We start from the raw sequence: 47557 nt of genomic DNA, 5'->3' as shown, positions 1-47557 counted from the left end.
CAATCCACACCAAACCGGAAGGCCCTCACCCGTTCAAGATCCCTCAGCCGAGATCTGGCTCACCCGTCCACAACCTCCCGGGACAGAACACCTAGTGCCGGGAGGGCACTGGATGCCGGGCAGGCCGGGTTCGCCAGGGGCGCGCCATGAGGGAGCGGCCGTCAGTCGGTCAGGTTCACCGTACGGGCGGACGTGGCGCCGATCTCCGTGGAGATGTCGGAGAGCACCGAGGCCGGGACGTCGTCGTCGACGGTGAGGACGACCAGTGCCTCGCCGCCCGCGCCCGTCCGCGACACCTGCATGCCCGCGATGTTCAGACCGGCCTCGCCGAGGATCCGGCCGACCGTGCCGACGACGCCGGGGCGGTCCTCGTAGCGCAGCACCAGCATGTGCTCCGCGAGCGCCAGGTCCACGTCGTACTCGCCGACGGCGACAATCTTCTGGAGGTGCTTGGGGCCCGCCAGCGTGCCGGAGACCGCGACCTCGTCGCCGTCCGCGAGCGTGCCGCGGACGGTCACCAGGTTGCGATGGTCGGGCGATTCGGAGCTGGTGGTGAGGCGGACCTCGACGCCGCGTTCCTGAGCGAAGAGCGGGGCGTTCACGTACGACACGGTCTCGTCGACGACGTCCTCGAACACGCCCTTGAGCGCGGAGAGTTCGAGCACCTTGACGTCGTGCTGAGTGATCTCGCCGTACACCTCGACGTCGAGCCGGACCGCGACCTCGCCCGCGAGCGCGGTGAAGATCCGGCCGAGCTTCTCGGCGAGCGGCAGCCCCGGGCGCACGTCCTGGGCGATCACACCACCCTGGACGTTGACCGCGTCCGGCACCAGCTCGCCGGCGAGGGCCAGGCGCACGGACTTGGCGACCGCGACGCCCGCCTTCTCCTGCGCCTCGTCCGTGGACGCGCCCAGGTGCGGGGTGCAGACGACCTGGTCGAACTCGAACAGCGGGGAGTCCGTGCAGGGCTCCTTCGCGTACACGTCGAGACCGGCACCGGCGACCCGGCCCTCCTTGAGGGCGGAGGCGAGGGCCGCCTCGTCGACGATGCCACCGCGCGCGGCGTTGACGATGCGCACGGCGGGCTTCACCTTGCGCAGCGCCTCGTCGCCGATCAGGCCGATCGTCTCAGGGGTCTTGGGCAGGTGCACGGTGATGAAGTCGGACACCTCCAGCAGCTCGTCGAGCGAGAGGAGTTTGACCCCCATCTGGGCGGCGCGCGCGGGCTGCACGTAGGGGTCGTACGCGACGATCTTCATACCGAAGGCCGACATCCGCTGGGCGACCAGGACGCCGATGCGGCCGAGGCCGACGACGCCGAGGGTCTTCTCGCTCAGCTCCACGCCGGTGTACTTGGAGCGCTTCCACTCGCCGTTCTTCAGCGCGGTGTTGGCCGGCGGGATGTTCCGCGCGGTGGCAATCAGGAGACCGCAGGCCAGCTCGGCGGCGGTGACGATGTTGGAGGTCGGCGCGTTGACCACCATCACGCCGGCCTTGGTGGCGGCGGAGACGTCGACGTTGTCGAGGCCGACGCCCGCGCGGGCCACGACCTTCAGCTTCGTCGCGGCGGCGATGGCCTCGGCGTCGACCTTGGTGGCGGAGCGCACCAGGATGGCGTCGACATCGGCGATCGCGGGGAGGAGTTCGGCACGGTTCGCGCCGTTGCAGTGCCGGATCTCGAAGTCCGGGCCCAGGGCGTCAACCGTGGCGGGCGACAGCTCTTCAGCGATGAGTACGACGGGTTTCGAGCTCACGTGAGTCCTCACAAGTCCAGTGCGGACGGCCGTCCCGACGGCCGCAGGCGGTGGAGGGGCTTGCCGCGTGGAAGACGCACGACACTGTGGGCCTGACGCGTGTATGTGTGGAGAAGTGTAGTCATGCGCCGGGGCGCGCACTGCGCCCCGTTGGAAGGATCACCCACACGGAGTGGACGACTTGTACACACGTGCGCGCCGCCTCTTCCGGCGGTGAAAAACGGCGGGGGCGGACCGGTCCTCCGGTCCGCCCCCGGGGGGTGCGCTACGCGTCCTCGTCGGCGACCCAGCTCATGAGCTTGCGCAGCTCACGGCCCGTGGTCTCCAGGAGGTGGTCGCTGTCCGCCTTCTTGTACTCGTTGTACTTGGGCAGACCGTTGTGGTACTCGTCCATCCAGTTCTTGGCGAAGGAGCCGTCCTGGATCTCCGCGAGGACCTTCTTCATCTCGGCCTTGGTGGCGTCGGTGATGATCCGCGGGCCGGTGACGTAGTCGCCCCACTCGGCGGTCTCCGAGATGGACCAGCGCATCTTCTCCAGGCCGCCCTCGTACATGAGGTCCACGATGAGCTTCAGCTCGTGCAGGCACTCGAAGTACGCGATCTCCGGCTGGTAGCCGGCCTCGACCAGGGTCTCGAAACCGGCCTTGACCAGGGCTGCGGTACCACCGCAGAGGACGGCCTGCTCACCGAACAGGTCGGTCTCGGTCTCCTCGGTGAAGGTCGTCTTGATGACGCCGGCGCGGGTTCCGCCGATGCCCTTGGCGTACGACAGCGCCAGCGCGAAGGCGCTGCCCGTGGCGTCCTGCTCGACGGCCACGATGCAGGGCACGCCGCGGCCCTCCTCGTACTGGCGGCGGACCAGGTGGCCCGGGCCCTTCGGGGCGACCATGCAGACGTCGACACCGGCCGGCGGCTTGATGAAGCCGTAGCGGATGTTCAGGCCGTGGCCGAAGAACAGCGCGTCGCCGTCCTTGAGGTTGTCCTTGATGGACTCCTCGTAGACCTTGGCCTGGATCGGGTCCGGGACGAGGATCATGATGACGTCGGCCTCGGCGGCGGCCTCGGCCGGGGTCACCACGCGCAGGCCCTGCTCCTCGGCCTTGGTCTTGGACGTGGAGCCCTCGTGCAGACCGACACGGACGTCGACACCCGAGTCGCGCAGCGACAGCGCGTGGGCGTGGCCCTGACTGCCGTAGCCGATGACCGCGACCTTGCGGCCCTGGATGATGGACAGGTCGGCGTCGTCGTCGTAGAACAGCTCGGCCACTGGGTCTCTCCTTGATGTGCGGGTGCTACGTCCCACCGTACGGCGGGGTGCGTCGGAAACGTTTATCGATCTCGCCATGCGGGCGGCGAGGGGTACTAGGCCGTACGGTCGAGAGCGCGCAGCGACCGGTCGGTGATCGAGCGCGCGCCGCGCCCTATGGCGATGGTGCCGGACTGGACCAGCTCCTTGATGCCGTACTGCTCCAGCATCCTGAGCATGGCCTCCAGCTTGTCGGCGCCGCCGGTGGCCTCGATCGTGACCGCCTCCGGGGAGACGTCCACGGTCTTGGCACGGAACAGCTGGACGATCTCGACGATCTGGGAGCGGGTCTCGTTGTCGGCGCGGACCTTCACCAGGACGAGCTCCCGCTGGATCGCAGCGGAGGGCTCCAGTTCGACGATCTTGAGGACGTTCACGAGCTTGTTGAGCTGCTTGGTCACCTGCTCAAGGGGCAGGCCCTCGACATTGACGACGATGGTGATGCGCGAGATGTCGGGGTGTTCGGTGGTTCCGACCGCGAGCGAGTCGATGTTGAAGCCGCGGCGGGAGAACAGGGCGGTGATCCGGGCGAGGACACCGGGCTTGTTCTCGACCAGGACGGAGAGCGTGTGCTTGGTGGACATGGCGTCGGTCTCTCTCGGTCTCTCAGTCGTCTTCGTTGTCGCCGAAGTCGGGGCGGACCCCGCGCGCGGCCATGACCTCGTCGTTGGAGGTGCCGGCGGCGACCATCGGCCAGACCATGGCGTCCTCGTGGACGATGAAGTCGATCACGACGGGGCGGTCGTTGATGGAATTGGCTTCTTCGATGACCTTGTCCAGGTCGGCCGGGTCCTCGCAGCGGATGGCGTGGCAGCCCATGGCCTCGGACAGCTTGACGAAGTCCGGGACGCGGGTGCCCTTCGCCGGAGCGCCCTCGGTGTCGGCACCGGAGTGCAGCACCGTGTTGGAGTACCGCTGGTTGTAGAACAGGGTCTGCCACTGGCGGACCATGCCGAGCGCGCCGTTGTTGATGACCGCGACCTTGATCGGGATGTTGTTGAGCGCGCAGGTGGTGAGTTCCTGGTTGGTCATCTGGAAGCACCCGTCGCCGTCGATGGCCCAGACCGTACGGTCCGGCGCGCCGGCCTTGGCGCCCATCGCGGCGGGGACCGCGTACCCCATCGTTCCGGCGCCGCCGGAGTTCAGCCAGGTGGCGGGCCGCTCGTAGTCGATGAAGTGGGCGGCCCACATCTGGTGCTGGCCGACGCCCGCGGCGAAGATCGTGTCCTCGGGGGCGAGCTCGCCGATGCGCTGGATGACCTGCTGGGGGGACAGGCTGCCGTCCTCGGGGAGGTCGTAGCCCAGCGGGTACGTCTCGCGCCAGCGGTCGAGGTCCTTCCACCAGGACGCGTAGTCGCCGACGTGTCCCTCGGTGTGCTCGGCCTGGACGGCCTGGACCAGGTCGGCCAGCACCTCGCGGGCGTCGCCCACGATCGGCACGTCGGCGGCGCGGTTCTTGCCGATCTCGGCCGGGTCGATGTCGGCGTGGACGATCTTGGCGTACGGGGCGAAGCTGTCCAGCCTGCCCGTGACGCGGTCGTCGAATCGGGCGCCGAGGGCGACGATCAGGTCGGCCTTCTGCAGCGCGGTGACGGCGGTGACCGAACCGTGCATGCCCGGCATTCCGACGTGCAGCGGGTGGCTGTCGGGGAATGCGCCGAGCGCCATCAGCGTGGTGGTGACGGGCGCTCCGGTGAGTTCGGCGAGGACCTTCAGTTCGGCGGTGGCCCCCGCCTTGATGACGCCGCCGCCGACGTACAGCACCGGGCGCCTGGCCTGGGTGATGAGCTTGGCGGCCTCACGGATCTGCTTGGCGTGCGGCTTGGTGACCGGGCGGTAGCCGGGCAGGTCCTGGGTGGGCGGCCAGCTGAACGTGGTCTGCGCCTGGAGGGCGTCCTTGGCGATGTCGACGAGCACGGGGCCCGGACGGCCGGTGGAGGCGATGTGGAACGCCTCGGCGATGGTGTGCGGGATGTCCTCGGCCTTGGTGACGAGGAAGTTGTGCTTGGTGACCGGCATCGTGATGCCGCAGATGTCCGCCTCCTGGAAGGCGTCCGTGCCGATCGCCCTGGAGGCGACCTGGCCCGTGATCGCGACCAGCGGGACGGAGTCCATGTGGGCGTCCGCGATCGGCGTCACCAGGTTGGTGGCGCCGGGGCCCGAGGTGGCCATGCAGACGCCGACCTTGCCGGTGGCCTGCGCGTAGCCGGTGGCGGCGTGCCCGGCGCCCTGCTCGTGGCGGACCAGCACATGACGGACGCGGGTGGAGTCCATCATCGGGTCGTAGGCCGGAAGGATGGCGCCGCCGGGAATGCCGAATACCGTGTCGGCCCCCACCTCCTCGAGGGAGCGGATGAGGGACTGCGCGCCCGTGACGTGCTCAACGGTGGCGGCGGGCGATCCGCCGTTACGGGCCCGCGGCTGGGGATGGTGGGCCCCTGTGGCCTGCTCGGTCATCGGCATTCTCTTCTCGAAGCTGAGGGTTTGTGCGGGGTGTTCTGCGGCGTTTGCGTGGTTCCGGTGCAACAAAAAACCCCTCGTGCCATGAGGCAAGCGAGGGGAGCGCGTCGGTGTGGTCTGCAGAGTGCCATCGAGGGACTCTGCTTCAGCCGACGCGCTGTCCACGTACGAGAATTCGGGTGCGCATGGCATCGACCCTCTCTCCGACGCCTACGACGTGTCAAGTGGGTGGGACGGGCGTCTCAGCATGTGAACCGCTGAGGAGCGGGATCGAGCCGCCCGTCAGGACGGGCCGGGCGGTTGCGGTGCCGGGCATCGGGAACGTGCCCCGGGCCAGGGCGCGGCGCAGCCGGTACTCGTCGAGCGGACCGGAGAACGCCATTCCTTGTCCGTGCGTACAGCCCATGGCGCGCAGGGCCACGACCTGTTCCGGTACGTCGACTCCGTCGGCCACGGACTGCATGCCCAGGTCGCAGGCGATGCGCAGCAGACCGCTGGTGATCTTGTGGAGGCGGGCGGATTCCACGACACCCTCGACGAGACCGCGGTCCAGTTTGAGTACGTCGACGGGGAGCCGACGGAGCGCGTTTATGGCCGCGTAGCCGCTGCCGAATCCGTCGAGCGCGATGCGCACGCCGAGGCGGCGCAGCGCGACGAGGCGCTGTTCGAGTTCGTCGAAGGGGATCCGGGGGTCGCTCTCGGCGACCTCGATCATCAGCGTTCCGGAAGGCAGGCCGTGCCGGGTGAGCAGTGCCTCGATGGAGCTGGACGGTGTGCCCTTTTCGAGCAGCCTGCGGGCGGGGAGCCGCACCGCGACGGAGACCTGGTGTCCGGCCCTGGCCCGGTCGACGGCCTGCTCGATGGCCTCTTCGAGGAGCCAGCGGCCGAGTTCGGCGGTGCGGTCACCGTCCTCGGACACGCGGAGGAATTCCGCGGGGGTGAACAGGATGCCCTGGGCGGACCGCCAGCGCGCCTGGGCGGCCACGGCCGCGACCGTGCCGCTGGCGAGGTGCACCACCGGCTGGTGGAGCAGGGCGAACTCGCCGTCGCGCAGGGCGTTGCGGAGCCGGGCGGCCAGCTCGGAGCGGCGGACGACCTCGGCCTGCATCTGCGGGGCGTACAGCTCGACGCGGTTCTTGCCGCCCGCCTTGGCCCGGTACATGGCGAGGTCGGCGTTGCGCATGAGGTCGCTGGGCGTGATGCCGGGCTCCGCGAACGCGACCCCGATGGACGCGGCGACCCTGACCTCGCCGGGGCCGACGCCGACGCGGTAGGGCCGGGAGAGGGTGAGGCGGAGCCGGTCGGCGATCTCGTGGACCTGGCACTCCCGGGCGGACTGGTCGCCGGTGCCGTCGCCGAGGATGATGGCCGCGAACTCGTCGCCGCCGAGGCGGGCCGCGGTGTCGCCGGCCCGGACGGACTCCTGCAGGCGGCGGGCGGCCTGGACGAGGAGTTCGTCGCCCGCCTGGTGGCCCAGGCGGTCGTTGACCGCCTTGAAGCCGTCGAGGTCGATGAAGAGCACGGCGGTGCCCGCATCGCCGGTGCGGCGGCCGCCGAGGGCCTGCCGGACCCGCTCGGTGAACAGGGCGCGGTTGGGCAGGCCGGTGAGCGGGTCGTGCTCGGCGTTGTGCTGCAACTGGGCCTGGAGCCGCACCCGCTCGGTCACGTCGCGGCTGTTGAGGATCAGCCCGCCCTGGTGGCGGTTGACCGTGGACTCGACGTTGAGCCAGTCGCCCGTACCCGATCTGAAGCGGCACTCGATCCGGGTGTTCGGTTCCTCGCTCTGCTGGGCTGCGAGGAACCGGCGCAGTTCGTGGACGACGCCGCCCAGATCGTCGGGGTGGATGATCGAGGCGAGCTGGGTGCCGACCAGGTCCTCGGCGTCGCGCCCGTACACCCCCGCGGCGGCGGGGCTGACATAGCGCAGGACGCCGGTGGGGGCGGCGATCATGATGACGTCGCTGGAGCCCTGCACCAGCGAGCGGAAGTGGTTCTCCTTCTGTGCCAGCTCCTGGGTGAGGGCGATGTTGTCGACGAGCATGATGGCCTGCCGGACGACGAGGGCGAGCGCCACCGTGCAGCCGGTGAAGACCACGACGCGGTCGACCGTACGGTCCTCGACGACGTTGTAGAGGATGCCCAGCGTGCAGACGGCGGCGGCGAGGTACGGCGTGAGCGCGGCGAGCGACCCGGCGATGGGACGGCTGGCCTGGCGTGGCGCCTCCCGCGGCGGGAGGGCCTCACCCGCGGCGCGCGCCCCCCAGGGGGCGTAGGCGAGGAGCAGCGAACCGGCGAACCACCCTGCGTCCAGCAACTGACCGGAGTGGTACGCCTGCCGCAGCAGGGGCGAGGTGAACAGGGCGTCGGACAGGACCGTCACCGCGAGTGCCGCGATGGCGGTGTTCACCGCGGAGCGGTTGACGTTGGCGCGGCGGAAGTGCAGGGCCAGCACCATGGAGACGAGCACGATGTCGAGCAGCGGGTAGGCCAGCGAGAGCGCCGCGCGGGCCACGCTCGTCCCCTCGGCGTCCGCGACGTGTGCGGTGTGGGCGAGGGCGAGGCTCCAGGAGATGGTGAGGAGCGAGCCGCCGATCAGCCAGGAGTCGAGCACGAGGCAGAGCCATCCGGCCCGGGTGACGGGGCGTTTGGCGAGGACGAGCAGCCCGATGACGGCGGGCGGCGCGAAGCAAAGGAAGAAGACGTCGGCGAGGGAGGGGCTGGGCACCCGTACCCCGCGCACGACCTCGTACCAGCCCCAGACGGCGTTGCCCCCGGCGGCCATGAGCGAGGAGAACGAGAACAGCAGCCAGGCCGGCCGGCATCGGTCGCCGTCGGCGCGCGCATAGAGGAAGCAGGAGACGGCGGCGATCAGCGCGGCGGCGCTGAGGCCGAAATCTCCCATGAAGAGCGCCAGTTCCGGCGAACCCCAGCCGAGGGCCGCCCCGACCGCGTAACCGCCGCAGACAAGGCCGAGGACGATCTGCGAAACCACCGCACCGGTGCCGCCGACGGCCGACCGCCGGGCCAGGAACGCCCCGAGGGCATCGGTCGGCGCGCTCACCGGCGCACACCCGGCACCGGCAGGTGCGCGCGCACCCGGCACGCCGCTGGGACCCGGCACCGGCCGGCCGGGCACTGTGCGACGCCGCGGGGGGCGGCTCGCCGCCCGGCCGGACCCGCCGGCGCGCGGCCTGCCGAAGGACGGCCCGCCGCCTCGCGGTCACTCGCGCGAAACGCCCCGGGACCGCCCGCGGGGGCCGCCCCGCGGGCGGGTGCCCGCCATCCGCCGACACGGCAGGGCAGCCGTCGGCCGCCCTGCCGTGTCGGATCGTTCGCCCCTCGGCCGTACATCACCCATCGCCCCCTCGTGTGTCGCGTCCTCCCCGGCACCGTCCCTCCTCGGCGCAGCGCCCCTTTCGGGACGATACACCAGACTGGTCACTCAGGGACATAGTCCATCTACTCTGCGTGACGATCAAGGGCTCGGTCGAGACGGAGCGCAGTCATACGGGCCCGTAGCGTGTTCGGCTCATGAGTGTCTGGTGATCACCCCGTGGTGCGCGCCGTGGGCGGCACCGTGGTCGTCGTTACGCGACGCGATCATCCGGTGGTGCGCACGACGTTCCGCAACGGCTCCCCCGCGGCGAAGCGACCCAGTTGCGCGGTCAACAGGCGCTTGGCGCGGGGCAGGAACGCGGAGCTGGTCCCGCCCACGTGCGGGGAGACGAGGACGTGGGGAGCGTGCCAGAGGGGATGTCCGGTCGGCAGGGGCTCGGGGTCGGTGACGTCGAGGGCCGCGTGCAGTCGGCCCGACTCCAGTTCGGCCAGCAGCGCTCCGGTGTCGACGACGCCGCCCCGCGCCACGTTCACGAGCAGCGCGCCGTCCGGCATCGCGGCGAGGAACTCCGCGTCCACCAGCCCTTGTGTGGACGGGGTCAGTGGGGTGGACAGCACGACGACGTCCGACCCGGGCAGGAGCGCGGGCAGGTCGTCGAGCGTGTGCACGGGGCCGCGCGCCGTCGTCCGCGCGGAGCGTGCGACGCGTACGACACGTGCGCACTCGAAGGGCGCCAGCCGGTCCTCGATGGCGGCGCCGATCGCCCCGTACCCCACGATCAGCACGGATTTGTCGGCGAGCGCGGGATAGAAGCCGGAGCGCCACTCCTCCTTGTCCTGACCGCGGACGAATCCGGGCACACCGCGCAGGGAGGCGAGGATCAGGGTGAGGGCGAGCTCCGCGGTCGACGTCTCGTGGACCCCCTTAGCGTTGCACAGCAGCACTCCCGAGGGCAGCGCTCCGAGGCCCGGTTCCACGTGGTCGGTGCCCGCGGTGAGCGTCTGCACGGCCCGGACCCGTGTCATGGCCGCGAACGGACGGGTCGCCGTCTCGGCGTCCGACATGTACGGCACGACGTAGAAGGCGCAGTCGGCCGGGTCCGCCGGGAAGTCCCCCGTGCCGTCCCAGAAGCGGTAGGCGAGGCCGCTCGGAAGCCCCTCGATCTCGTCGGCGGGATACGGCAGCCATACGTCGAAGGCCCGCGTCGAAGCGGCCCCGGTCGTCGTAGTGGCCTGAGCGGTCGTGGTCGTCGTGGTCGTCGAATTCGCCGGAGTCATGGCCAGAAGGCTATTGCCGGTCCCGGCACCGGGCCGTGCCCGGGGAGCCGTGCGGGCGGGCCCGGGTCGCCAAGAGCCGCGCAGGGAACGGCGGTCGCCGGGAGGCTGCGCGAGGCACGGCGCTCGGCAGAGGTTACTTTGGGTGCGTTGTGGTCCCGTGACGACGGGGCCGAGGGAGGGTTCGGGGAGTTGGAGCGCAGGAGTCTCGGTGCGGCGGCGCTCGCCGTGGGTGCGGTCGGACTTGGCTGTATGCCGATGAGCTGGGCGTACAGCGCGTCGCAGCGGCGCGGTGACCGAGCGTTGCGCGCGGTGCACGCCGCGCTCGACGCTGGGGTCCAATTGCTCGACACCGCCGACATGTACGGCCCCTTCACCAACGAGCTGCTGGTCGGCCGGGCGCTGAAGGGCCGCAGATCGGATGCCTTCGTCTCCACCAAGTGCGGTCTGCTGGTGGGTGATCAGCACATCGTCGCCAATGGCCGCCCCGGTTACGTGCGGCGGGCCTGCGACGCCTCGTTGCGGCGGCTGCAGACCGATGTGATCGACCTGTACCAGCTGCACCGGGCCGACCCGGAGGTGCCGGTCGAGGAGACCTGGGGCGCGATGGCGGAGCTGGTGACGGCCGGGAAGGTGCGGGCGCTCGGGCTGTGCGCGGTCGGGGCGCGGGCTTCCCGACGGCGCGGGGCCCGCATGTACGACGAAACGATCCGTCAGCTGGACCGGGTGCAGCAGGTCTTCCCCGTGAGCGCGGTCCAGGCCGAGCTCTCGGTCTGGTCGCGGGAGGCGTTGCAGTCGCTGCTTCCGTGGTGTTCGGCGCGGGGCGTGGGGCTGCTGGCGGCGATGCCGCTGGGGAACGGGTTCCTGACGGGCACGCTGACTCCGGGGCAGGGTTTCGAGCCGGACGACCTGCGGGCGCGGCACGCCCGGTTCACGGCCGAGATGATGGCCGCGAACCAGCCGATAGTGGCCGGGTTGCGCCGGGTCGCCCAGCGGCACGGGGCGACCGTGGCACAGGTGGCACTGGCCTGGGTGCTGAGGCAGGGACCGCACGTGGTGCCGATTCCCGGGACCAAGCGCGAGCACTGGGCGGTGGAGAACGCGCGGGCGGCCGGGCTGCGGCTGACCGAACGGGACCTGGTGGAGATCGCCCGGCTGCCCCCGGCCCGAGGGTCCTGGGACTGAGCCCGCGGTCCGGGGACCGGGCGCGAGCGCGCGGGCCCGGGGCCGACCGCAGGGGCCGGGTCGGCCCGGGTGGGCCATCGGGGCCAGGACCGGCCATGGGCCCGAGGCCGAACGCCTGGGGTCCTGTCGGGCCGGCCGTCAGAGCCGGTCCGCGTTCCGGCGTCGTGACCGGCGCGGCCGATCGGCCGAGGGAATCGGCCGGGCCGGGCAGCCCCGGTGCCGCGGCAGGCGTCGTTCGCCCGTCAAGGAGCGCGTCCGGTGCGTGCTCTCGGTGTGCCGGCCGCAAGCCCTCGCATGGACGTACTCGGGTTTTCGGCCGGTGCGGCGCGAGGACGGGCCGGGAGCCGCGACGGGGCGAACGTTGTCTGATGCGGCACCAGGCGGGGCTTCGGTGTAAGAACGGTGTCCGGGTCGTCGAAGACGTTGAAGGGACCGGTGCTGTGCGCGGTGTTCTGTTCGGAACGGTACGAGGCCGAGGCCCCGCGGGCCGTCGGGGGCGGCCCCGAGGGGCGGCCGGCACCGCGCTGGCTGCGGGGGCTCTCCTGCTGGCCGCGGGTTGTTCCTCGGACGTCGGTGCCCTCGGCGGGCAGGTCGGCGGCGTGCCCCCGTCCCGGAACGCCTCCCCCTCCGCCACCGGTCCGTCGGCCACCCCCTCCCCGTCGGTCGCCCCGCCGCCCGCGAAGGGCTCGGTGCGGGTCGTCTCCACGCTCACCGAGGGCCTCGACTCACCGTGGGGGCTGGCGAAGCTGCCCGACGGCGATCTGCTGGTGTCCTCGCGCGACAAGGGCACGATCACCCGGATCGACGGGGAGAGCGGGAAGAAGACCCTGCTCGGTGCCGTGCCCGGGGTGGCGCCCGGCGGGGAGGGCGGGCTGCTGGGCATCGCCGTGTCCCCCTCCTACGGTGCGGACCGTCTGGTGTACGCGTACTTCACGACCGCGTCCGACAACCGCATCGCGCGCATGCAGTACGACGAGGACGGCACGACACCGGGCCGCCTGCTGGGCGCGCCGGACACGATTGCGCGGGGCATCCCGAAGGGCACGATCCACAACGGCGGGCGGATCGCCTTCGGCCCGGACCACATGCTCTACGCGGGCACCGGGGACACGGGCGAGGACCGGCTCGCGCAGGACAAGAAGTCGTTGGGCGGGAAGATCCTGCGGATGACTCCGGACGGTCGGCCGTTGCACGGCAACCCTGCAGCCGACTCCGTGGTGTATTCGTACGGACACCGCAACGTGCAGGGGCTGGCCTGGGACGAGCACAAGCAGCTGTGGGCGTCCGAGTTCGGACGGGACGCCTGGGACGAGCTGAACCGGATCGTACCGGGCGGCAATTACGGCTGGCCGGAGGCCGAGGGGAAGGCGGGGAAGAAGGGATTGGTCGATCCGGTGGCGCAGTGGAAGACGTCCGAGGCGTCTCCGAGCGGGATCGCCTTCGCCAAAGGCTCGATCTGGATGGCCGGTCTGCGCGGTGAGCGGCTCTGGCGGATTCCGCTGTCCGGCAAGGGGGACGGGGAACTCCTGGCGCCGCCGCAGTCGTTCCTGCGAGGTGAGTACGGCCGTCTGCGCACCGTGCTCGCCGCGGGCGGCGACAAGCTCTGGCTGGTCACGAGCAATACGGACACGCGCGGCACCCCGAAGCCGGGAGACGACAGGATCCTGGTGCTGGAGGTGCGGTAGCGACGACAGCGGTGAAAGGGCGTGCGACCGGTGTTCAACTTCTTCGAGGAACTCTTCGCACCGGGTCGCAGGCACGTCGCCGAGGAACGGAAGCGGCTGGAGCTGGCCCGCGTCGATCTCGGCGTCGGCGACCCGGGGCGCGGGCCGATAGATCTGGCCTCCGGGAAGGTGGTCGTCCGGGCGTCCGGGAACGGCGGAGCGTCCGGTGACGGCCGGATACGGGGCGGCGGCAGCGGTCCGTCGGCGGACCGGGCCCCTGTGCCGGAAGCCGACCGGGGCCCGGCACCGCAGGCCGCGCCTCGCCGCACACCGGACAAGGGCCCGGACGCGGAGCCCCGCGACGGTGACGCGTCGGAGAGCGGGTCCGAGGCGCGTCCGTAGCACCGGACCACCGTGTGCGTCCGGCGGGCAATGGCCGGCGGAGCCGCGGACCGGGCCGGCGTCGGCCGATCGGCCTCCCCTCCGTACGGCCCCATGGTGGTGCGGCGGGCGACGCCCCCCGTCCGCCGCCCGCCGCGCCACCTCCCGCCGTACCGCCGTCGAGGGATCAGCTCGCGGCGGCGAACGAGGTCCGGAGCCGGCCCATGTAGTCGGCGAGCGCGGGGGCCCAGCACCCGTAGTTGTGCCCGCCGTCGCAGGTGGGTGCCAGTGACGACCCGTCGCGGTAGTTGACGAGTCGGGTGCGGAGCCCGAGCTGGTCCGAGCGGGCCTTCACCCGCTCGGCGGCGATCGCGGTGAAGTGGTCGATGAGCCCCCGGTCACCGGTGTAGAGCGTGACCTCGGTTCCGGTGAGCCTCGCCAGGTTGGCCGGGGAGGCCGGGTTGACCGCCTTCCAGACGCGGTCCGCGCCGAACACCGGGTAGGGGGAGCCGTAGATCGCGTCGCTGTCCACCATGGGCCCGTACCCGGTGCACTTGCCGGTGCCGGCGGGCGTGGAAGTGCTCACGGCGCACCACGCGCCCGTCAGGTTGAGTTCCGTGGCCAGGACCGCTCCGCGGATCTCCGCCATGTCGAAGTCGATGCCCCCGGACAGGGAGGCGGCATGGCCGAAGAGATCGGGACGCGCCTCGGCGTAGTGCAGTGCGCCGGAACCGCCCATCGACAGACCGACGACGGCCCGGTGGGACCGGTCGGCGACGGTCCGCAGGTTCGCGTCGATGAAGGGGACGACCTGGTCGAGGTGGAACGTCTTCCAGTTCGCCGCTCCCACGACGGTGTTCTGCATGACCCAGTCGGTGTACCAGCCCTTGAGGCCGCCGTCCGGGACCACGGTGATCATCGAGTCCGAGCGCAGTGCCGGCGCGGCCGCCGCGTCGTTCACGCTCCCGCCCCCGCCGTGCAGGAAGTACGCCACCGGCCACCGCCTGTCGGGGTCGGAACGATAGCCGCTGGGCAGGAAGACGCGGATCTTGTGCGGCCCCGACACCTGTGGTGTGGTCACGGTGATGGTGAAGTCGTTCGCGGAGTGCACCTCGGTGCCGCCGGGGACCTGGGTCAGGCCGAAGCCGTCGGAGAGCACGGGCGGAGCGGAGCCCTCGGCGTGCGCGGCCGGTGACGCGAGCGTGGCGGTCACGGCCATCGCCGCGGCGACGACCGCCGTCCTCACGTTCAGTCTCCAGGCGTTCAGTGGTGATCTCATCGGTGGTCCTTTCCGAGAGCGGGTGGCTCTCGCGGTGTTCCGGAAGGAGCGGGCAGCCCTCAGAGGGCGCAGAAGGCGTCCACCGCGGCCTTGTTGGTGTCGCGCTGTCCCTTGGTGCCGCCGAGCAGGTGGAACTCGTTGTTCGCGTGCAGCACCTGCTCGTCGCCGTCCTCGCTGCTCAACCATTCGCTGAAGTAACCGAGGACCGCCCCATTGTGTCCCCAACTCCACTTACCGCAGGGCAACTTGATGCGTTGGACGCCCAGCCCGTAGCCGACGGTCCCGTCGGCGTTCGCGGGCACGGTCGTCTTGAGTTCGGCCATCTGCGCGGGTGGCAGGAGCTTTCCGGTCATCAGCGCCCGGAAGAACGTGGCCAGGTCCTCCATGGTCGATACCATGGCACCGGCGCTTCCGAAGATCTGCACCTCGGAGACCGTGACGTCACGCGTGAGGAAGGTCACCGGGCGTACGTAGCCGTGGAGATGGTTGCCGTGCAGGGCGGGGTCGGTGGTCGGGAAGGTGGTGTCGCGCAGCCCGAGCGGTTCGATGAAGCGGCGTCGGATCTCCGTGGCCGCGTCGTCGCCGGTGACCGCCTTGATCACCATGCCGGCCAGCACGTAGTTGGTGTTGGAGTAGCCGAACTTCTCGCCCGGCGCGCTATTCGGTGCGCGCTGGGCGAGGGCGATGTCCACCAGGGTCTGCGGCGCCCAGGCCCGCTTCGGGTCGGTGTTGAGGAGGTAGGGACCCGCGACCTGCGCGGCGCCGGCGTACTCCGGCAGCCCCGAGGTGTGGTTGAGCAGCTGACGGATCGTGATCGTCCCGCCGTCGTACCCGTTGGCGCCGACCGCCCCGGGCAGCCACCGGGCCACGGTGTCGTCCAGCGAGAGCCGGCCCTCACCCTCCAACTGGAGCAGTACGGCGGAGGTGAAGACCTTGGTGTTGCTGCCGATCCGGAACTGCGCCTTCGGGTCTGCGGGCACGTTGGTGGCGACGTCGCCGACCCCCGCCTGCACGTACTGGGCGCCGTCGCCCTTGCGCACCATGCCGATCACGCCCGGGTATCCGTCGGCGACTCCCTGCTGGGCGCCGGACCGGAGGAGCTCCGCCGGGGTCGGTTCGGCCGCGTTCGCCTGGGCGGCGCCGCCCATCAGAAGACAGACGGCGACGGCGGCCGTCAGCAGCCGGCCCCGGCGCCGCGGGGGGGGGGGGGGGGGGGGGGGGGGGGGGGGGGGGGCGGCGGGCCCCCCCCCCCCCCCCCCCCCCCCCCCCCCCCCCGCGGCCCGCGGGGGGGGGGGTGCCGGCGCGCGCCCCCCGGCCGCCCGCCCCCCCCGCCCGCGCGCGGCGCGGGCCCCCCCCCCCGCCGGGGCGGCCGGGCCCCGCCCGCCCCCCCCCCCCCCCCCCCCCACGACCGGTGTCCGTCGCCGTAAGGGCCGCGGGACCGGCGAACAGGTTCGCGCTCATGGGTGTTGCTCTCCTTTTCGACTGGACTGCGAAATCGTGGTGGTGCGGTGGGGGTGTGGTGGTACGGGAGGGCGGGACGAGGCAGTGGCGGAGCGACGACGCCCATGGACGTCGCGCCCGAACGACCACGCACGGGTTTCGCACGCATCGGCCGCGCACGGGCCCGCACGCCTCGACCGCACGGGGGCGCGCTCTCACGTGCCTATCGACCGCACGCGACCGCGATCAACACCAACAGGAGGATGACTCCCACCAGTTGAAGACACCCGTTGCCGCTTTCCGGGTTCTTCCGGTTGGCCTCCACATGACCACCGGGAGGAATGCCGGGATGCTGCTTGGTGTAGTGGTCCATCTGACGCCGCGCGCCCTCGGATTCACTGAGCCACGACGTCTTGAAACCGCATTCACCGCACCAGAAGCGATATGCCATGCCGACTCCTCCTATGTGGTGGCGGGAGGCATTTCCATGGGTGCCGACCGGTTCGGTCCGGACGGCTCCGCTCGCCGCGGATCCGCCCGCCGCACCGGCCGGACACCCATGAGCCTGGCGTTCGCGCTGCTCGGACGACAGGTCATGGCACCGGTCATATATGACCGGCCGTCACGGTAGGCTCATCGCCGAACCCGCTCGGTGGTGGAGAGGTGTCGAAGTGACCGATCAGCTCGGCACGCTGTTACGTCGACTGCGGAACCGATCGGGGCTGACCCAGGAGCAGTTGGGGGAACGGTCCGGGGTGAGCGTCAGCACCATCCGCCGGCTGGAGACGGGGCGGTCGGGAGATCATCGGCTGGGGACGCTGAACCTGTTGGCGGACGCCCTTGAGGTCGGGCCCGAGGACCGTCGGCAGATCGCGGCCATGCTCGCGAAGCTCCGGTCGGCCGTGCCAGGTCCCGCGTCGGCCGAACTCCCCTCTTCCGCAACCGGATCAGCAGGAAGCCGTCCCGAAACCACCTCCCCCGCATGCGAATCGGCTGTCGATCCGGCCGAACCAGCCCGGTCGGCAAGGCAATCATCCGGTGTCGTGCCGGAATCGACGGCCGGTGGGCATCGTCCGGTTTCCGCTGCGTTCGACACGCCGGGCGCACCGCCCGTACCGCATTCCGTTCCGGCGGCCCGCGCCACGTCTCCGGCGCACGCCCGTGGTTCGCTCGCCGAGGCCGCCGCCGAATTGGCGAGGGAAATCAGGCGTCGCTGGCGGCGCGAGGAGGAACAGCGCCGGGTTCATGACCCGTTTCCGTTACCGGTGCGCTGGCGGGACGCGCCGGAATTCCTGACGGACTATCCGGAGAACATTCAGCGCCTTCCGTCGGGGGCGACGCCGCTCCGCATGGACCTGGCCGGTGATGTGCGGAGCGTGGCCGAGGTCTACCGGAGAATCCGGTCCGGGCGGCTGGTGATTCTGGGCCGGGCAGGATCGGGCAAGTCGATTCTGACGATCAGGTTCGTCCTGGACTATCTGGAGGACGCGGACCTCGCCGACAAGGTGCCGGTGATCTTCAGTCTCGGCTCCTGGGACCCTACGGCGATCGCCTTGCGGGACTGGTTGGTCGACCGGCTGGTGCGCGATCACCCGCATCTGGCCCGCCGGGCCCCCGACGGGGGGTCGCTGGCCGCCGCCCTGGTCGACGCCGGTCTCGTGCTACCGGTTCTGGACGGCTTCGACGAGGTCGCGGAGGGCCTGCGGCAGGCGTCGCTGGAAGCGCTCAACGCCACCTCCCTCCCGCTCGTCCTGACCAGTCGGCGTGCCGAGTTCGCCGAGGCGGTCCGGGCGGCAGGGACGCCTCTGGTCTGGGCGGCCGGGATCGAACTCACCGACCTCGCCCTCGACGACCTCGTGGCCTATCTGCCCAGGACGGCCCGGCCGATCGTCCGCGGCGAGGGCGTCGGCGGCGACGAAGGCGTCCGGGGCGGGGCGGTGTGGGAGCCGGTCCTGGACGGGCTGCGGGACCGGGAGGGCCGGGCGGCGGACGTGCCGCTCGCCAGGGTCCTGAACACCCCGCTCATGATCGTCCTGGCGCGGACGCTGTACAGCGAGGGGGCCGACCGCGATCCGGTGGAACTGCTGGACACGGAACGGTTCCCCGACGAGAAGTCCCTTGAGGAACACCTGCTGGCGGGCTTCGTACCGACGGTCTACCGGGGCCACGCCGCCGAACTGACCGCCGCGGACCAGCGGCGCGGCGAGCGGAACCGGGACCGGCCCCGGCCCCGGGACGGGAACCGGGACCCGGAACGCGCCGAGCGCTGGCTCGGCTACCTCGCCCACCACCTGGCCCGGCTCGACCGCGACCAGCAGGACCTCGCGTGGTGGCGGATCGGCGGCTCCGTGCGGCTGTCCACGCGCGTCGCGGCCGTCGGGCTGGCATCCGCGCTGAGCGTCGCCGTGTCCGAGTGGTTGATCGCCCTGCTCGTCATTCCCGTGGCGTTCGGTGAGACCCTCCTGCTGGGTTCCCTGATGGGGGTGTGCGCCGGTCTCTCCTTCGGGTGCGTGTACGGAATCATGGCCGCGGTCGGCGCCGGGGCCTTCGAGCCTTCCTACGTACGGCTGAGACTGCACCGCAGGGGGCAGGGCGTCGGCCGCCGTCCGGTCCGCGTGTTCACCACCCGGTTCGGGACCGTCCTGCTGGGCGGGTTCGTCATGGGCGTCGGATGCGCGAGCTCCCTCGCCCTCCAGCGCCGGCTGTCGTACGGCATCCCGCTCAACGAGCGGGTCATCGAGGGCACGCTCATCAACATGCTGGCCTTCGGCCTGATCTTCGGGGCGGGCGCCGGGCTGGTGTTCGGCCTGCTGGCCGTGCTCGAAGCGCCCCTGGATGTCGCCTCGGCGGCCACCCCCGCCGGTCTGCTGGCCTGGAACCGCACGACGGTGGGCCGGCAAGTCCTCGTCCTCGTCCCGGCGCTCACCCTCGCGATCGCCCTCGACGGCTATCTGGTCACCGGCCTGCTGCAGGAGTTCCTCGGACCGATGAACTGGGAGCTGGCGGACGGGCTCCTCATCGGGGCGGTCGGTGGCGTCGGCGGCGCGCTCTCGTACGCGTTCTCGTTCACCGCCTGGGGTCAGTGGGTGATCCTGTCCCGCGTCTGGCTGCCCCTGACCGGCAAGCTGCCCTGGGACACGGTCGCCTTCCTGGACGACGCGTACCACCGGGGCGTACTGCGTCAGACCGGGGCGGTCTACCAGTTCCGCCACATCCGGCTCCAGCACCACCTCGGCCGCTCGTACCGGGAGCGGCAGGCCCGCTACGCTCCGGCCGGATTCACCGGCCGGAATTAGCCGACGGGGCACCGGTCCACGATCCGGCGTACGCACCCGGGGCGCAGACCTGGCCCACGGCACCGGCCTGCGGGCGTACCCGGGGGCGCACGCCCGGTGTACGAACGACGGTCCCGCGGTCCGCGGACGTGCACGACGCATGCACCGGCCTTGCAGGCGTGCACGAGCCGCGGTCCGCGCCGTCCGCGTCGGCTTCGGCGTTGCCGAGGGACCTCGCGAGCATCATGCTGCGTCCCGAGCCGTCTCCGTGGCCCGCGCGGCCCCGACCGGTTCCGCCGGTGGCACCGCGCGCGCCTCTCGCGCGGTCCCCGCAGGCACCGCACCGGGCTCCGGGGCCTCGATGCTGATCCGCGGCAGCCACCGGTCCAGCCGGCGCGGCAGCCACCAGTTCGCACCGCCCAGCAGATGCATCAGGGCGGGAACGAGCAGCGTACGGAGGACGAATGCGTCGAGGGCCACGGCCGCGGCCAGCGCGATCCCGAACATGGCGATGACCCGGTCGCCGCTGAGGACGAACGCGAGAAAGACCGAAATCATGATCACGGCAGCGGAGTTGATCACCCGGCCGGTCTCGGCGAGGCCGACCCGGACCGCCCTCCGGTTGTCACCGGTCCTCAGCCACTCCTCGTACATGCGCCCCACCAGGAAGACCTGGTAGTCCATGGAGAGCCCGAAGAGTACCGACACCATGATCACCGGCAGGAACGGCTCGATGGGACCGGAAGCGCCCAGGCCCAGCAGTTCGCTCCCCCACCCCCACTGGAAGATCGCCACGACGACCCCGAACGAGGAGGCGACGGCGGCGATGTTCATCACGGCGGCCTTCAGGGGGATGGCGATCGACCGGAAGGCCAGCAGCAGGAGCAGGCAGCCGAGCCCGATGACCACGCCGACGAAGAGCGGCAGCTTGTCCATGATGGTCCGGGCGAAGTCGTCGTACCCGGCCGTCACCCCGCCGACATGGGCCTGGAGCGAGGTGTTCGCCTCGGCCTTCGGGAGGACGTCCGAGCGCAGCCGGTCGACGAGGTCGCTGGTGTCCCGCGACTGCGGTGACGAGGTCGGTACGACGGTCACGAAGGCGGTGTCGCCGCCGCTGTTGTACGTGACCGGGCCGACCGAGGCCACTCCCTCGGTGGAGCGCAGCGCGGCGGGCAGGCCGTCCATCGCGAGCCGGTCCCCTGCGCCGTCGAGCTGCGCCACGATCGTCAGTGGGCCGTTGACGCCGGGCCCGAATCCGTCGGACAGCAGGTCGTACGCCTGCCGGGTGGTCGACGAGGCCGGATTGTTGCCCTGGTCGGAGGTGCCCGGGTGGAGGGAGAGCGTGGGCAGCGCCAGCACCAGCATCACCGCGGCGGCGAGCGAGCCGAGCAGTTTGGGGTGGCGTTCGACGAACGCGGACCAGCGGGCGGCGAACCCGGTGGGCACGTCGGGCCTCGGCCCGTCCTCGGCGAGCCGGACCCGTTCGCGGCGGCTCAGCGCCCGCATCCCGATGAAGGACAACAGGGCGGGCAGCAGCGTCACGGACGCGGCCACGGTCAAAACGACGGTGAGCGAGGCCGCGATCGCCACGCCGTTGAGGAATTCGAGTCGCAGAACGAGCATGCCGAGCAGCGCGACGCAGACGGTGGCCCCGGCGAAGACGACGGCCCGGCCGGTCGTGGCGACGGCGTTGCGCACGGCCTCGGCGACCGGCATGCCCTGGCGCAGACCGGCGCGGTGCCGGGTGACGATGAACAGCGCGTAGTCGATGCCGACGCCGAGCCCGATCAGCGTGCCCAGCATCGGGGCGAAGTCGGCGACCGTCATCAGATGGCCCAGCAGCGTGATGCCCGCGTACGCCGTGCCGACGGAGACGAGGGCGGTGGCGATGGGCAGCATGCTGGCGGCGAGGGAGCCGAAGGCGAGGAACAGGACGCCGGCCGCGACGACCACCCCGATGGCCTCGCTGAAGTGGACGGTGGGCGCTTCGGTGAGGGCGACGGCCGGTCCGCCCAGTTCCACCTGGAGGTGGTCGCCCTCGGCCGCCTTCGCGGTGTCCACGAGGGCCTGCGCCTGGGGCACGGGGATCTCGTCGGACGGCCGGTCGAAGGTGACCGTGGCGTAGGCGGTGTGTCCGTCGCCGCTGATCTGTCCGGCGCCGGACGCCCCGTAGGGCCCGGTGACGGAGCCGATGCCGGGCAGCTCCTCGACCGCGTGCAGGGTACGGGTCATGGTCTGCCGGACGTCGGTGGCCCGCACGGTGGAGTCGGTGGTGTGCCAGACGATGGTGTCCGTGTCCCCGCCGAGGTCCGTGAAGCCGTTCTCCAGGAGCTCGGCGGCCCGGCCGGCCTCCGTGCCGGGCACGTCGTACTGGTTGGAGTACGCGGAACCGGCGAGGCCCGCCGCGGTGGCGGCGCCGCCGAGGGCGAGGAGCCAGAGAAGGACGGTGACGAGGCGGTGCCTTATGCACCAACGGGCGATGGCGGCCACCTGACGGGCTCCCTGACGGTTCGCGGACGGTTCAGGTTCTCCCCGGGTTCATGGCTTGTCGGGCCGCGTCGCCACGGACGGGTGACGGACAGCGGAACGAGACATGGCGCGGGCGCGAAGAACGCGAGACCTGGATATCGCCACTCTCGCAGCCGATAGTGATCCTTTGTCCCATTCGTGGCATTACTCACTATGCCCTGCGTCACGGCGCCGGGGCAGCGCGGTCGTCGCCCCCGGACGATCGCGGCAGGTGTGCGCCCTTCCGCCGCGGTGTGCCGGTAACGGTGTGCCGGCAGTGGTGTGCCAGCGACGGTGGCCCGGAACACGACGGCTCCCGGGCCGCTCGCCCTCGCCCGGCGCGTCCCCCGCCGGGTGGCTCCGGATCTTCGCCTGCCCGGCCGGTCTCGCCCGCCCGGCCGTCAGCCGGAGACGCTCGCCCGGCCGTTCTCGATGTGCCCCATGAGCCGACGCCGGAAGCCGCCCTCTCCGTCGACCGTGACCTCCAGGTCGTACCAGCCGTGCGCGTCCGCCGCCGAGTGCACCACCGTACGGCTGCGCCCCGGCTTCACCTTGACCGTCCTGGTCCAGCCGCGCAGGTCCGCCTCGTCGACGTACCCCAGAGGCCGCACGGTGAAGGTGAGCGTCGTCCGCCCGTTGTTGCGCAGGACGAGATGCAGGTCCCGCTCGTGCGCGTCGATCCGCGAGGCGACCTCGGCACCGGCCGAGACGCCCTCCGCGGGGCCGGCGAACTCGCGCCGGAAGCCATTCGGGCCCGTCACGGTGAACCGGTACGCCGCGCCCTTGACGGGCACCGCCCACTGGGCCGTTCCCTTCACGTCGCGGTGCTGCGGCACGGTGAACTCGCCCGCGTACGGGTACAGCGTGAAGTGCGCGCAGGAGCGGCCGGTGTTGCCGAGAGCCACCCGCACCTCACCGCCCACCAGCCTGGCCTGCGCGTCCGGCTGGTACGGCAGCGGGCGGGCCGGGCGCACCCCCGGCTCCTGCACGGGCATGTGCTGAACGGACGGCGGCTTCGGCGCCCAGCGGCCGGTGAACGGCGGGATGGCGCCCGGCTGCTCCACATCGGGCCGCCGCCGTGCGCGCTTGAAGTCGAAGGCCGAGGTCAGGTCGCCGGTGACGGTGCGCCGCCAGGCGCCGATGTTCGGCTCCTGCACCCCGGTCCAGCGCTCCAGGAAGCGGATGACGGAGGTGTGGTCGAAGACCTCGGAGCAGACGTATCCGCCCACGGTCCACGGCGACACGACGAGCAGCGGCACCCGCATCCCGAGGCCGGTGGGCTTGCCCTCCCACCGCTCCTCGGCCACCTCCGGCGGCGCGACGGGCGGCGGCACGTGGTCGAAGAAGCCGTCGTTCTCGTCGTAGTTGATGATGACGGCGGTGTGCCGCCAGACGTCGGGGTGCCTGCCCAGCGCGTCCAGGATCTTGTAGACGATGGTCGCGCTGTGGACCGGCGAGGAGACGCTCGGGTGCTCGGAATCGAGGGCCGACGGCACCAGGTAGGAGACCTCGGGCAGGGTGCCCGCCGCCACGTCCTTGGCGAACTCGTCGGCCAGCGTGCCGGTCTCCACCCGGCGCAGCCCGCGCTCGAAAAGGCTGCGCTCGGCCTTGTCCAGGGTGGCGACGCCCTCTTCGAGCTGCTCGAACAGCCGCTCGCGCTCGGCGGCGTCCGCGTCCCGGACGGCCGCGTAGAACGACTCCATGTACGTGTGGCCGCCGGTCCGCGCCAGCGCCTTGCGGGCGATCGCCTTGAAGGTGGCGAAGAACTCGATCTGGTTGTCGGTGAAGTTCTCCCACTCGGTGTACGTGCGCCAACTGCGGCCCGCCTTCTCCAGCCGCTCCGCGTATGTGCCCCAGTCGTATCCGGGGTGCGTACCCTCGTCGTACGCGTCGTTGTCGACGGCCCGCTTCCCGTTCGGCTCGTCGCCCGTCTTCCCGCTCCACAGGTGGTTGCGGTTGGGGCTGGTCGAGGAGTGGATCGAGGAGTGGTAGGCGTCGCAGACCGTGAAGGTGTCGGCCAGTTCGTAGTGCAGCGGGATGTCACGGCGGTCGTAGTACGCCATGGTGGCGGCCGTCTTCGCGCTCACCCAGCCGTTCATCCACCCGTCGGCCCACGCCGTGGCGCCACCGTTCCAGGAGTGGTCGAGCGCGCCGATGTACTGGAGGTCCTTCTTCTGTGTCTCGGCGGCGCCCCGCACCGGGAACGGCAGCACGGAGGCACCGAGCGGGGCGGGCTGCTCGAAGACCGGCCTGCCGGAGGGCAGCTCGATCGCGTTGCGGTCGCCGAAGCCGCGTACGCCCCGGAGCGTGCCGAAGTAATGGTCGAAGGAACGATTCTCCTGCATCAGGATCACCACGTGCCTGATGTCCCGGAGCCCGCCGCCGCCGGACCCGGCCGGGTGCGTCGGCTGCGCGGCCATCGCGGCCTGCAGCGACGGCGGCAGCAGCGACCCCGCCGCTGCGGCGCCCAGCGCGCCGCCACCGAGCGCGAAGAGCCGTCGCCGTGAGATGTCCGTGGTCAAGTGAGCCTCCCGAGTCCTGGCGTACGCCGGGAACGTAATCACGCCGGGTGGCCTCGGGAAGGACTCCGTACGGCTCGGTGGTGAACGTCGCAACACGTCGGCCGGAAAGTAACCGTCGGGTGGCCGCTACGGCCCGGCCCGGGGCGCCCCCGGTCGTACGGGCCGGGCCGGCACCCGCACCCCGAAGGCGTACGACGGCGAGGCCGAGCACACCGAGCGGCAGAACGGCGAGGAGCCCCGACGGTGACGTCGTTCAGACGGTGACGTCGCTCAACGGACTACCGACTCCCCGGGCGGGTGACGTGAGCGGGTGGCACGACTGGACGCGTGGGTGACACGGCCGAAGGGGCGGTGCGCCCGGCTCGCGGGTGCACCGCCCCTTCGGGACGTACGCGTAAACCGCCCGTGCGGCGGCGGGATCAGCCCTCGACGCCGAGCTTCTCCAGGATCAGCTCGCGCACGCGGGCCGCGTCCGCCTGACCGCGGGTGGCCTTCATGACCGCGCCGACGAGCGCGCCCGCCGCCGCGATCTTGCCGCCGCGGATCTTGTCCGCGATGGCCGCGTTGGCGGCGATGGCCTCGTCCACGGCCGCGCCCAGCGCGCCCTCGTCGGAGACGACCTTCAGGCCGCGCTTCTCGACGACGGTGTCCGGGTCGCCCTCGCCCGCGAGGACGCCCTCGATGACCTGGCGGGCCAGCTTGTCGTTGAGGTCGCCCGAGGCGACGAGCTCGGCCACCCGGGCGACCTGCGCCGGGGTGATCGGCAGCTCGTCGAGGCCGCGGCCGGTCTCATTGGCGTTACGGGCCAGCTCGCCCATCCACCACTTGCGGGCCTGGTCCGAGGGGGCGCCCGCCTCCGTCGTGGCGACGATCAGGTCGACCGCGCCCGCGTTGAGGATCGACTGCATGTCGTGCTCGGAGACGCCCCACTCCTGCCTGAGCCGGTTGCGGCGCACCCGCGGCAGCTCGGGGAGGCCGCCCCGGAGCTCCTCGACCCATTCACGGGACGGCGCGATCGGCACCAGGTCGGGCTCGGGGAAGTAGCGGTAGTCCTCGGCGTTGTCCTTGATGCGGCCGGACGTGGTCGAACCGTCCTCCTCGTGGAAGTGCCGGGTCTCCTGCACGACCGTGCCGCCGGAGCCCAGCACCGCCGCGTGGCGCTGGATCTCGAAGCGGACGGCGCGCTCGACGGAACGCAGCGAGTTCACGTTCTTCGTCTCGGAGCGCGTACCGAACGTCTCGGTGCCCAGCGGGCGCAGCGACAGGTTGACGTCGCAGCGCATCTGGCCCATCTCCATCCGGGCCTCGGAGACGCCGAGCGCCTTGATGAGCTCGCGGAGCTCGGCGACGTACGCCTTGGCGACCTCGGGGGCGCGTGCGCCCGCGCCCTCGATCGGCTTGGTGACGATCTCGATGAGCGGGATACCGGCGCGGTTGTAGTCCAGCAGGGAGTGGGACGCGCCGTGGATACGGCCGGTGGCGCCGCCCACGTGGGTCGACTTGCCGGTGTCCTCCTCCATGTGGGCGCGCTCGATGTACACCCGGAAGACCTCGCCGTCCTCCAGCTGGACGTCCAGATAGCCGTTGAAGGCGATCGGCTCGTCGTACTGGGAGGTCTGGAAGTTCTTCGGCATGTCCGGATAGAAGTAGTTCTTCCGGGCGAAGCGGCACCACTCGGCGATCTCGCAGTTCAGCGCGAGGCCGATCTTGATGGCGGACTCGACGCCGATCTCGTTGACGACCGGCAGCGCGCCGGGCAGTCCGAGGCAGACCGGGCAGGTCTGGGAGTTGGCGTGCTGCTTGAGCTCGGTCGAGCAGCCGCAGAACATCTTGGTCTTGGTGCCGAGCTCGACATGGACCTCCAGGCCCATGACGGGGTCGTAGGACGCGAGGGCGTCCTCGTACGACACCAGGTCGGTGACAGTCACGGTGAAACTTTCCCTCTCAGCCCAGCAGTACGTCGTCGTCGCCGATGCGCTTGAGCTCGCGCAGCAGCAGGGCGATACCGGTGGCGATGGCGGCGGCGGAGACGACGGCGTCGACCAGCTGGAGCGTGTCGTGCTCGGAGCGGGCCTGCTTGGCCTGCCTCATGACGCCGAGCGCCCCGAAGGCGGTGGTGCCGATGGACAGGTATGTACCGATCTTGGACTTCTTGAAGCCTTTGGCCTTGCTCAGTGCGCTCACAGTGACGGAGCCTCCTCCAGCAGCGGGTGCCCCCACTTTTCCACGAAGGCGGCTTCGACGGCGGCTCCGACCTTGTACAGCCGGTCGTCCTTCATGGCGGGGGCGATGATCTGCAGACCGACCGGCAGGCCGTCCTCCGGGGCCAGGCCGCAGGGCAGCGACATGGCGGCGTTGCCGGCGAGGTTGGCCGGGATGGTGCAGAGGTCCGCGAGGTACATCGCCATCGGGTCGTCGGCGCGCTCGCCGATCGGGAAGGCGGTGGTGGGCGTCGTCGGCGAGACGATCACATCGACACCGCTGCCCTGTTCGAAGGCGCGCTCGAAGTCCCGGGTGATGAGGGTGCGGACCTTCTGCGCGGAGCCGTAGTACGCGTCGTAGTAGCCGGAGCTGAGCGCGTACGTGCCGAGGATGACGCGGCGCTTGACCTCGTCGCCGAAGCCGGCCTCACGGGTGAGCGCGGTGACCTCCTCGGCGGACTTCGTGCCGTCGTCGCCGACCCGCAGGCCGTAGCGCATGGCATCGAAGCGGGCCAGGTTCGAGGAGCACTCGGACGGCGCGATCAGGTAGTACGCCGACAGGGCGAGGTCGAAGGACGGGCAGTCCAGCTCGACGATCGTGGCGCCGAGCGACTTCAGCAGCTCGACCGACTCGTTGAAGCGCTGGACGACACCGGCCTGGTAGCCCTCACCGGCGAACTGCTTGACGACGCCGATGCGCATGCCCTCGACGCTGCCGCTCCGCGCCGCCTCGACGACCGGCGGGACCGGGGCGTCGATGGACGTGGAGTCCATCGGGTCGTGGCCGCCGATCACCTCGTGCAGCAGCGCCGCGTCCAGGACCGTACGGGCACAGGGCCCGCCCTGGTCGAGGGAGCTGGAGAACGCCACCATGCCGTAGCGGGAGACGCCGCCGTAGGTGGGCTTCACGCCGACGGTGCCGGTGACGGCGGCGGGCTGGCGGATGGAGCCGCCGGTGTCCGTGCCGATGGCGAGCGGAGCTTCGTAGGCGGCGAGCGCGGCCGAGGAGCCGCCGCCGGATCCGCCCGGGATGCGGGTGAGGTCCCAGGGGTTGCCGGTCGGGCCGTAGGCGCTGTTCTCGGTGGAGGACCCCATGGCGAACTCGTCCATGTTGGTCTTGCCGAGGATGACGACGTCGGCGGCCTTCAGCTTCCTGGTGAGGGTCGCGTCGTACGGCGGGATCCAGCCTTCGAGGATCTTGGAGCCGACGGTGGTCGGGATGCCCTCGGTGGTGAAGATGTCCTTGAGCGCGAGGGGGACACCGGCCAGCGGGCCCAGCTTCTCGCCCGCCGCCCGCTTCGCGTCGACGGCACGGGCCTGCGCGAGCGCGCCCTCGCGGTCGACGTGCAGGAAGGCGTGGACCTTCTCGTCGACCGCGTCGATCCGGGCCAGGTGCGCCTCGGTGACCTCGACGGCGGTCAGCTCGCCGGAGGCGATCTTCTCGGCGATCGCGGCGGCGGTGAGCTTGATGATGGTGCTGTTGTCCGTCATGGCTTCAGTCCTCCCCCAGGATCTGCGGCACCTTGAAACGCTGCTGCTCCTGGGCCGGGGCGCCGGAGAGCACCTGCTCGGGGGTGAGCGACGGACGGACCTCGTCCGAGCGCATGACGTTGGTCAGCGGCAGCGGGTGGGAGGTCGGCGGTACGTCTTGGTCGGCGACCTCGGAGACGCGGGCGACCGCGCCGATGATGTCGTCGAGCTGACCGGCGAAGTGATCGAGCTCTTCGCCCTTCAGCTCCAGACGCGCCAGCCGGGCGAGGTGGGCGACCTCCTCGCGCGTGATGCCAGGCATGCAGCGATCCTCAGGGGTTGGTGTGTGGTTTTGGCCAGGGGCCGGCGGCATGTTTCCACCGTCCGTCCGGAGGACGGGCCGCGCGGCGAGCGTGCGTGCCAGGCGTCGCGCGGCAGGTGGAAATCTGCCACCGACCCCCAATCCTATGGTGTCGGCCGCCACCGCTCCCGCCACCCGGCTCAACCCCCTGGTCGGGCGGCCGATCGGGGCCGGCCGCCCTCGCCGTCGCGGAGGCGGGCCGGACCCTCGCGCCGTCGCGCACCCGTGTCAGGCAGTGGCGACGCACGTCGGCGATCAGGTCGTCGCGGGCCGCGATTCGACCGTGCGCCCCGCAGGACGCTGCTCCGGCTCCGGCGTCGCCGCAGCGGCGGCGGCAGCCGCTGCGGCCGCCGCTGCCGCCAGCTCGGCCGGCCGACGCCATCCGTGCTCCCCCCGTGCCCGCAGCCAGGCCGTCGTCTCCTGCGGCGGCATCGCCGCGGCGACCAGCCATCCCTGCACGGCGTCGCAGCGCAGGTCCCTCAACCGCTCCCAGGTCTCGTCGTCCTCGACACCCTCCGCGACCACCAGCAGGCCCAGCGAATGCGCCAGGTCGATCGTGCAGCGGACGATCTCCGCGTCCTCGTTGTCGACGGCCAGCCGGGCCACGAACGACCGGTCGATCTTCAGCTCGCTGACCGGCAGCCGCCGCAGATGGACCAGCGAGGAGTACCCCGTCCCGAAGTCGTCGAGGGACATCTTCACGCCGTGCCCGGTGAGCCCGGCCAGGGTGTCGGCGGCGCGCTGCGGGTCCTCCAGCAGCACGTGCTCCGTGATCTCCAGCTGGAGCGCCCCGGCCGGGACGCCGTGCCGGGCGAGCCGGGCCGCGACGCTGCCCGCGAATCCGGGGGTGTGGATGTCGCGCGGCGAGACGTTGACCGCGACCGGGACGAACAGCCCCTGCGCCCGCCAGCGGGCGACCTGGGCCAGCGCCGTCTCCAGGACGTACTCCGTGAGGTGCGGCATGAGCCCGGACGACTCGGCGATGGCGATGAACTCGTCCGGAGGGACCCGCCCGCGCTCCGGATGCACCCAGCGCACCAGCGCTTCGAGGCCGGCCACCTGGCCGTCGAAGCGGACCTTCGGCTGGTAGTGGAGTTCCACCTCACCGGCGTCCAGCGCCCGCCGCAGGTCGCCGAGGAGGCCGAGCCGGTCCGGGGTGTTGCTGTCCCGCTTCGACTCGTACACCTCGACGCCCGTGCGGTCGCGCTTGGCCTGGTACATCGCCACGTCCGCCCGTCTGAGCAGACCTTCGGCGTCCGGCGCGTGGTCCGGGTGGACGGCGACCCCGGCGCTGGCCTCCAGCACCAGGGTCAGGCCGTCCAGGTCCAGCGGGGAGGAGAGCGCCGCGACCAGATGACGGGCGACCCGCTGGGCGCTCGTCGCGGAGTCGGTGGTCGGCAGGAGCACGGCGAACTCGTCGCCGCCGAGCCGCGCGGCCTCCGCGCCGCGCGGAAGCGCGAGCCGGAGCCGCTCCGCTATCTGCAGCAGCAGCCGGTCGCCCGCCGGATGACCGAGGGTGTCGTTGACCGCGCGGAAGCGGTCGAGATCGATCAGGACGAGAGCGGACCGGGCCCCGACGGCCTCGGCGTCCTCCAGGGCCGTCCAGATGCGCTCCAGCAGCCACTGCCGGTTGGGCAGCCCGGTCAGCGGGTCGCGCAACTGTTCCTCCGCCCGGGCGCGCGCGATCCAGAGAGTGGAGTCCAGGGCGATGAGCGGGACCGCGAACAGGGGCAGCAGCACCGGCATCGTCATCGCGACGACGCAGATCAGCGGTGCGATGCCGATCAGCGCCACCATGAGGAGACCCTGCCGGAGCACGGCGGTGCGGGCGACGGTCGGCAGCCCGCCGCTCTGGGAGGCTCCCGCGTACCACAGCAGCAGGCGGGTGACGAGCAGATAGGTGGAGGCGGCCAGCAGGATCTCGGGGAGGGCGACGATGCCCCAGTCGAGTGGCTGCCAGGGAGATTCGACCGTCTGGGCCTCACCGAACGCGGCGAGGACCAGGGCCGCCGCTCCTATCCCCAGAATGTCCACGGCTCCGTGCAGCAGCCCCTGCCACCAGCGTTGCCGGCGGGCGACACCGACGAGCACGACGACGACCAGGCTCACCAGCCCGGCGGACACCCAGCCGTAGAGCAGCAGCACGGCGAGGGTGAGGGCGGCCCCGGAGCCGGCGCCGCCCGACCACCGGTCGCGTCCGAGCGCCACCAGATGGCCGACGACGACACCGGTGAGGACGGCCAGGGACCAGCCGACCTCACCATCGGGAAAAAGTGCGCGCCCCTCGCTCAGAGCCCGGTAGAAACCGGTCGTGATCAAAAGGAAGGCGAACGCAATGGCAACGGCACCCACCTTGGGCGTGAGGCCGACGAAACCTTGCAGCCGCGACACCGGTGCGGCGCTCTCGGTCGGTTTCATTCCGTCCCTCTCACAGCCGGCGGTGCCCATGTCACCCGATGGTTCAGCTCCATGCCACCACGACCCGGATTCCCATCCGTGGCCGGGCACGGCAGACGCACATCTCAACAGTAGGCCGCGACAGGCCGATAAGGGCAGCGCTCTACCGCTCTTGCCCGAATGCGAACCGCCCGTTCACCGGCATCCGACATGCACCGTTCGGGTGAAACCGTCCAACTGGAGGCAACCATCACCCCCTTCCACCCGCATATGACACCTCTGTTCCTTTTTGTTCGTCATGTGCCCATGGATGTACCGATTCGACCGGCCAGTCGCCGACCACGTGCCCCGCTCCACCACCCTCGCACCGGACTTCCCCGTCCCCGCACCCCGCTCTTTCCATCCCCGCTTCTCGCTCGTTTCCCCGCAGCCCGCTCCGCCGGTTGTCACTCCGCCGGTCCCTCGACGGGCGCGGCCGCCTCGCGCGCGGCGTCCGGCCCCTGTTCGAGCAGCACGGTGAAGCCGTCCTCGTCCAGCACGGGCACCTTCAACTGCACCGCCTTGTCGTACTTCGAACCGGGGTTGTCACCGACGACCACGAAGGAGGTCTTCTTCGACACCGAGCCCGTCACCTTCGCCCCACGGCTCTGCAGCGCCGCTTTCGCGCCATCTCTGGTGTGGCCGGACAGCGTGCCGGTGACGACGACGGTGAGCCCTTCGAGCGGGCGCGGCCCCGCCTCCTCCCCCGCTCCCTCGTCCTCCAGCCGGACCCCGGCCTCCCGCCACTTGCGCAGGATCTCGCGGTGCCAGTCCTCGGCGAACCACTGCTTCACCGAGGCTGCGATGATGGCGCCGACGCCGTCGGCCTTGGCCAGTTCCTGCTCGGTCGCAGCGTCGATCCGGTCGATGGAGCGGAACTGGCGGGCCAGCTCCGCCGCCGCGACCGGGCCCACATGACGGATGGAGAGCCCGGTGAGGATCCGGGCGAGCGGGGCGTTCTTGGCCGCGGCGATGGCGTCGAGCATGGCGAGCGCGTTCTTCTTCGGCTCGCCCTGCTGGTTGGCGAAGACCCAGGCGGTCTTCTCCTCGCCGGTCTTCGGGTCGCACTTGGGCAGCCCGCTGTCCGGGTCGCGGACGTAGGCGCGGATCGGCAGGAGCTGTTCGACCGTCAGCCCGAAGAGGTCGCCCTCGTCGCGCAGCGGCGGCTCGGCGGGTGCCAGAGGCTGCGTCAGGGCCGCCGCCGCGACATAGCCGAAGTGGTCGATGTCGAGGCTCTTGCGACCCGCGAGATAGTAGATCCGTTCCCGCAACTGCGCAGGACAGGAACGCGCGTTGGGGCAGCGGAGGTCGACGTCCGCCTCCTTCATGGGCTTCAGCTCCGTACCGCACTCAGGGCAGTGCGTCGGCATCACGAACTCCCGCTCGCTGCCGTCACGCAGATCGACCACCGGGCCGAGGATCTCCGGAATCACGTCGCCCGCCTTGCGGAGCACGACCGTGTCCCCGATGAGGACGCCCTTCGCCTTCACCACGTTCTGGTTGTGCAGAGTCGCGAACTCGACCTCGGAGCCCGCCACCTCGACCGGCTCGACCTGCGCGTACGGTGTGACGCGGCCGGTGCGGCCGACCCCGACCCGGATGTTCACCAGTTTGGTGTCGACCTCCTGCGGCGGGTACTTCCAGGCGATCGCCCAGCGCGGGGCGCGCGAGGTGGACCCCAGCCGGCCCTGGAGCGGGATCTCGTCGAGCTTGACGACGACACCGTCGATCTCGTGCTCCACGGAATGCCGGTTCTCGCCGTAGTACGCGATGAACTCCCGCGCGCCGTCGAGCGAATCCACCACCTTGTAGTGCCGGGCGGTGGGCAGGCCCCATTCGTGCAGCAGCTCGTAGGCGTGCGAGAGGCGGTCGATGTCGAAGCCCTCGCGGGCGCCGATCCCGTGCACCACCATGTGCAGCGGGCGGGTGGCGGTGACCTTCGGGTCCTTCTGGCGTACCGAACCGGCCGCCGCGTTGCGCGGGTTGGCGAACGGCTTGTCCTCCGCCGCGACCAGCCGGGCGTTCAGCTCCTCGAAGGCGTGCATCGGGAAGAAGACCTCGCCGCGGATCTCGAGCAGTTCCGGGATCCGGTCGCCCTTCAGCCGGTTCGGGATCTCGGCGATCGTCCGGATGTTGGGCGTGATGTCCTCGCCGGTGCGGCCGTCGCCCCGGGTCGCGGCGCGGGTCAGCCGCCCGCGCTCGTACGTGAGGTTGACCGCGAGGCCGTCGACCTTCAGCTCGCACAGGAAGTGGTAGCCGGTGGTGCCGACGTCCTTGGCGATCCGCTGGCCCCAGGCCGTCAGCTCCTCCTCGGCGAAGGCGTTGTCCAGCGACAGCATCGGCTCACGGTGCTCGACCGAGGTGAACTCCGTCCGGTACGGACCCGCCACCTTCTGCGTCGGCGAATCCGGCGTGCGCAGCTGCGGGTACTCCCTCTCCAGACCCTCCAGTTCGCGCATCAGGCGGTCGAACTCGGCATCGCTCACGACCGGCTGATCGTTCACGTAGTACCGGAAGCGGTGCTCCTCGATCTGTTCGGCGAGGAGCGCGTGCCGCTCCCGGGCCTGTGCGGGCACCGCCGTCTGCTGTTCGCCGGCCATCGTTCCATCCTCCCGTTACGCGTAACCCCGTCACTCAGGGTTGTCTGCGAGCGATCTCGCGGCCCGGGCGCAATGGGCGAGCGCGGCGCGCGCGTACGCGGGCGAGGCACCCGCCAGTCCGCACGCCGGGGTGATCACCACGGACCGCGTCAGCGTCCCCGGATTCAGCCCCAGCCTGCGCCACAGCGTCCTGACACCCATGACGCTACCGCCAGGGTCGGGCAATCCGCCCGAGGCCGGGTCGGTGCCGGGCACCACTCCGAGGAAGAGCTGGGTGCCGCCCTCGACCGCTTCCCCGATCGCATCCTCCTCACGCTCCGTGAGCAACCCGAAGTCGAACGAGATGCCGTCGGCCCCGGCCCTGCGCAGCAGCGCGAACGGTACGTCGGGGGCACAGCTGTGCACGACCGTCGCCCCGTCCCCGGCCGCCGCCAGGACGTCGCGCAGGGCGCCCTCCACGATCTGCCGGTCCACGGCCCGGTAGGTGCGATAGCCGCTCGCCGTCCTGATCCCCCCACTCAGTACGCCGGTCAGCGACGGTTCGTCGAGCTGGAGCACCACATCGGCGGCGGGCACCCGGCGCCGCACCTCCGCGAGATGGGCGCGAAGCCCCTCCGCGAGTGAGGCCGTCAGGTCGCGGCAGGCCCCCGGGTCGCCGAGCGCGGCCTCGCCGCCCCGCCGTTCCAGTGCGGCGGCCAGCGTCCACGGGCCGACGGCCTGGACCTTGAGGGGCCCCTCGTACCCCTGCGTGAACTCCTCCAGGGCGTCGAGGTCCTCGCCCAGCCAGGACCTGGCCCGCCGGGTGTCCCGGCCGGGCCGGTCGCTGACCCGCCAGCCGCTGGGCTCGACGTGCGCGTACAGGTCCACGAGCAGTCCGACGGTCCGCCCGATCATGTCCGCGCCGGGCCCGCGGGCCGGGAGTTCCGCCAGATACGGCAGCCCCTCGCCGTCCCCGAAGGACCCGGTGACGGTCTTCGCCGCCTCCCGTGCGTCTCCCCCGGGCATGGAACCGATTCCGCTGGCCGGGCAACCCTCGAACTTGTTCTTCTCGCTCACGTGGGAAGCCTAACGACCTGGGGGCAATGGGGAGTGGCTCACGGAGCGTCGTCGTGCGGCTTCGGTGGCGAGGCGCAGGAGGGAGTCGATGCGGCGCGGATGGGGTCTCCCAGGTCGAGGAAAGCCGAGACCCTGGGGAAGACCGACGACGCGGCAGGCGGAGTCGCAGGGCGGCGCGAGCCTGCTCCCCCTGGGCCCCAGGCCGTAAGGGCCGCCCGGCGCACGCGGAGCGGCAGCCGGCCCCGGGGGCCGGACCGTCGCCGGGCACGGGCGGGCGACCCGGGCGGGTGGCCCGGGAGGGTCAGCGGCCGGGGCGCACCCTGAGATCGGTGACCTCGGCGTCGCGCGGCAGGTCGAGGGCCGTCACGATCGTGGTGGCCACCGACTCCGGGTCGATCCAGCGGGAGGGGTCGTACTCCTTGCCCTCCTGCTGGTGGACCTTGGCCTGCATGGGGCTGGCGGTGCGTCCCGGGTAGACGGAGGTGACCCGGACGCCGTTCGCGTGCTCCTCCTGGCGCAGCGAGTCGGCGAGCGCCTTCAGACCGTGCTTGCTGGCGGCGTACGCGCTCCACTCCGCGGACGCCGCAAGTCCGGCACCGGAGTTCACGAAGAGCACATGCCCTTGGGCGACCCGCAGTTGCGGCAGCAGGAGCCGGGTCAACTCGGCGGGTGCGACCAGGTTGGCGTTGAGCTGAAAGTGCCATGCCTTGGGCGTGAGGTCACCGACCGCGCCGAGTTCCACGACGCCCGCGACGTGCAGCAGCGAGTCGACCCGCTCCGGCATCGTCTGGTGGGCGAACGCCCAGGACAGCCGGTCCGGGTTGGCGAGGTCGCCGACGAGCGTACGGGCGCCGGGGTACAGCTCGGCGAGCTCCTTGGCGCGGGCCGCGTCGCGGGCCACCAGCACGGCCTCGTCACCGCGCTCCAGAAGACGACGGGCGACGGCTGCGCCGATGCCGGACCCGGCGCCGGTGATGACATGAGTGGGCATGGCACCCATGATCTCATCACGCCGCCGGGTCACCTGGTCGCGTAGCGCGCTCCCGCTCGGCTACGTCACCGCGTGATCACCGCAAGGTCACAGCGTGCCCGCGTCACCGCTGCTTGGCCGCCTCCTCCAGGTGGGCCAGGGCGCTCGCGCCGTCCTTGGCGAAGAACACCAGGTCGGTGAGCGGGATGGGCAGGAAGCCCTCGTCCTCCATCCGCTGGAACTGCTGGCGCAGCCCGTCGTAGAAGCCCGCCGTGTTCAGCAGGACGATCGGCTTGTCGTGCTTGCCGTGCTTCTTCAGCTCAAGGATCTCGGTTGCCTCGTCGAGCGTCCCGGTGCCGCCCACCATGATCACGATCGCGTCGGCCTTCTCCAGGAGCAGCGCCTTGCGCTCGGCGAGGTCGCGGGCGATCACCATCTCGTCGGCGTCGGTACGCGCCTTGTCGGCGAGGAAGTCGACCGACACGCCGACCAGCCGCCCGCCCGATTCCTGCACCCCGTCGGCGACGACCTTCATCAGCCCGGTCTCCGACCCTCCCCAGACGAGGGTGTGCCCGCCCTTGCCGATCAGCTCGGCGAATTCACGGGCGGGGCGGGTGTAGCGGTCGGCGAGGTCGGCGGCGGAGAGGAAGACGCAGATGTTCATGGCGGACACCGTAGAGGTCGCCACCGACAGGCCACGCCACCGGGCCCCCTTCCGGCCACCCCCAGAGAACCGAGAAAGCTGGGAGGGCCGAGAGCGAGGGCAGGAAGGCCGGGGAAGAAACCGGCCCCCGACCCGGCTGAACAAGACATGACCCCCACACAGGCACACCTGGGACACCGCATCACCGTCGAGCCCGGCACCGAGCACGTACGGGTGGTCCACGACGGGCAACTGCTCGCCGAGAGCCGCCGCCCGATCGTCCTGAGCGAGACGGGCTGCCCGGTCCGCTACTACCTGCCGCCCGAGGACGTCCGTACGGATCTCCTGAGGGCTTCGGAGACACGGACGCACTGCCCGTTCAAGGGCGATGCCTCCTACTGGTCGCTTCCGGACGCGGCCGATCTCGTCTGGGCCTATCCGGATCCGAAACCCGAAGTCGCCCCGATCAAGGACCACTTCTGCTTCTACGAAACCGAGACCGTCACCGGCTGAAGGTCCGCGACCGGCCGCCGCACGCCTGCGGCTGCGGCTGCCGCCTCCGTCAACCACCGCCCCGACCTGCGGACTTGAGGAATCCCAAAGAATCTTGTGCCGGAGCGATGAGTTTTCGGGAGGGCGGTGGTCTGCACTTGCATGGACAAGACTCTCTCCTGCGACGGCACTGTGATCGCCTATCGGCGCCGGGGTGAAGGACCGCCGGTGGTCCTGGTCGGCGGGGCACTGGGCACGGCGGCGACCGAGGCGCCCCTGGCACGCCTCCTCGCCCCGCGCTTCGGCGTGGTCACGTACGACAGACGCGGACGCGGCTCCAGTGGCGACAACGGCCCGTACGCGGTGGAGCGCGAGATCGAGGACCTGGCCGCGCTCATCACGGCGCTGGGCGGCCGGGCCTCGGTGTTCGGAGTGGGCGCGGGCGGGGCGCTGGCCCTGGAGGCCGCCGCGGCGGGGGTGCCCGTCGACCTGCTGGCGGTGTACGAGCCCACGTACACGCCCGGCGCCGCCGGGGCGCAGTTCAAGGCGTCCTGCACGGCCCGCCTGCACCGTCTGCTGTCCGCCGAGGACCGCGCCGGGGCCGTGGAACTGTTCCTGTCCGTGACAGGCGTCCCGGCCGACACCGTCGCCCGGATGCGGCGTGCACCGCTGTGGCACGACCTGGTGGCGCTGGCCCACACCCTGGCGTACGACGACGCGCTGCTGGGCGACGGCTCGATCCCGGCCGAGCGCTTCGCCTCCGTGGCGGCCCGGACCCTGGTGGTGTGCGGCGGTTCCAGCACCGCCCGGGCCCACCGGTCGACCCGCGCCCTCGCGGACGCCGTTCCACGTGCCCGCCACCGCACCCTGACGGGCCAGACCCGCGACCTGGCGCCCCAGGCGGTGGCCCCGGTGCTGGCGGAATTCTTCGCCGAGGACACGTACCCCCTGCTCCGGGCCTCCTGACCCCGCCTCCGACACGGCCGCACCCGCACGGGGGTCGGGCGAGGCCGTGTCGGGGCGCGGGAACGCCGGTACGGGGGCCGGCCGCGGCCGGGAGAGCCGCACGGGGCTTCGCCCGTTCCGCGCAGGGGCCTTCCACGGTGCCGGTCAGTCGATCCTGTATACCGAAGGCCCGGTCGGACAGCTCGACACGGTCCAGCTGGACACATCGTTCGGCGGTCACTTCATTGACGCGCCGACGCCCCTGGGGAACTACCGTTCCCTTCTCGACCTGATGGAGGGATCAGCCCTCCCACCCGATGAATCGCGCGATCTCATCCGGTCAATCGCCCGCGAACTGTGAGAGGTTCCACCGTGTCCGAACATGACTGGCAGCGCTCGTCTTTCTGCTCAGGCGGCGGCAACAACTGTGTCGAGGTTGCATCGTTGGCCGACGAAGGTGGTGTTGCGCTACGCGAGAGCGAGAGCCCGGACATCGTTCTGGCTGCCAGCCGAGACGCCATGAGGGCGCTTCTACTCAGCGTCAAAGCTAGCGATGCCGGACAGGGCCGCCCGTGAGGGTCACGGCCTCGGTGTAGTCGCCCTACCGGTGAGCAGATCCTCACAGGCTCCTCGCTGAGCCGTACGCAATTTCGCGACTGACGGCCGCAGCCTCATCCTCCTCAGCCCGCCGCTGCCGCGGCCTTCCGCCGCACCGTCGTCGCGATCGTCGCCGAGCCGACGACGCGGGTGCCGTCGTAGAGGACGACCGCCTGGCCCGGGGCCACGCCGCGGACCGGCTCGGTGAAGGTGACGTGCAGGGTGTCGTCGACGAACTCCGCCGTCACCTCGGTCTCGCCGCCGTGGGCGCGGAGCTGGGCGGTGTAGGTGCCGGGACCGGTCGGGGCGGTGCCGCACCAGCGGGGCTTGATGGCGGTGAGGGCCGTGACGTCGAGGGCCTCGACCGGGCCGACCGTCACCGTGTTGTTCACCGGGGAGATGTCCAGGACGTAGCGCGGCTTGCCGTCGGGGGCGGGGTGGCCGATGCGCAGGCCCTTGCGCTGGCCGATGGTGAAGCCGTACGCGCCCTCGTGGGTGCCGACCTTCGTGCCCGACTCGTCGACGATGTCGCCCTCGGCGGTGCCGAGCCGGCTCGCCAGGAAGCCCTGGGTGTCGCCGTCGGCGATGAAGCAGATGTCGTGGCTGTCGGGCTTCTTCGCGACGGCCAGGCCCCGGCGCTCGGCCTCGGCGCGGATCTCGTCCTTGGTGGTGAGGGTGTCGCCGAGCGGGAACATCGCGTGAGCGAGCTGCTTCTCGTCGAGGACGCCGAGGACGTACGACTGATCCTTGGCCATGTCGGAGGCGCGGTGCAGTTCGCGGCTGCCGTCCTCGCGGACGACGACGGTGGCGTAGTGGCCCGTGCACACGGCGTCGAAGCCGAGCGCGAGGGCCTTGTCGAGCAGCGCGGCGAACTTGATCTTCTCGTTGCAGCGCAGGCAGGGGTTCGGCGTGCGCCCGGCCTCGTACTCGGCGACGAAGTCGTCCACGACGTCCTCGCGGAAGCGTTCCGCCAGGTCCCAGACGTAGAACGGGATGCCGATGACGTCCGCGGCGCGGCGGGCGTCCCGGGAGTCCTCGATCGTGCAGCAGCCGCGCGCCCCGGTACGGAAGGACTGCGGGTTCGCGGAGAGCGCGAGGTGCACACCGGTCACGTCGTGGCCCGCCTCGGCGGCGCGGGCGGCGGCGACGGCCGAGTCGACGCCGCCCGACATGGCGGCGAGCACGCGGAGGGGGCGCTGGGAAGTCTGAGTCATAGCCCCACCAGGGTACGGGGCTCCGGGAACGGAACGCTCACGGATATGCGTTGGGGATCACATGGGTACGAAGAGGGACGCGGGCCCCGAACGGTCCGCGGCGGGGTCGGGGCGCGGCGTCAGCCGGCGCGGGCTGCTGATCGGCGCCGCCGCCACGGCCGCGGCGGCGGGCACGGCCGTGCTGGCGCGCGACGAGTTGGAACGCGCCTGGTGGCGGCTGCCCGGGGTGGACAAGCCCCGCAGGCCGGGCGAGGTCGACTACGCGCACGCCCAGTGGATATCGGCGTCCGAGGCGAACTGGCGCCGGGCCGACCGCCCCGCGGAATACGCGGTCGACCGGATCGTCGTCCACGTGACCCAGGGCAGCTACCTGAGCGCGGTGAAGGTCTTCCAGGACCCGGGCCACGGTGCGGCGGCCCACTACGTGGTGCGCCGGGACGGTCATGTGACGCAGATGATCCGTGAGCTGGACGTGGCGTTCCACGCGGGGAACCGGTCGTACAACGAGCGCAGCGTCGGCATCGAGCACGAGGGGTTCGTCGACCGGCCGCAGGACTTCACGGCCGAGATGTACGGGGCGTCCGCCCGGCTGGCGGCGGTGATCTGCGAGCGGTACGGCATACCCGTCGACCGCGAGCACATCGTCGGGCATGTGGAGGTGCCGGGCGCGGACCACACCGATCCCGGGCCGCACTGGGACTGGGACCGGTATCTGAAACTCGTCCGGGCGGCCCGGACCGCGGGCACGACGGGGACCACGGGGACTGCGGGGACGGAAACGGGCGCCCCACGCGCTTGAGCGCCCACACACCTCATGCCTGGGCGGCCCGTGCACGCCGGCGCGTCCGAGCGCCGTTGCACCTCGGTACGTCCGTGCACCCCGGCGCATCCGTGGGCCGGTGCGCCTCACGGGCCCGTGTGCGCCCGCGCGCGTGACCGCTCAGACGAGTCCCGCCGTGCGGGCCCGCTCGACCGCCGGGCCGATGGCGCGGGCCACCTCGTCGACGTCCTGCTTGGTGGACGTGTGGCCGAGCGAGAAGCGCAGGGTGCCCCGGGCCAGGTCCGGATCGGTGCCGGTGGCCAGCAGGACATGGCTGGGCTGGGCGATGCCGGCGGTGCACGCGGAACCGGTGGAGCACTCGATGCCCTGGGCGTCCAGCAGCAGGAGCAGGGAGTCGCCCTCGCAGCCGGGGAAGGTGAAGTGGGCGTTGGCCGGGAGCCGACCGCCCGGCGCCGGGTCGCCGCCGAGCACGGCGTCGGGCACGGCCGCGCGCACCGCCGCGACGAGATCGTCACGGAGTCCGCCGATCTCGCGGGCGAACTCCTCGCGGCCGTCGGCGGCCAGGTGTCCGGCGAGGGCGAAGGCGGCGATGGCGGGGGTGTCCAGGGTGCCCGAGCGGACATGCCGTTCCTGGCCGCCGCCGTGCAGCACGGGCACGGGGGTGTACTCGCGGCCGAGCAGCAGCGCGCCGATGCCGAACGGGCCGCCGATTTTGTGCGCGCTGACCGTCATCGCGGCCAGCCCGGAACGGGCGAAGTCGACGTCCAGCTGCCCGAACGCCTGCACCGCGTCGGCGTGCATGGGTACGTCGAACTCGCGGGCCACGTCCGTCAGTTCGCGTATCGGCATGATCGTGCCGATCTCGTTGTTGGCCCACATGACGGTGATCAGGGCGACGTCGTCGGGGTCGCGGAGGACCGCCTCGCGCAGCGCGTCGGCGTGGACGCGGCCGTACCGGTCGACGGGGAGGTACTCGACGTTCGCGCCCTCGTGCTCGGCGAGCCAGTGGACGGCGTCCAGCACCGCATGATGCTCGACCGGGCTGGCCAGCACCCGGGTGCGGCGGGGGTCGGCGTCGCGGCGGGCCCAGTACAGGCCCTTCACCGCGAGGTTGTCGGCCTCGGTGCCACCGGAGGTGAAGACCACTTCGCTGGGGCGTGCGCCGAGGGCGTCGGCGAGGGTCTCTCTCGACTCCTCGACGGTACGGCGGGCCCGGCGCCCCGCGGCGTGCAGCGAGGACGCGTTACCGGTGGCGGCGAGCTGGGCGGTCATCGCGGCGATCACTTCGGGAAGCATCGGCGTGGTCGCGGCGTGGTCGAGGTAAACCATGGTGGGCCCGATTCTACGAGCCCGCCCGCCCGTGCGCGGCGGGGCGTACGCACGGCGCATCGCTGCCCGGCACCCGCGCACCGGTCGGATCGTCCGGTCGCCCGGCCGGGCCCGGGATCGCCTCGGCAAGGCCGCCCTGTCGGGCTCCGGTGTCCGGCGCCGCTCCCCGAGTCCGTTCGGGTCGCACCCACCTGGGCCCACCGCGCAGCCCCGCCGGCGCGCACCGCGAGCTCGCGGCCTTTGCCGCGCCGCCCGCGGCCGGCCGATCCGGCCGGGCGGCGCCGTCCGGCACGGCGGACCCGGCCCGGACACGGAGGTCCGGGCGGGTCCGTCCTTCCGAACCGACGTGGGTCAGCCGAACTGGCCCGGCTGGTAGTCGCCGGCGGGCTGCCGGGTCATGACGTTCACGCGGTTGAAGGCGTTGATGACGGCGATCAGCGACACCAGAGCGCCGAGCTGCTCCTCGTCGTAGTACTTGGCGGCGTTGGCCCAGACCTCGTCGCTGACACCACCGGCCGCATCGGCGATACGGGTTCCCTCCTCCGCCAGCTCCAGCGCGGCACGCTCGGCGTCGGTGAACACCGTCGCCTCGCGCCAGGCCGCGACCAGGTTGAGACGCCCCGCGGTCTCCCCCGCGTGCACGGCGTCCTTGGTGTGCATGTCGACGCAGAAGCCGCACCCGTTGATCTGGCTGGCGCGGAGCAGCACCAGTTCGCGCGTCGCGGCCGGCAGCGACGAGTCCGCGACCGGCTTGCCCGCCGAGACGAGGTGCTTCAGGGCCTTGGCCATGACCGGGTTGGTGAACAGGTTCAAGCGGGCTTCCATGGTGCACTCCTTGCCGTTGTGGGCGGATACACCCCTACGACGGAGACGGTCCGCGCGATGTGACACGTACCGGTGTGACCCGCGTCTCCCCGCACACCTCCCTCGCGGGCCCGCTACCCCCGCGACGCCCGGGCCAGCTGGCGGGACTGGGCGACCAGGCGGTCCGCGCTGTCCCAGACGTCCGCGTCCTCCTCCAGGAAGCCGCCGGCGAGGTTGCGGGTGGTGATGGAGACCCGGAGCGGGCCGGGGGCGGGGCGGCAGCGGACGTGGGTGGTGAGTTCGACGGTCGGCGTCCAGCCCTTCAGGCCCAGCTCGAACGCGGTGGGCGGCAGCGCGTCGACGGTGAGCAGGAGGGAGAGCGGATCGGGGTCGCGACCGTCCGCGAGACCGAACCAGCCGCGCATCTCGCCCTTGCCGGAAGGGGCGCCGATCGCCCAGCCGACCGTCGCCGGGTCGAGCTTGATGTCGATCCGGTCGGCGATGGCGGAGCTGCCGGGAATCGGAGCCGGGCCGTCGCCGGGGCCGAGGCAGTGCTCCACGGGCGGGATGGCCGGCGGCTTCGCGGAGGTGCGCACCTCTTCGCTCAGCGCGTCCAGATCGCCGTAGGTGGCGAGGACACGAATGCGCTCGACCTCGGTGCCGTCCTGCGCGTACTGGAAGAGGGACGCCTGCCCGGTCGAGAGGGTGCGGCCGGTACGGGCCATCTGCGTCCGGATCACCGCGGGGCCGGGGACGGACGGGGTGAGGTAGTGGGCGGAGATCGAGAAGGGGTCCGGGTGGGGCAGTGCGTCGCCGAGCGCGCGGCCGAGCATGGCCAGCAGATAGCCGCCGTTGACCGCGTGGATGATCGTCCATCCCGCGGAGAGTTCGGCGTCGTAGACGCCTTCCTCGCGAAGGGTGACGGCGGTGTCGCGGTCGAACTCACTGTCCCCGATGGTTGCGGTCGCCTGGGCGGTGCGCACCGCGTGCTCTGTTGCCTGTGCCATGCGACGCACCGTACATCGACAGCGTTACTAAGCGGTAGCTTTTTATGATGAGATGATGCGCACAACCGTTGCCGGAGGCCCCGGAGTCCGTGTCACATGGCCGCGGAACCCTCCTCGGCCGTCGACGACTTCCGGTTGTACGCACGCGGCGCGCGCCAGTGGTAGCGCATCGCGAACAGTCGCAGCACGAAGGCCGTGACGACCGCGGCGCCGCTGGTGAGCGCATTGAGCACGTCGAAGCGGATGCACAGCGCGATCATCGTGGCGCCGACCATCGCGGGCACCGCGTACAGGTCGCGGTCCCAGCGCAGCAGCGACGGCACTTCGTTGGCCAGGACGTCGCGCAGTACGCCGCCGCCCACCGCGGTGGCCAGTCCCAGCGCCGCCGACGCGGTCAGGCCGAGGCCGTACCCGTACGCCTTGACCGTGCCGGTGACGCAGAACAGCCCGAGGCCCGCCGCGTCGAAGACGTTGACCGCCACCTGGATCCGCTCGACGTGCGGATGCAGGAAGAACACCAGCGCGGCGGCGAGGAGCGGGGTGGTGAAGTAGCCGAGGTCCGTGAACGCCGCCGGAGGGATCGCGCCGATGACGATGTCACGGAACAGCCCTCCGCCCAGCGCGGTCACCTCGGCGAGCACCGCGATGCCGAAGACATCGAAGTTCTTGCGTACGGCGAGCAGTGCGCCGGAGATCGCGAAGACGAAGATCCCCGCGATGTCGAGCGCGTGCTGGACGGAGGGCGTGAACAGTTCGTTGAGCACCGGGCAATTGTGCCGGTATCCCTCGGTACTACTCCTTCGGGCCGGCTTCCGGCGTACCGGACGACGATCCCTCGGCCGAATCCCCCGCCGTGGACTTCTCCGCCGCGCCGCCGTCGGCCTCCGTCTTCTGGATCGAGACGATCTCGATCGCCTCGCGCGCCTCCTGTGTCACGGTCTCCCCCGGCACCTGGTCCGGCGCGTTCTCCGGGTGGTGGCAGGCGACCTGGTGACCGGTCTTCAGCGCGACCAGCGGCGGTTCCTGCGTCCGGCAGGTCTCCGTCGCCTTCCAGCAGCGGGTGTGGAAGCGGCAGCCGCTGGGCGGCGAGATCGGCGACGGCACGTCGCCCTTCAGCAGGATGCGTTCGCTCTTGGCCGCCCGGCGCCTCGGGTCCGGGATCGGGACCGCCGACAGCAATGCCTTGGTGTACGGGTGCATCGGCGCCGTGTAGAGCGAGTCGCGATCGGCCAGCTCCACGACCTTGCCCAGGTACATCACCGCGATCCGGTCCGAGACGTGCCGGACGACCGAGAGGTCGTGAGCGATGATCACGTACGTCAGGCCCAGCTCGGCCTGGAGGTCGTCGAGCAGGTTCACGACCTGTGCCTGGATGGAGACGTCCAGCGCCGACACCGGCTCGTCCGCCACGACGAGCTTGGGCTTGAGCGCGAGCGCGCGGGCGATCCCGATGCGCTGGCGCTGACCGCCGGAGAACTCGTGCGGGTAGCGGTTGTAGTGCTCGGGGTTGAGGCCCACGACCTCCAGCAGCCGCTGCACCTCCTTCTTCACGCCGCCCTCGGGCGTCACGCCCTGCAGCTTGAAGGGGGCGCCCACGATCGTGCCGATCGTGTGCCGGGGGTTCAGCGACGAGTACGGGTCCTGGAAGATCATCTGCATGTCGCGGCGCATCGGGCGCATGGCGCCGACGCCGAGGTGCGTGATGTCCTGACCCTCGAACTCGATCTTCCCCGCGGTGGGTTCGAGCAGCCGGGTGATCAGCCGGCCCATCGTCGACTTGCCGCAGCCGGACTCCCCGACGACCCCCAGGGTCTCCCCCGCGCGCACCTCGAAGTCGATCCCGTCGACCGCCTTCACGGCACCGACGGTGCGCTGCAGCATCCCCTTCCTGATGGGGAAGTGCTTCTGCAGACCGGTCGCCCTCAGCAGCACCTCGCGGGAGGCCGGGTCCTTCCCGGCCGGTGCCCCGTTCCCGGCGGCCCGCTGCCCGGGCACCTCCGCGTCCCTGCCCGCGTTCGCCATGCCCTCGCCCCCGCTCGCCCTGCCCTTGTCCTCGCTCGTCACGGCCTTGTCCTCGCTCACAGCTTGGGCGCAATCTCTTCGGTCCAGATCCGCTCCCGCTGCTCCTGCGACATGTGGCAGGCCGCCCAGTGCCGGCTGCCGACCTCCCGCAGCTCGGGCCGTACGGTGCGGGTCACGTCGCCCTCGGGCACGTCCGCGTACGGGCAGCGCGGGTTGAAGGCGCAGCCCGAGGGGATGTTGATGAGCGACGGCGGGGAGCCCTTGACCGGGATGAGCCGGTCGGTCTGGTCGCGGTCGAGGCGCGGCATCGAGCCCAGCAGACCCCAGGTGTAGGGGTGCCGGGGTTCGTAGAACACCTTCTCGGCCGGTCCGCGCTCGACGCAGCGCCCGCCGTACATCACGAGGATGTCGTCGGCGAGCTCGGCCACGACGCCCAGGTCGTGGGTGATGACGATGACCGCGGAGCCGAACTCCTTCTGCAGATCGCGAATCAGGTCGAGGATCTGCGCCTGGACGGTCACGTCCAGTGCGGTCGTCGGCTCGTCGGCGATCAGCAGCTCGGGGTTGTTGACCAGCGACATCGCGATCATCGCGCGCTGGCGCATCCCGCCGGAGAACTCGTGCGGGTAGCTGTCGACACGCTTGTCGGGCTGCGGGATGCCGACCCGGTCGAGCATCTCGATCGCACGCCTGCGGGCGGCCTTCTTGTCCACGTCGTGGTGGACCCGGTACGCCTCCACGATCTGCTTGCCGATCGTGTAGTACGGGTGCAGCGCCGACAGCGGGTCCTGGAAGATCATGGCCATGTCGCGGCCGCGCAGCCTGCGGACCTCGTCGGGGTCCGCAGACAGCAGCTCCTTGCCGTCCAGCCAGATCTCGCCCGACAGCCGCGCCTTGCGCTTGCCGTACTGGCCGGCGGTGTGCAGGCCCATGATCCCGAGCGAGGTGACGGACTTGCCGGAGCCGGACTCGCCCACGATGCCGAGGGTCTTGCCCTTCTCCAGCGTGAAGCTGAGCCCGTCGACGGACTTGACGAGACCGTCGTCCGTCGGGAAGTGCACCTTCAGGTCGCGCACGTCCAGGAAGGCGGTGGGGGCGGGCGAGTCCGCGACGGGTTCGCCCAGCGCGGCACCGCTCTTGTGCAGTTCGGTCATCCCAGCCTCACTCGCGGGTCGATGACGGCGTACAGAATGTCGACGACGAGGTTGGCGACGGCGATGGCGAGCGCCGCGAACAGGGTGACGCCGAGGATCACGGGCAGGTCCTTGTCGCTGATGGCCTGGACGGCCGCGAGACCCAGACCGGGCAGGTTGAACGTGGACTCCGTGAGGACCGCGCCACCGAGGAGCACGCCGATGTCGAGGCCGAAGACGGTGAGGATCGGCGTCATCGCGGAACGCAGGGCATGCCGGGTGATGACGGTGCCCTCGCCCAGCCCCTTGGCACGGGCGGTGCGGATGTAGTCCTCGCCCAGCACGTCGAGCATGGTGGCCCGGGTGAGCCGGGCGTACATCGCGGCGTTCAGGAAGGCGAGCACGATCCACGGCAGGATCAGGGTCTGGAACCAGACGCCGATGCTGTCGTCGGTGGAGAGGTTGTCGGCGATGTCGACCCACCCGAGGGTGTGCACGAACAGGCCCATCGCGACCATGCCGGTGAAGAAGATCGGCAGGGAGACGCCACCGAGGGCGGTGGTCATCGCGGCCCGGTCCCAGATGGTGCCGCGCTTGAGCGCGGACACGACGCCGGTGGCCACACCGCCGAGGAGCCACAGCACGCAGGCGCCCGCGGCGAGCGCGGCGGTGACCGGCAGGGCGTCCTTGAGGGTGGTCCAGACCGGCACCTCGGTGCGGAAGGAGTACCCGAAGCAGGGGGCGGCACAGTGGGTGACGTCGTCACCGTTCGTGTAGTCGCGCCCCATCGGGATGCCCTTGACGAAGTCCCAGAACTGGACGAGGAGGGGCTCGTCGAGCCCCAGTTTGATCCGGATGCCCGCGAGCTGCTCGGCACCGGTGGCCTTGCCGGCGAAGAGGACTGCGACGTCCTGACCCGCCCACTTGGGCAGCATGAAGAAGATGGTGAAGGTCGCGAGCAGTACGACGAGCACCATGATGACTACGGCGAACAGGCGCCGGATGAGATAAGCAAGCACTGTGCGCGGCCCGGGGGGGGGGGGGGGGGGGGGGGGGGGGGGGGGGGGGGGCGCGGCCCCCCCCCGCCCCCGCCCCCCCCCCGCCGGTGGGG

The 47557-nt window shown here is 71.4% G+C and carries 37 protein-coding genes; 9 read left to right on the top strand and 28 right to left on the bottom strand.

Translation table 11 applies throughout. From position 1 onward, the window contains the following. Positions 1–161: 161 nt before the first annotated feature. The 6 genes from serA to ACGF2V_RS14335 all read right to left on the bottom strand — a co-directional run bounded on the left by serA (position 162) and on the right by ACGF2V_RS14335 (position 10134). Positions 162–1754 (bottom strand): phosphoglycerate dehydrogenase, encoded by a 1593-nt coding sequence (gene serA, locus ACGF2V_RS14360; RefSeq protein ID WP_362618932.1) that lies wholly within the window; start codon positions 1752–1754, stop codon positions 162–164. 265 nt (positions 1755–2019) lie between these two features. Next, complete coding sequence (gene ilvC / locus ACGF2V_RS14355; RefSeq protein WP_362626154.1) at positions 2020–3021, bottom strand: ketol-acid reductoisomerase; 1002 nt, start codon at positions 3019–3021, stop codon at positions 2020–2022. Positions 3022–3116: 95 nt separating this feature from the next. After that, positions 3117–3644, bottom strand: a complete 528-nt coding sequence (gene ilvN / locus ACGF2V_RS14350; protein ID WP_073784708.1) for an acetolactate synthase small subunit — start codon at positions 3642–3644, stop codon at positions 3117–3119. 22 nt (positions 3645–3666) lie between these two features. Beyond that, positions 3667–5523: an acetolactate synthase large subunit gene (locus ACGF2V_RS14345; protein WP_362705188.1), complete on the bottom strand. Its 1857-nt coding sequence runs from the start codon at positions 5521–5523 to the stop codon at positions 3667–3669. 217 nt (positions 5524–5740) lie between these two features. Then, entirely contained in the window at positions 5741–8581 is a 2841-nt protein-coding gene (locus tag ACGF2V_RS14340) for a putative bifunctional diguanylate cyclase/phosphodiesterase (protein ID WP_392912088.1), read from the bottom strand. Between the two features lie 539 nt (positions 8582–9120). Further along, positions 9121–10134, bottom strand: coding sequence for a 2-hydroxyacid dehydrogenase (locus ACGF2V_RS14335; protein ID WP_362705190.1), 1014 nt, complete (start codon positions 10132–10134; stop codon positions 9121–9123). A gap of 225 nt (positions 10135–10359) precedes the next feature. Here ACGF2V_RS14335 and ACGF2V_RS14330 point away from each other — a divergent pair, with 225 nt between their 5' ends. From ACGF2V_RS14330 to ACGF2V_RS14320, 3 genes are all read left to right on the top strand, one after another. Continuing rightward, on the top strand, positions 10360–11316 hold the full coding sequence (locus tag ACGF2V_RS14330) for an aldo/keto reductase (protein WP_362626166.1): 957 nt from the start codon (positions 10360–10362) through the stop codon (positions 11314–11316). A 440-nt stretch (positions 11317–11756) separates the two neighbouring features. Beyond that, positions 11757–13001 carry a PQQ-dependent sugar dehydrogenase gene (locus ACGF2V_RS14325; protein WP_362705193.1) on the top strand — a complete coding sequence of 415 codons (1245 nt, stop codon included), beginning with the start codon at positions 11757–11759 and terminating at the stop codon, positions 12999–13001. A 21-nt stretch (positions 13002–13022) separates the two neighbouring features. Further along, positions 13023–13382, top strand: a complete 360-nt coding sequence (locus ACGF2V_RS14320) for a DUF6191 domain-containing protein (protein ID WP_392912083.1) — start codon at positions 13023–13025, stop codon at positions 13380–13382. Positions 13383–13548: 166 nt separating this feature from the next. Here the strand turns inward: ACGF2V_RS14320 and ACGF2V_RS14315 are convergent, their stop codons facing one another. The 3 genes from ACGF2V_RS14315 to ACGF2V_RS14305 form a co-directional block, all read right to left on the bottom strand. Continuing rightward, positions 13549–14640, bottom strand: coding sequence for an alpha/beta hydrolase-fold protein (locus ACGF2V_RS14315; protein WP_362626142.1), 1092 nt, complete (start codon positions 14638–14640; stop codon positions 13549–13551). A gap of 59 nt (positions 14641–14699) precedes the next feature. Further along, positions 14700–15788, bottom strand: coding sequence for a serine hydrolase domain-containing protein (locus tag ACGF2V_RS14310; RefSeq protein WP_392912078.1), 1089 nt, complete (start codon positions 15786–15788; stop codon positions 14700–14702). Between the two features lie 515 nt (positions 15789–16303). Then, complete coding sequence (locus ACGF2V_RS14305) at positions 16304–16531, bottom strand: hypothetical protein (protein WP_362626138.1); 228 nt, start codon at positions 16529–16531, stop codon at positions 16304–16306. Between the two features lie 220 nt (positions 16532–16751). On the opposite strand from ACGF2V_RS14305, the gene ACGF2V_RS14300 reads away from it, so the two are divergent. Further along, positions 16752–19376 (top strand): helix-turn-helix domain-containing protein, encoded by a 2625-nt coding sequence (locus ACGF2V_RS14300; protein ID WP_392912075.1) that lies wholly within the window; start codon positions 16752–16754, stop codon positions 19374–19376. 222 nt (positions 19377–19598) lie between these two features. Here the strand turns inward: ACGF2V_RS14300 and ACGF2V_RS14295 are convergent, their stop codons facing one another. The 11 genes from ACGF2V_RS14295 to ACGF2V_RS14245 all read right to left on the bottom strand — a co-directional run bounded on the left by ACGF2V_RS14295 (position 19599) and on the right by ACGF2V_RS14245 (position 36143). Beyond that, positions 19599–21845, bottom strand: a complete 2247-nt coding sequence (locus ACGF2V_RS14295) for an MMPL family transporter (protein WP_362705199.1) — start codon at positions 21843–21845, stop codon at positions 19599–19601. A 419-nt stretch (positions 21846–22264) separates the two neighbouring features. Beyond that, positions 22265–24385 carry a phosphocholine-specific phospholipase C gene (locus ACGF2V_RS14290; protein ID WP_362705202.1) on the bottom strand — a complete coding sequence of 707 codons (2121 nt, stop codon included), beginning with the start codon at positions 24383–24385 and terminating at the stop codon, positions 22265–22267. Between the two features lie 419 nt (positions 24386–24804). Continuing rightward, entirely contained in the window at positions 24805–26313 is a 1509-nt protein-coding gene (gatB, locus tag ACGF2V_RS14285; protein WP_362626131.1) for an Asp-tRNA(Asn)/Glu-tRNA(Gln) amidotransferase subunit GatB, read from the bottom strand. A gap of 16 nt (positions 26314–26329) precedes the next feature. Then, the gene (locus ACGF2V_RS14280) at positions 26330–26569 is read right to left on the bottom strand and encodes a hypothetical protein (protein WP_362626128.1); all 240 of its coding nucleotides are present in this window, start codon (positions 26567–26569) and stop codon (positions 26330–26332) included. Then, positions 26566–28077, bottom strand: coding sequence for an Asp-tRNA(Asn)/Glu-tRNA(Gln) amidotransferase subunit GatA (gatA, locus tag ACGF2V_RS14275; RefSeq protein WP_362626125.1), 1512 nt, complete (start codon positions 28075–28077; stop codon positions 26566–26568). The genes ACGF2V_RS14280 and gatA overlap by 4 nt, the downstream gene beginning before the upstream one ends. 4 nt (positions 28078–28081) lie before the next feature. After that, entirely contained in the window at positions 28082–28378 is a 297-nt protein-coding gene (gene gatC / locus ACGF2V_RS14270; protein ID WP_362626122.1) for an Asp-tRNA(Asn)/Glu-tRNA(Gln) amidotransferase subunit GatC, read from the bottom strand. Between the two features lie 294 nt (positions 28379–28672). Further along, entirely contained in the window at positions 28673–30835 is a 2163-nt protein-coding gene (locus ACGF2V_RS14265) for a bifunctional diguanylate cyclase/phosphodiesterase (RefSeq protein WP_362626119.1), read from the bottom strand. A gap of 425 nt (positions 30836–31260) precedes the next feature. Then, on the bottom strand, positions 31261–33453 hold the full coding sequence (gene ligA, locus ACGF2V_RS14260; protein ID WP_362705205.1) for an NAD-dependent DNA ligase LigA: 2193 nt from the start codon (positions 33451–33453) through the stop codon (positions 31261–31263). A 30-nt stretch (positions 33454–33483) separates the two neighbouring features. Then, positions 33484–34509: a methionine synthase gene (locus tag ACGF2V_RS14255; protein WP_362705208.1), complete on the bottom strand. Its 1026-nt coding sequence runs from the start codon at positions 34507–34509 to the stop codon at positions 33484–33486. 301 nt (positions 34510–34810) lie between these two features. Continuing rightward, a complete protein-coding gene (locus ACGF2V_RS14250; protein WP_362705211.1) occupies positions 34811–35500 on the bottom strand; it encodes an SDR family oxidoreductase in 690 nt (229 codons plus the stop codon). Between the two features lie 103 nt (positions 35501–35603). Further along, entirely contained in the window at positions 35604–36143 is a 540-nt protein-coding gene (locus ACGF2V_RS14245; RefSeq protein WP_362705213.1) for a TIGR00730 family Rossman fold protein, read from the bottom strand. Positions 36144–36290: 147 nt separating this feature from the next. Between ACGF2V_RS14245 and ACGF2V_RS14240 the strand changes: the two genes are divergently transcribed. The 4 genes from ACGF2V_RS14240 to ACGF2V_RS14225 all read left to right on the top strand — a co-directional run bounded on the left by ACGF2V_RS14240 (position 36291) and on the right by ACGF2V_RS14225 (position 38135). Then, positions 36291–36635, top strand: a complete 345-nt coding sequence (locus ACGF2V_RS14240; protein WP_362705216.1) for a DUF427 domain-containing protein — start codon at positions 36291–36293, stop codon at positions 36633–36635. 141 nt (positions 36636–36776) lie between these two features. Next, positions 36777–37580: an alpha/beta fold hydrolase gene (locus tag ACGF2V_RS14235; RefSeq protein ID WP_362705219.1), complete on the top strand. Its 804-nt coding sequence runs from the start codon at positions 36777–36779 to the stop codon at positions 37578–37580. 46 nt (positions 37581–37626) lie between these two features. Next, positions 37627–37920: a Scr1 family TA system antitoxin-like transcriptional regulator gene (locus tag ACGF2V_RS14230; RefSeq protein WP_362705222.1), complete on the top strand. Its 294-nt coding sequence runs from the start codon at positions 37627–37629 to the stop codon at positions 37918–37920. Next, a complete protein-coding gene (locus ACGF2V_RS14225) occupies positions 37917–38135 on the top strand; it encodes a DUF397 domain-containing protein (protein WP_362626095.1) in 219 nt (72 codons plus the stop codon). Before ACGF2V_RS14230 ends, ACGF2V_RS14225 begins: the two co-directional genes overlap by 4 nt. 104 nt (positions 38136–38239) lie before the next feature. Here the strand turns inward: ACGF2V_RS14225 and mnmA are convergent, their stop codons facing one another. Further along, positions 38240–39370 (bottom strand): tRNA 2-thiouridine(34) synthase MnmA, encoded by a 1131-nt coding sequence (gene mnmA, locus ACGF2V_RS14220; RefSeq protein WP_362705227.1) that lies wholly within the window; start codon positions 39368–39370, stop codon positions 38240–38242. A 61-nt stretch (positions 39371–39431) separates the two neighbouring features. On the opposite strand from mnmA, the gene ACGF2V_RS14215 reads away from it, so the two are divergent. Then, a complete protein-coding gene (locus ACGF2V_RS14215) occupies positions 39432–40169 on the top strand; it encodes an N-acetylmuramoyl-L-alanine amidase (RefSeq protein ID WP_362705230.1) in 738 nt (245 codons plus the stop codon). 141 nt (positions 40170–40310) lie between these two features. Here ACGF2V_RS14215 and ACGF2V_RS14210 read toward each other — a convergent pair whose 3' ends face one another. The 7 genes from ACGF2V_RS14210 to ACGF2V_RS14180 form a co-directional block, all read right to left on the bottom strand. Next, the gene (locus ACGF2V_RS14210; RefSeq protein ID WP_362626086.1) at positions 40311–41480 is read right to left on the bottom strand and encodes a cysteine desulfurase family protein; all 1170 of its coding nucleotides are present in this window, start codon (positions 41478–41480) and stop codon (positions 40311–40313) included. Positions 41481–41831: 351 nt separating this feature from the next. Beyond that, entirely contained in the window at positions 41832–42305 is a 474-nt protein-coding gene (locus ACGF2V_RS14205; protein ID WP_362626083.1) for a carboxymuconolactone decarboxylase family protein, read from the bottom strand. Between the two features lie 113 nt (positions 42306–42418). Continuing rightward, positions 42419–43291 (bottom strand): thioesterase family protein, encoded by an 873-nt coding sequence (locus ACGF2V_RS14200; protein ID WP_362705232.1) that lies wholly within the window; start codon positions 43289–43291, stop codon positions 42419–42421. Between the two features lie 92 nt (positions 43292–43383). Further along, entirely contained in the window at positions 43384–44055 is a 672-nt protein-coding gene (locus ACGF2V_RS14195; protein ID WP_362626076.1) for a trimeric intracellular cation channel family protein, read from the bottom strand. A 28-nt stretch (positions 44056–44083) separates the two neighbouring features. Next, on the bottom strand, positions 44084–45313 hold the full coding sequence (locus tag ACGF2V_RS14190; RefSeq protein ID WP_392912106.1) for an ABC transporter ATP-binding protein: 1230 nt from the start codon (positions 45311–45313) through the stop codon (positions 44084–44086). Positions 45314–45369: 56 nt separating this feature from the next. Next, entirely contained in the window at positions 45370–46467 is a 1098-nt protein-coding gene (locus ACGF2V_RS14185) for an ABC transporter ATP-binding protein (RefSeq protein ID WP_362626071.1), read from the bottom strand. Further along, positions 46464–47465: an ABC transporter permease gene (locus tag ACGF2V_RS14180; RefSeq protein WP_362626069.1), complete on the bottom strand. Its 1002-nt coding sequence runs from the start codon at positions 47463–47465 to the stop codon at positions 46464–46466. The genes ACGF2V_RS14185 and ACGF2V_RS14180 overlap by 4 nt, the downstream gene beginning before the upstream one ends. Positions 47466–47557: the final 92 nt, after the last annotated feature.

The organism is Streptomyces sp. NPDC047982 (assembly GCF_043204165.1).
GTDB lineage: Bacteria > Actinomycetota > Actinomycetes > Streptomycetales > Streptomycetaceae > Streptomyces.
Note: the sequence above shows the minus strand (reverse complement) of the source record. Positions and strands in the feature narration are given on the sequence as shown.

What these genes read in the sequence shown, in the direction of transcription:
- ilvN (WP_073784708.1), bottom strand. Translation starts at nt 3,644, where the DNA reads ATGTCCACCAAGCACACGCTCTCCGTCCTGGTCGAGAACAAGCCCGGT.
- ACGF2V_RS14310 (WP_392912078.1), bottom strand. Translation starts at nt 15,788, where the DNA reads ATGGGCGGCGCCGCCCAGGCGAACGCGGCCGAACCGACCCCGGCGGAG.
- ACGF2V_RS14305 (WP_362626138.1), bottom strand. Translation starts at nt 16,531, where the DNA reads ATGGCATATCGCTTCTGGTGCGGTGAATGCGGTTTCAAGACGTCGTGG.
- ACGF2V_RS14235 (WP_362705219.1), top strand. Translation starts at nt 36,777, where the DNA reads ATGGACAAGACTCTCTCCTGCGACGGCACTGTGATCGCCTATCGGCGC.
- ACGF2V_RS14345 (WP_362705188.1), bottom strand. Translation starts at nt 5,523, where the DNA reads ATGCCGATGACCGAGCAGGCCACAGGGGCCCACCATCCCCAGCCGCGG.
- ACGF2V_RS14185 (WP_362626071.1), bottom strand. Translation starts at nt 46,467, where the DNA reads ATGACCGAACTGCACAAGAGCGGTGCCGCGCTGGGCGAACCCGTCGCG.
- gatC (WP_362626122.1), bottom strand. Translation starts at nt 28,378, where the DNA reads ATGCCTGGCATCACGCGCGAGGAGGTCGCCCACCTCGCCCGGCTGGCG.
- ACGF2V_RS14200 (WP_362705232.1), bottom strand. Translation starts at nt 43,291, where the DNA reads ATGGCACAGGCAACAGAGCACGCGGTGCGCACCGCCCAGGCGACCGCA.
- gatA (WP_362626125.1), bottom strand. Translation starts at nt 28,077, where the DNA reads ATGACGGACAACAGCACCATCATCAAGCTCACCGCCGCCGCGATCGCC.
- ACGF2V_RS14315 (WP_362626142.1), bottom strand. Translation starts at nt 14,640, where the DNA reads ATGAGATCACCACTGAACGCCTGGAGACTGAACGTGAGGACGGCGGTC.
- mnmA (WP_362705227.1), bottom strand. Translation starts at nt 39,370, where the DNA reads ATGACTCAGACTTCCCAGCGCCCCCTCCGCGTGCTCGCCGCCATGTCG.
- ACGF2V_RS14335 (WP_362705190.1), bottom strand. Translation starts at nt 10,134, where the DNA reads ATGACTCCGGCGAATTCGACGACCACGACGACCACGACCGCTCAGGCC.
- ACGF2V_RS14210 (WP_362626086.1), bottom strand. Translation starts at nt 41,480, where the DNA reads ATGGTTTACCTCGACCACGCCGCGACCACGCCGATGCTTCCCGAAGTG.
- ACGF2V_RS14240 (WP_362705216.1), top strand. Translation starts at nt 36,291, where the DNA reads ATGACCCCCACACAGGCACACCTGGGACACCGCATCACCGTCGAGCCC.
- ligA (WP_362705205.1), bottom strand. Translation starts at nt 33,453, where the DNA reads ATGGCCGGCGAACAGCAGACGGCGGTGCCCGCACAGGCCCGGGAGCGG.
- ACGF2V_RS14245 (WP_362705213.1), bottom strand. Translation starts at nt 36,143, where the DNA reads ATGAACATCTGCGTCTTCCTCTCCGCCGCCGACCTCGCCGACCGCTAC.
- ACGF2V_RS14250 (WP_362705211.1), bottom strand. Translation starts at nt 35,500, where the DNA reads ATGCCCACTCATGTCATCACCGGCGCCGGGTCCGGCATCGGCGCAGCC.
- ACGF2V_RS14205 (WP_362626083.1), bottom strand. Translation starts at nt 42,305, where the DNA reads ATGGAAGCCCGCTTGAACCTGTTCACCAACCCGGTCATGGCCAAGGCC.
- ACGF2V_RS14215 (WP_362705230.1), top strand. Translation starts at nt 39,432, where the DNA reads ATGGGTACGAAGAGGGACGCGGGCCCCGAACGGTCCGCGGCGGGGTCG.
- ACGF2V_RS14190 (WP_392912106.1), bottom strand. Translation starts at nt 45,313, where the DNA reads ATGGCGAACGCGGGCAGGGACGCGGAGGTGCCCGGGCAGCGGGCCGCC.
- ACGF2V_RS14265 (WP_362626119.1), bottom strand. Translation starts at nt 30,835, where the DNA reads ATGAAACCGACCGAGAGCGCCGCACCGGTGTCGCGGCTGCAAGGTTTC.